Genomic DNA, 53974 nt, shown 5'->3' with positions numbered 1-53974 from the left:
CGTGACTAATTCATTGCGGTTTCGTTAACACGCGCTTGATAGTCAACTTGGCTTTTTGCATATCGTTGCCATTGCTGAGCTGCCGCCTTACTCTCTGGAAACTCAAGCGCTTTAGCAAACGCCTCGACGGCTTGTTCGTATTGACGTTGGTTGACCGCGGCCATACCTTGCAACAACCACAAGTTACCCGCATTACGTACTTCGCCTTTTTCAAGTGCCTGTTTAGCTAACGCCGTCGCACGCTGATTCTTATCCAGATTGAGTGCAACGTGTGCTGCCTGCGCTAACATTTCGCCATCTTCGCTGACTTCGTCAGCCCACAAATAGGCATCCAACGCTTGCTGATATTCACGCGCCTGCATCAAGCTTTGCGCATAAAACTTGCGATTAGCCAGGTTTGTCTCAATCTTGTTAGCGTCAAAACCGTCTTTCATGATCTTCGCCGCTTTGTACGGTAACTGATTAATATAGTAAACCTGCGCAAGATTTCGCAATTCTCCAGCCGTATCGATAAATCCTTGCTGGTTTGCAGCTTCAAGTACTGCCAGTTGCTTCTTAGTCTGATCAAGTTGACCGTAAACTCCTGCTAGTTGTAGCCAATATTCTGGTTTACTGTAGAGTTTTACCAAGCGCTCAAGCACAGCCGCCACTTGCTCAGTTTGCTTTAGTTCATAATGAATAGCTCGAGCGAGTATCAACCAATTTTCTTGAGGTGCTTTATCTTCCTTGTCAGCGGCCGCAATGGCTTTCTGAATAAATGGCAAGGATTCCGCATAACGCTCTGCTTGATACAGTGCCTGGGCTTTTAGGACCCAAGCCTTACTAAGCTCATCCGCCTTGGCCACGTTTTCCCATCGATCGAGGTAATCCAGCGTTTCTTGAAAATTCCCCTCAGTTAAGCTTAACTGAGCCAAGCTGAACAGCGTATTTTTTCTGAGCGACTCCGGAATGAGTGACTCTTGAACCACCTTTGCAAAGTAGTCAATCGCCTTGTCGACTTGTTCATTATCGTAATAAGTATAACCATAGAAGTTCCAAAGCATCGCACGTTCATAGCTATTCATACTATCCGCACGATCCTCAACCGACTTCAACGCAGCCAAGCCAGCTTGCACGCCATTATCTTCAGCTTCTTGTTGAGCACGAGCTAATTGGCTATACACTTTTTCACGCAATGCGGGTACACGCTCTGTTGTCTGAGCCAGTACAGGCTGAACGAGCGTCGTACCTACAACCCAAGCAATTACGCCACTTAATAGAAAATGTTTCATTGCTCACCTCACCTTAATTCATTTCGAAGGTCATACGGTTACGCACCCCTTCGACTTCTACCGGCTCACCGTCGATAACGCGTGGCTTATACTTAAACTTAAGTACGGCTTCCATGGCTGAGTCTTCAAATATGCCTTGAGGTTCTGCCTCGACAACAACCGGATTTTTCACTGAGCCTTGCTTGGTGACCGTAAACTCGACTACCACATAGCCCTCAATGCCACGTTGAAGTGCACGACGCGGGTAAGTTGCCTGAACCTTAACGATGGGCAAGTACTCACCATCGCTCGCTTGTAACGAGGCGCCATTGCCAATATCCGCACTGGCACTGACATCAGCGCTGAAGTCATAAGACCCCGAGCTATCTGTATCAACGTCTGAGCTCATATCGGGTTGAGGTAAATCTTCCGGTGGCTGTTCAGGTTCCGGCGGGCGTTCGGGCTTGCGCTCTTTTTCCTGCACCTGCTCAGGTTCCGGCGTACGCACGAAGTCCAAGACACTGCCCTTTACCGGCTCCGACATCGCGCCCTCACCCGAGCTAATTAATGACTGCATTAAATAGAACAGCCCGATGGTGACTGCAGCGGCAACTAATAGCGCGGCAATATATCTCATAGTTACTGCTCATCCGTTGCTACTGAAACATCGAACACACCGGCAGCTCGTGCGGCATCCATAACCTCAATCAAGGTCTTAGTGTTTGACTCTTCATCGGCCTGAATTACGACTGAGCCTTGTGGATTCTCTGCATAAAGGCGTTCGATATTCGCCTGAACCGCGCGTAAATCAATCTGACGCTTGTTAATCCACACTTCATTCGAGTCACTGATTGCAACCAAAATATTGGCGCGATTCTTTTGCACAGCTGTAGCGGCATCTGGGCGGTTAACATCAATGCCCGACTCTTTTACGAATGAGGCTGTCACAATGAAGAAGATCAACATGATAAAGACCACGTCGAGCATCGGCGTCATGTCGATAGCGCTCTCTTCTTCTTCAACTAAATTGGCAAAATGCTGTTTCATATTAGTGACGCTCCAATAAAATTCGATCTTCTAATTTCATTCGCTCGCGGCGCGTTGTACGCTGCAACCAAGTCGCGGCAAATACTCCAGATAATGCTCCAACCATTCCGGCCATGGTAGGGATAGTAGCCTTTGAGACACCCGCAGCCATCGAGCGAGCACTTCCGGTACCTGTTATGGCCATCACATCAAACACCTCGATCATGCCGGTCACGGTACCCATCAGCCCAAGCAAAGGACATAAAGCGACTAACGCTTTTATCACCGGCAAATTACCGCCCAGACCCAGCGCAACACGTGAAATCATCGCTTGGCGGATCTGCTCAGCATTCCAAGACGATTTATCGTCACGCTCTTTCCAACGCTTGCGTGCGTCTTTGACCGCTTTACGGTGGCCATTGAAAAAGTAAAAAATTCGCTCGAGTATCATCAGCCACATACTGAAGATTAGGATTCCGATGACCAGCAGGACATGCCCGCCGGCCTCGATGAAATCTCTAATCGCATTGCTGAATTCAATCAGAAATAACACGACTATTCTCCTCGCTCAGAGCGTTCAGCGATAATGCCTGATGCTTGCTCCTGCAAAATGTGGATCATGTTTTTACTGCGTGTATGCAACATTGCGAATAGCAACGTCATTGGAATCGCGACGACAAGACCAAGCACTGTGGTCACCAATGCTTGCGAGATACCACCCGCCATCATTTTCGGGTCACCGGTACCAAACAAGGTAATTGCTTGGAAGGTATTAATCATACCGGTAACCGTACCTAATAGACCCATCAACGGAGCGACAACCGAGATGATCTTAATAAACGTGAGGTTGCGGGTGATCTTCGGTACTTCGCGTAAGATGCCCTCACTCAGTTTGAGTTCGAGTGTTTCTGTATCCGCATCAGGGAACTTGTCTTTAATCAACATGACGCGACCCAACGGATTGTCTTCTTTCGGTTGTGGCGCTTTAAGTTGGCGCTTTACTTTATTGCCAATGAGCATGAGTGATACGAATCGCTCAAGTGCAATCAATAGACCGATTAAGCCAAGCCCAAGGATGATGTAGCCAACAGTACCACCTTGGTCCACCCGCTCTTTTAAGCTAGGCGCCTGTACCAATAACCCAAGAATCGAGCCGCCCGTCGGATCCAAACCAAATGCGACAACACCACTTGAGGCGTCTTGCAACTCTTCAGCACTCTCGGTGAAACGTCCTGCGGGTTGACGGACTAATTCAGCGATGTTGCCAGTGGTTGCGTTATATTCAAGGTACGCGCCATCTGCAACAAGGTTGAATGCCCCAACACGTAAGACATCTTCGACGTCTTTCTCACCATCAGCTTCAGTCACAGGCGCAGAGAACTCGGCAATTTTGCCTGACTCGGTCATTTCTTTTTGTAGCGCCAGCCAAACTTTCTCGATATCTTCGATAGACGCCAGTTTAGACGAGTTACTGATTTGCTCAGATAACTGCTTTAGCTCATCAGAACGGCCGGGGTACTGAGCTGAAATAACAGAGTTTTGGAAGCTACCCGCAGCTTCATTGGTCACTTGCTGTAGTACACCAAAGAGTTCTTTCAATGAGCCCATGCTTTGAGTCAAGGTATCTTGCAAGTTACCTAGTTGAGTCTCATTGCTTTCAAAGCGTGTCTCTAAGTCTGACGCTTGTTGCTCAAGCGCTTGACGCTGTGCGATGGCATCGCGCAACATTTGCTTTTGCTCTTGCTCCTGCTGACGGAAACGCTCTAAGCGAGCTTTGTTTTCTTCCGACTGTGCGTATTTACCTTGCTGTAATTGCTCAAGTAACTGGTCAAGGTTGATTGGATCTTGTGGCTTAGGTGCCGCATTTGCGCCTGCCACCAAACCCATGGTCAGTGCTGCGCTGAGTATTAACTTGATTGGTTTCATCGACATCTTCGGACTCCTTAGTCGGCAGCGTTAGTTGACGCGGTTTTATTCACGACGAGCGGTAGCATCAACATATCGGGAGCAACCTGCTTACGTGCGATACGGATGGCAGTTTCAACAGCGGGACGATGAGCCTGGTCAAGTTCCATCCACTGCTTACTGTCGTTGTCCCAGATGCCAAGATGTTGTCCATCGCGCGATTTATAAATCAATGCCACACGACCTACGCGTAAGAAGGTCACGTCTTGAACTTGCCCATCAATGGAATGCTCAGCTGTATAAGCCTCAATATTGCGACCATAATCTGTCTCAATTTGATAGGCTTCCATAACACGACGGAATTTTTCAGACACGTCCACGTTCGCTTTACTCATCAAATCGCGCAGACCCGCAATGCGTTCATCACGCTCTTGCTCTAAAAAGGGCACATCGAGTTCGATAAAAGTATCTAACGCATCAACCATGCGAATCATTAATGGAGTAATCTGGCGCTCCACGTAACTGACCTGGTCAATCGACTGGTTTAAATCAGCCATCTCAACCTGTTGATCATCGATCTGATTTTGAAGTTGGTTGGTGTAAACTTGCAGACCTTCGATTTCTTTCATGATCTGCTTGTATTGCTGCATGCGTTCTTGCATGGAATCAGAAATCTTGTCTACTGTAAGCTGAGCCTCGCGTGCAGACTCATTGATGTCGGTGGCGTTCTCAACGACTGGCTCTAAGGTTTTATCCTGTGCCAATGCTGAGGTTGATAGAACGCAAGCCATTGCAATGGCTGTACTTGTCGCTAGCAACTTCATATGTGACCCTTTACTTAGGTTGGTGAATTTTTAAACACCCAGATGAAAGATGCGACAACTTTAGTGATTTTTCGTGACAGCTTAATGACGTAAATATGTCAACTTTGTGACAACGATAAAGATTGCGTCTATGAGGTGAATCGATTAGTTTAATGAAAGTCTTTAAACTAGGTAAGCGGCGCTCTAATTACAACTTATTATGGCTTATAAAAGCATATCTTATTCGCTTCTCACCCGCGTTCTGTCCGTTTATTTTTTATTAACGCTAACAGTCACGGCGGTACAAATCGGTGCAGAGTACTTTGACACAAAACGTGTCCTTGTTGCGGAACTGCAAAACCAACAAAGTACCTTTAATGGATCGCTCACGCGATCGTTGTGGGAATTTAACACACCTCAAATTGAAACCATTGCTGACGGCTTGATTAGCATTCCGGCGATTGCTGGCGTACTAATAAGAGACGAAAGTGGTAAGCCTGTTATTCAAATTGGTGAAACACTACCCGTGGATGGTTTACCTGAACGCGCTTCCGAAGGCTATGTGCTACCAGAAGAAAACGGTACTTTCGGTTTTTACAACGCGCTTATTTTCGAGTTTTCTGGGCACTCGACTCGCGTTGGTGATGTCTCTTTGTTCACCACGCGCGATATTGCTATCGACCGTATCAAAATTAGTCTCGCCTTTATCGTTGGTAATGCAATCATCAAAAGTGCTTTCCTGTTGATTTTATTTGGTATTGCATTCCAACGCATGCTTAACCAGCCGCTAAACGACCTTACGCGACAAATCAACAGCTTCCGACTGGATAACTTGGATGCTTCACGTATTAAGCTTGATGAGCGACATAACAACGAACTGGTGTTAATTGAGCAAGCTTATAATCAGCTCATCGATAATATTGAGGACTACCAAGAAGATTTGGAGCGCACACAGCACAAACTCAAATTAGCGAATCGCCAATTAGATGAACAAAATGCAATTCTCGAGCAAGAGGTTGCGCGCAAGACATCGCGTTTAAGTCAAGTCATGTTAGACCTTGAACAGCGTAAAAATGAGTTGGAAATTCGCCAAGAGAAGCTAGAGCGAGAAATCAGTCAACGCCGGTCAATGGAGACTAATTTACGTGAGTCGAACGAGCGCCTGCAATCATCGCTTGATCACTTAAAAAATACCCAGCAACAGTTGATTGAATCAGAGAAGATGGCTTCTTTAGGAGGCTTGGTCGCAGGCATTACACACGACGTCAACACGCCGATCGGCATTAGTGTAACGGCAAATTCATTTCTGAAAGAGAAGCTCGAAAACCTTGAGCGCATGCTTAACGATAAAACGCTCACTCAAGCACAATTATCCAAGTATATTGAGGAGAGTCGCGAAAGTATTCAATTGTTAGAGAATAATCTCAACCGCGCATCAGAGTTGATCAGTAGTTTTAAACAGGTGGCGGTCGACCAAACATCGGATGCGATTCGTGATATTGACCTTAAACGCTATATCAATGATCTTGTACAATCGCTTCAGCCACAGTTAAAAAAGCACAATCATCGTGTCCATATTGATTGTCAAGACAACCTCTTCGTACGCTGCGCAGCGGGTGCTCTGTCGCAGATATTTACGAATCTCATAATTAACTCCATATTGCATGGTTTCGAAGGTATCAGCGAAGGCGAAATGAAGATAAAAATTCGTACCAGCACCGATGATAACGATAACGATAGGCTTCATGTGGTTTACTCAGATAATGGACAGGGTATGAATCAGGAGCAGTTAGCCAAGCTATTTGACCCATTCTTTACAACCAAGTTAAACCAAGGTGGGAGTGGATTAGGTACACATATCGTGCGTAACCTTGTCACACAAACATTAGATGGTGAAATCACCGCTACAAGCGAGCCAGGTCAAGGCTTAACGTACACATTTTCTTTTCCGATCATTATTTTAAAATAAAGGCGCTTAATTATGTGGTTTAAAAACGCCCGCGTATATCGTTTTAGTGACACATTCCAACTACCCGAGGACTTTGAGTCTCAGCTTGAGGCGCAAGCGTTCAAACCTTGTGGACGTCAGGATATGACCAGTTTCGGTTGGACGTCTGTATTTGGTGCTCAGAGCGATGTTCTGCATCATGCTGTTGAACAAAGCTACTTAGTGTGTGCTCAACGAGAAGAAAAGGTGCTCCCGGCAGCCGTCATTAACGCAGAGCTTGAGCAGAAGGTCCAGGCGATTCAAGACACCGAGGGTCGTCCTGTCAATGGCAAGGAAAAGAAAAACATCAAGGAAGATATTACGCACCAATTACTACCACAAGCATTTAGTAAGTTCCGTCGAACCTGGGCCTATATTGATTTAAAACGTCAACTCGTCATTGTTGATGAATCCAGCGCTAACAAAGCGGAAGATTTACTTGGACTCCTCCGTGCCAGTCTTGGTTCGCTACCGGTAAAACCCATCGCACTCGCAGAGTCGGCGGAAGTGGTCTTGACCGAATGGTTGACAAAACAGTCGCTTCCCACACGCTTTGATTTGGGTGATGAGCTTGAGCTACGTTCGCCCCAAGCTGATGGTGGCATTATCCGCTGTAAGCAAGAAGACTTAACCCGCGAGGATGTTCAGGCGCACGCAACCGCCGGCAAACAGGTCGTGAAATTAGGCTTGGTTTGGAATGAGCGCATCGAATGCGTACTTGAAGCAGACTGGGCGCTTAAGCGTATTAAAGCGACCGACCAGTTACTTGACGATCAAGATGATTGGAATGATGCATCACCGGAGCAAAAACTAGATAGCGATCTAGCACTCGTCTCTGCCGAGTTAGGGGCCCTGCTAGATGACTTACTGAGTATGTCAGCTAAGTGATGTACGCAAAGCTTGATAACGCTTCTGGGTGGCCTCATCCTCCCAGAAGTTTTGCACGGGGATAATTTCCCGTTGCTGATATTCAGCTAAGGTCATGGCACCTTCGATGGGTTGTGAATGACCCGTCAATAGACTCGCGATGTGAACGATATCGCAATAATTTGCCACGAGCGGATCATTTAAGTCTTCGAATCGGCCGCGATTGAAAAAATACGGCACTTTTATAAGGTTTGGCGCAAATCGCCAGTGCTCAAGCACACTCACGCCCAGACTCCGATCAAAATGCGTAATAGTTTGATTCAGGAACGTCGGATTGGCAAAACTATCATCAAATTCATCGGCAATTTTCAGTATTGGCGCCACACCAATGCGACATACCATCCCAGCGAGCAAAGAAACGTCTTGATGTAGCCGGTTACAGTAGCCGCGCTCATGCAGGTGCTGTGTGACGATAACTGATGCTGCTGCAATGTCACGCGACTCTCTGACAAACTTATCCGCATATTTTTTGACAATATCGTTTTGTGGATTAAAAACTTGTTCGACCGCCATGGCAACCACCAACGTTCGAATTCGGCGAAGTCCAATTCGAGTGAGTGCTTGCATCAAACTCTCTGCACGAGCACGCCCACTCAAGTAGGCGCTATTAGCGAGTCTGATCAAGCGCGCGCTCAATGCTGTATCATGTTGAATAATTGCGGCAAGGTCATGCAGGTTGGTATCTGGGTTGATCGTCGCTTCGCGAATACGTTCTGCTGTTTCTGGCAAACCAGGCAGTTTGAGTTGGTCTCTTTGTATTCTATCCTCAATCAATAAATAAAGTGCATTGGTTGCCGTCATGACTCGTTTCCATACCTTATTGGTTACCCAACTTGCGATATTGTCCACATCGCATTAAATTATCTTAACTCATTTTACTACTATACTGACAAAGTTAAACTTATGTTAAAACAAATTTTCACCATTGCGCCATTGGTTCTTGCTTTATCGGCTTGTACAGAACAAGCAACTTCTCAGGAAACACAAGCGAACCAAACGGCAACTTCTTCAGCTCAGCAAACGTCTGAATATACCGTTGTAAAAGGTGCTGAGGATCGGTTTGGGATTTATACCGATTACACCCTGACGTCTGACATTTCGCATCTGACTGCTAATCAAAAAGACATGTTGGGATTATTGATTGAAGCAGCCAAAATCATGGACGACCTATTCTGGCAGCAAGCATTTGCGCATGACAAACGTTCATTCTTAAACGCAGTGCCATCGCAAGCACAGTCATTTGCTGACATTAATTATGGTCCCTGGGATCGACTCAATGGTGATAAACCCTTCTTACGTGAGTTCAGTGAGAAGCCACCTGGAGCAAACTTTTACCCTGCGGATATGAGTAAAGCGGAGTTTAACGAGCTCGATAGCGATACGAAAGATAGTGAATACACACTTATTCGACGCGACAGTGCAGGCCAACTCAAGGTCGTGCCTTATGCAGAAGCTTATGCTAATGAGTTAAAGCAGGCCGCTAAATTGTTACGCCAAGCAGCCGAGCTAGCAGAGGATCCAGACTTTGCGAAATATTTGAACCTGCGCGCTGATGCCTTTTTAAGTAATGACTATCGTCCATCGGATCTTGCTTGGATGGATATGAAGAACAACGACGTCGACTTAGTAATCGGGCCGATTGAGACCTATGAAGACCAATTGTTTGGCTACAAAACAGCATTCGAAGCCTACGTACTGATAAAAGACAAGCAGTGGAGTGATCGACTTGCTAAATACGCTCAGTTTCTACCCGAGTTACAACGCGGCTTGCCTGTCGAAGATAAATACAAGCAAGAAATGCCAGGCGCGAACGCACAGCTAAATGCCTACGATGCGGTCTACTTTGCTGGTCATTCTAACGCGGGTAGCAAAACCATCGCTATCAACTTGCCAAACGATGAATACGTGCAACTTGAAAAGGGCACTCGCCGCTTACAGCTTAAAAACGCGATGCGTGCTAAGTTTGACAAGATTTTGCGCCCTATTGCAGATCAATTAATTGTTCCAGAGCAACGTGAAAATATCACTTTTGATGCGTTCTTCGCGAATACCATGTTCCACGAAGTGGCTCACGGGCTTGGTATTAAAAACACAATCAATAACAAAGGCACCGTGCGCGCTGCATTAAAAGAACATGCATCAGCACTGGAAGAAGGCAAGGCCGATATTCTGGGTCTATATATGGTGACTCAGTTGTTTGAGAAAGGTGAACTGACCACGGGCACCCTACAAGACTACTACACCACCTTCATGGCAAGTATCTTCCGCTCAGTTCGATTTGGTGCTTCTAGCGCTCATGGTAAAGCTAACATGATCCGGTTTAACTACTTTGCCAATGAGGGTGCGTTTACTCGCAATGCCGACGGTCAATACGCCATCAACATGGAAAAAATGCGCGCAGCTATGACCAGTCTTTCCAAGAAAATCTTGCAATTGCAAGGTGACGGTAACTACCAAGGCGTGGGTGAGCTAGTTCAGCGTCTCGGCGTGATTAGCCCTCAGCTACAGTCCGATTTAGATAAGCTATCGGATGCGGGCATTCCAGTCGATGTTAAGTTTAATCAAGGAAAAGCCGAACTCGGACTTTAAGCTTTCGAGTGATATTCAGCGTGCGCCATGCGGCGCACGCTATCAATTTTGCCTACCGCCCTAACCCTGTGCTAGAATCCGCGCGCTTCAGTGGTTGAACTTTAACCACAGTGTCACATCCGTGTCAGTTCGCTCAACTATACTGCATGCTCCGTACATGTGACATACAAACTAGATGCATTCCATCTCACTGTATTTTTAATTTGGTAACGTTTTATGTGGAAGTCTATCCAGGCAAACTGGTTTTCGAACCTGCGCGGTGATGTACTATCAGGTCTTGTTGTTGCTTTAGCATTGATTCCTGAGGCTATTGCTTTCTCAATTATTGCGGGCGTTGACCCGAAAATCGGGCTCTACGCGTCGTTTGCTATCGCCGTCATTATCTCTTTTACCGGCGGTCGACCTGGCATGATATCCGCTGCAACAGGGGCTATGGCGCTATTGATGGTTACGCTCGTTAAGGAGCATGGCTTACAATACCTTCTTGCAGCCACACTGCTGACGGGGGTTTTACAAATCGTCGCAGGATACTTGAAACTGGGCGAACTCATGCGCTTCGTTTCGCGTTCCGTCGTTACTGGCTTCGTTAACGCGTTAGCAATTCTCATATTCATGGCTCAACTACCTGAATTGACAAACGTCACTTGGCACGTTTACGTAATGACCCTAGCCGGTTTGGGTATTATTTACGGCTTTCCCTATATCCCTGTCATCGGACGCTTGTTGCCATCTCCTTTGATCTGCATTTTATCGCTGACCGTGATTGCCATCTACTTTGGGATAGATGTACGCACAGTGGGTGATATGGGCGAACTTCCGGATACGTTACCCGTATTCCTATGGCCCGATGTACCTCTCAATTTCGAAACGCTTGCTATTATCTTTCCGTACTCATTGGGCTTAGCAATTGTCGGTATGCTTGAGTCGCTGATGACCGCTACCATTGTTGATGACCTCACCGATACATCCAGTGATCGCAACCGTGAGTGTAAAGGCCAAGGTATCGCCAATATCGGCTCAGGACTCCTTGGTGGCATGGCCGGGTGCGCAATGATAGGGCAATCGATTATCAACGTAAAATCGGGGGGCCGCACGCGTCTTTCTACGTTTATCGCCGGTACCTTTTTGTTGATATTGATCTTGTTTTTAGATGAATGGTTAAAACAAATTCCCATGGCTGCGCTAGTGGCGGTTATGATTATGGTGTCAATTGGCACCTTTAGTTGGGATTCGATTCGAAACCTCAAACAACATCCATTGTCTACCAACATTGTGATGCTAGCGACGGTCGCAGTAGTCGTCGCGACTCACAATTTGGCACTCGGCGTATTTGTTGGCGTGTTATTAGCTTCAGTATTCTTTGCTAATAAAGTCGGCCATTATATGGCCGTCACATCGAGCTTAGATGAAGCTTCGTTCTGCCGCACGTACAAAGTTGCAGGACAAGTATTCTTTAGTTCATCAGAGAAGTTTATTGCAGCCTTTGACTTTAAAGAAGGCGTAGATAAGATTGTCATTGACCTAAGCGAAGCTCACTTCTGGGACATTACTGCTGTCAACGCACTGGATCGTGTCGTGATAAAATTTAGACGTGAAGGTGCAAAAGTCGATGTTATTGGGCTGAATAAAGCAAGTGCGACCATTGTCGACCGCTTTGGTGAACATAACCAAAGTGATACCAAAGACTTGATCGGACATTAATTAAGGTAAGTCGTATGAAACACGTTATCGCTTGTATTGATGAGTCGCGTATGGCCAATGCTGTCACGCAATACGCGACATGGTCCGCAAAGCAACTTCAAACACCACTGACGCTTTTCCATGTACTTGACGAAATGCGTTACCCAGTGAATTCGGACATGACCGGAAATATTGGTCTAGGAAGCCGAGAGTCGCTGCTCGAAGAGCTAGCCGAACTCGATGAGCGTCGTAATAAGATAGCCTTAGAGCATGGCCATCATCTGCTTGAAGCAGCAAAAAATCGAGCCGAAGAAATGGGTGCAGAAGACGTGCATGTGCGTCAGCGTCATGGTGATTTGGCTGAGTCACTGACAGCTCTTGAGGATAACCTGCGACTCCTCGTCATTGGCTTACATGGAGCACAAACATGTGACAGCGATCGGCTTGGTCATCAGATTGAAACTATTGTGCGAAATATACATCGTCCAATTTTAGCCGTTCCCCCCAAGTACCATACGCCGACGAACGTCATGTTGGCGTTTGATGGGAGTGATGTGTCACGTAAAGGCGTAAAAATGCTTGCGGAGTCACCTCTTTTTGTCGGCATGCCTATCCATGTGGTGATGGTAGGTGCCGCGACAGCCGATGCAACGGCATCGGTCGAGGCTGCCGTCAGTCATCTGCAAGAATTTCGTCATAAAGTCAGCTATGAGATCCGAGCGGGCGACGTTGAATCAACTTTGCACGATATTCAACAAGAACGTAATATCGATATGCTTGTTATGGGGGCATATAGCCACTCTAAGTTACGTCAGCTATTTATGGGAAGCACCACGTCGAGAGTACTCTCTCGTTCGCAAATACCCGTGCTTTTACTTCGTTAATTTTATTTTTAGGAATTCAGTGAATGACGCCAGATTGGCAAGAATTAGAGCTTGATGATGCGCTCATATCAGTACTTAAAGCAGCCGGTCTCAATAAACCGGCTAAAGTCCAGCAGGCAGCATTGCCAGCCGCAATGGATGGCCATGATCTACTGATCAGCTCGCCCACAGGTACAGGCAAAACCTTAGCGTTTTTGCTTCCTGTGCTACAGCACATGATGGACTTTCCTCGCAAGCAACCGGGGGCTGCGCGCGCACTTATTTTGGCGCCAACTCGTGAGTTGGCGGAACAAATCTATCAACAAGCAGAGATGTTTCGTGCGCTCACAGAGCTCTCTTCTGTCGTTGTTACTGGCGGCGTCAATTACGGTAGTCAGTTGAGCCGACTGGAGCAGAGCCATGATATAGTCATCGCAACCCCAGGCAGGCTATTAGACTTATTAGAAGCCGAGCAATACGAGCTTGAAGCCGTTGAATGGTTAGTTATTGACGAAGCCGATCGTATGCTGGATATGGGCTTTAAAGATGTTGTTAAAGACATTGCGCTGCACGCGCGCAATCGCCAACATGCAATTCTTTGTTCGGCGACGATTGAAAGTGACGGTGTGAAAGCATTCTCGCGTGCGCTGTTAAATGAACCCGAACTTATTGAGGTCACGCCTCCTAAGCGAGAACGCGGTAAAATAATTGAACACGCATATCTTGCAGATACCGATGATCACAAGCGTCAGTTGTTGATGGCGTTATTAAAGCAGCATAGTGGTCGCTCGATTGTTTTTGCGCGCACCCGCGAACGAGTGCAGGCGCTAGCCAGCTTTCTCCAATCACAAGACGTGCCTGTCATGTTTTTACGTGGTGACTTACCACATGCTGAACGACAACAGAAAATCATCGAATTTAAGCGTCGTGATAACGCCGTGTTAGTCGCAACTGATGTAGCTTCTCGCGGACTCGATATTGACGATATTAAATTGGTTATTAACTATGATTTGCCTAAACAGGCAGACGTTTATGTGCATAGAATAGGCCGTACTGCCCGCGCCGGCCAAAAAGGGTTAGCTATTTCACTCGTAGAGGCGCACGATGCACTTCTGTTAGGAAAAATCGAACGCTACATGGAGCATCGTCTTGATAGACGTGTGATTGATGGGCTCAAGCCGCAGTATAAATTTCCATCGACAGACAAAAAGCGTGTTAAGAAGAAGAAGCAAAATAAGAAAACAAAGAAGCGCCGTTAATCGCGGCGCTTTCGATAGAGCCACAGCAAGGTAAAGTAAGCCGTCACGCCCGCAGCATCAGCAAGCCAATCCATTACGTCAGAGCCTCGCCCTGGAATATAATACTGAATCACTTCTATCGCACAGCCATATATGAGTAGCAGTGAGCTTGCGAGTTTACCCGATAGGTCAAAGGCCTTGTGAAGGGTCACGCTCAACAGGAAAAAAGCACTAAAATGAACCCATTTGTCTGCATGAGGGATCATACGGCTCGCTTCATGACTTGGAAACTGCCATAAGAACGCGATGGTGATCACAATTAATAAGCTTAAAAAAATCGCACGCGCAAACATGCGAGAACTCGTTAGGTTACTCAACGTCCTGTCCTTCATACACCGAAACGTTACTGTATCCTGCTTCCTGCAGAAGTAACGTTTGCATTTTACTCATCACACCCTGCGAACAATATAATAGATAGTGATTTGCGTCATCCAGTTTTACAAATTCTGACTGAACCTTGAAGAATGGCATTTCAATCACCTCAAAGGAGGTCGATAGCGGTTGCTCTTCAATTTCGTCGGCTGTTCGAATATCGATGATGACCTTAGGCTTATCTGTCGCTGTATGCTTTATTTGTACTTGGTCCTGTGCTGCCTTAGCAATGTCTTGCATACTAAGTACTTGGGCATTGCGAACGACTTGCTCAATAAGCGACATATCGAGCTTTGCTTCTTCTGCTAAGATAGCTCGCTCATCGGCCTTTACGGTGGGTTTATTGGAAATAACACCACAATACTCTGGGATTGTTTTCGCTAAAGCTTCGGTTCCAATGCGCTTCGCTTGATCAACGATGGTTTGTTTATCCGCTGTAATAAGTGGACGCAATACCAGTGTATCTGTCGCTTTATCGATGACTTGTAAGTTAGCCAACGTCTGGCTCGATACTTGTCCAATCGCTTCACCTGTGACCAACGCTTGCGCTTTTAAAAAGCCCGCAACACGCGTTGCTGCTCGTAGCATTTGACGTTTTAGAACAACTCCCATGGCACCGTTGTCGACGTGGGTCAGAATATCTTCTACGATAGGCGCGAAGTCCACACTGATAAACTTAATGGGATGCGACTTACTGTAACGGTCCCAAAGATAATGACATATTTGCTTAACGGCGACTTCGTGCGCGTCGCCACCGAGATTAAAAAAACAAAAGTGTGTGCGCGCGCCACGACGAATGAAGTCAAAGCTCGCAACACTCGAGTCGAAGCCGCCGCTCATGAGACTCACCACGGTCTCCTGAGTAGGAATAGGAAAACCGCCCAGGCCCTGCCTCCGGGTACCCACTAACTGAATATTTTGCTCAATAATTTGCAAAGTAATTTCATGCTCAGGCGCCTTTAATTGCACTTTTGCAGTCGGTTGATGCTCAAGAAGGTAGCCACCGATGTAGCGCTCCAGCTGTTGTGAAGAGAAATCATGATGCCCTTTACGCTTTACTCTGACCGCAAAGGTTTGTTGAGCGATTTTTTCTAGCCAGAACTGTGCGACCCACTCGGCAAGGATCTCGAACTCATCCAGGGGGCGCTCAACCACCTCAGCGAACCATGAAATCCCTGGCGTACAAGCCAATTTATCAATCACCGCTTGACGCACATCTTCCTCTTCTGAGGGAGTACTCACTTCGATACGGTCCCACAACCATTTTACGTAGAGACCGGCATCTATATCGGCCAACACTTTACGTAGATTATTGGTGAGTACTTTTCCGTAACGCTTACGAACTGAGCGGCTTTTGATGGTGATTTCGGCATGCAACCGTACAACGAACTTCATGGAGGCCCCAGTTTTAGCTAGTCTAAAAACCGATCATTATACGATTTTTTAACGCTGTGAGCCACCCGAGCTAGTCAATTACATCCACCGGATCGGACTCTTTCGCCTTGCCTTGCATAATAGCGATATCAACACGTCGGTTGAGCGCACGATTAGAGGCCGAGTTGTTCGGTACAATCGGTTTTGTATCGGCATAGCCCATCGTAACAAGGCGTGATTGGTCGAACCCGTCTACTGTAGTCATCTCTTCAGCAACAGCGACAGCTCGTTTAGCGGATAAATCCCACTTTGAGGTGTACATCTCAGAAACTAACGGTTGATTATCGGTATGCCCCGAGATCGTGATCTCGCCAGGAATATCTTTAAGCGCTTGTGCCACTTCCCGAATGACTGGCTTAAATTGCGGCTGTAAGAACGCAGATCCCTCTGGAAACGAACCATTTTCTTTAATTCGGATAATAATTTGTTGCCCCAATTGCTCTAATTCTAATGAGCCGGCCTTGATGTTATCACTTAATTGCTCTCGGATACGCTCCATTAGCTCCTTAACTTGCTGCTCTACCGCTGGATCGGACTCGCTTCCGTCAGCGGCCTTCTTGTCCTCCTCGCTGTCAGCTTGCTGTCCACCCCGTTCGACCTGCTTACCTCCTGCAAAGTCTGATTCCCCATCTTGAAACTCCAAGGTTTGTTGGGTCATTTCGACTGTTTGTTGCTGAATGGTCTCGATGGGCGTAGGTTCAGGACGCCCAGGCCGAAATTCCTGCGCAATAATACTTGTTCCCTTGGGTATGTCTTTTACTTCAATTTTATTCTGAACACCCAGCGCATACTTCATAGAGCCGGCAATTTGCTTAAATTTAAGAACATCCATTTCAGAGAAAGCAAGAAGCAGCACGAAGAAGCACATTAGTAGTGTCATTAAATCAGCAAAAGTCGCCATCCACATAGGAAGCCCAGGGGGCGGGCAACGGCATTCTTCTTGATCGTCTGCGGCAGCCATAGGCGCTATTCGTCCTCATTCCCTTCATTGACACGTTTGGATTCGGCGAGGTAATTACGTAGCAAGCCCTCAATAACCCGTGGGTTTTGTCCATCCTGAATTCCTAAAATAGCATCCAAAATGAGCTGCCGGTTCAGCTTTTCCTGTTCCGCTCGCAGCACCAATTTATTCGCAATGGGAATCGCAATCACGTTGGCCAAAAATGCACCATACAGTGTTGTTAGCAATGCAACCGACATCGCCGGACCAATAGCCTTGGGGTCATCCATATTAGCGAGCATCGCAACCAATCCAATGAGCGTACCAATCATCCCCATTGCCGGTGCTACGTCAGCCAAAATTTTAAAAAACCGAGCCCCCTCTTCATGTCGGGTAAAGCTCATGCTGATGTCTTTGCTTAAAGTGTGCTTGACCACTTCCGCGTCATGACCGTCCACCAGCATATCCACGCCTTTCCGAAAAAAAGGATTAGGAATCTCTGCCTCTTCCAGCGCTAGGAAGCCACCTTTACGCGCCGAGTCAGCCATTTCGACGGCACTATCGATAAGTTCTTGAGGGTGTTCTATCTTAAAAAAGAAAGCTTTTACCACGACTTTGCCGGTGGCAAAAAACTGTTGTAGTGGAAAGTTGGCCATAACGATAAACAGCGAGCCACCCACAACAATCAATAAAGACTGAGTGTCAATGAAAAGACCGGGGTCACCACCCAATATCATCGCGGCAACAACAAAGCCTATGGCTCCAATGATCCCAACCAGCGTTGCTATATCCACTCAGCTTCCTCCACTTCACGCGATAAATTTGGCACGTGATCAATTTTAAACATCCCACTCACTGTGGCAACCTATATTGTAAATTTAAGTAAACCACGCATTGATCATCGGCTGACAATCGAGTTTCTTTATATGATAATGAGCCTATATTGAAACTAAAGGTGACGCATTATGGCAAAGAAGGAAGACAACCTATCGTTTGAACAAGCATTGCAACAACTTGAACAGTTAGTGAATGAGCTTGAGCAAGGCGACCTTCCATTGGAGACGTCATTAGAAAAGTTTGAACAAGCCGTAAAGCTATCACGTTTAAGCCAAGCGCAGTTGCAGTCAGCAGAACAAAAGGTTTCAACGTTACTAGAAAAAAACGGCGAACAGGTGCTGAGTGAACAGCACAGTGAGGCGCGCGAGTGAATATTAAGCAGTTTACAGCCGAGGTCCGTAGTGCCGTCGATAACCGATTAAACCAACTGATCGAATCACACATTGCTTCTAGTTCACTTAAAGAAGCCATGGCATACGGCGTCTTACTTGGCGGCAAGCGTATCCGTCCCTACTTAACGATGGCAGTGGCCGAATTATGTGGGGCTGAAACTAACGAGGCTTTGGACGCGGCTTGTGCCGTAGAATTGATCCACGCGTACTCATTAATTCATGATGACTTACCGGCGATGGACGACGATGAACTACGCCGAGGTCATCCCACGTGTCACATTAAGTTCGGTGAAGCGACAGCCGTATTAGCCGGTGATGCGCTGCAAACACTCGCTTTTGAGGTATTAAGCACCAACTTAGAGGCTAAACTTCCCTCTCAACGACGCATCGCGATGATCCAGCATTTGGCCAGCGCCAGTGGTGCTAAAGGTATGTGTTTTGGACAGGCGCTGGATTTAGATGCCACCGGGCGCGCCATTGATGAGCTTGAACTTGAAAAGATACATCGTCACAAAACCGGTGCTTTAATACGTGCCTCTGCGGCACTTGGAGTGCTTGCAGGTAACGACGAAAGCCAACAATACTTAGATCACTTTTGTGATTTCGCCAGCTGGATTGGACTTGCTTATCAAGTTTACGACGATATTCTTGACGTCGTCGGAAACACTGAAGTTATGGGTAAGCCACAAGGTTCAGATGAAGCCCACCACAAGGCGACTTACGTTGCGCTACTGGGGCTTGACGGAGCCAGTGAAAAACTGCTGTCATTGCATCAACAAGCACTACTGTCACTCAACAAGATCCCGTACAATACCCAAAAACTAGAAACATTTTCAGAGATCTTGCTGAAGCGCGATCACTAAGTAATACGAGACCTATGACCAAATTATTAGACGGTATTGAATACCCAACAGATCTACGCAAGCTGCCTACACATCAATTAAACGCGCTCTGTGAGGAAGTACGCGCCTACTTACTGGACTCTGTCAGTCGCAGTAGTGGTCACTTAGCATCAGGGCTGGGTACAGTTGAACTGACCGTCGCTCTGCACTACGTCTACAACACACCAAAAGATAAGTTAGTTTGGGACGTTGGTCATCAAGCCTATCCCCATAAGATTTTAACAGGACGAAAAAAGGCGCTGCATACAATCAGACAGAAAGATGGTTTGCACCCATTCCCATGGCGGGAAGAAAGTGAGTATGACGTTTTGTCTGTTGGTCACTCCAGTACCTCAATCTCAGCAGCATTAGGTATGGCGGTTGCCGCCCAGCGCAGTGGTTCTAACGAAAAGGTCGTCTCGATAATTGGTGACGGTGCAATGACAGCCGGCATGGTCTTTGAAGCGATGAACCATGCAGGCGATATTAAGCCTGACATGTTAGTGGTACTAAATGATAACGACATGTCGATTTCTGAGAATGTAGGTGCCTTGAATCAGCATTTCGCGCGTCTTTTGTCGGGGCGTTTCTATACCAAAATACGTGAGCAAGGCAAAAAACTGCTTAAGCCGTTACCGCCCATCCATCACTTAGCTAGCCGTGCTGAAGAGCATATGAAAGGTATGATGGCACCCGGTACTATCTTTGAAGAGCTCGGATTTAATTATATTGGTCCCATTGATGGGCACGATGTGGACACCTTAGTTGAAACGCTGCGTAATATGAAGCACTTACGCGGTCCACAGCTGCTTCACGTAGTCACGCAAAAGGGAAAAGGCTATCGGCCTGCAGAAGCCGATCCTATCGGTTATCATGGCGTGCCTAAATTTGATCCGTCGCTGTCCAAGCTACCGGCGAAAAAGCCCGGAATCCCAAGTTACTCAGAGGTGTTCGGTGATTGGTTGTGTGATCACGCACAAGACGATGCCAAGTTAATGGCCATTACCCCTGCAATGCGAGAGGGGTCGGGAATGGTCAAATTCTCAAAACTTTATCCCGAGCAATATTTTGATGTCGCTATCGCCGAGCAGCACAGCGTAACTTATGCGGCTGGGCTCGCCATTGCTGGTCTTAAACCTGTTGTGGCTATTTATTCAACCTTTTTGCAGCGCGCCTATGATCAAGTCATTCATGATATTGCGTTACAAAATCTCGATGTATTGTTCGCTATTGATCGCGCAGGTATTGTTGGTGCAGACGGACCTACTCACCAAGGTGCATTTGACTTAAGTTACCTCCGTTGCATTCCAAATATGGTCGTTATGACACCCAGTGACGAACAAGAGTGTCGCGATATGCTTTACACTGGCTATTGCCATCAGGGACCTGCTGCAGTCCGCTATCCCCGTGGTAGCGGTACCGGTGTCACATTACGAGAACACGATAAGTTACTTACGTTAGGTGAAGCAAACATCATACGTCAGGGTAACGACGTTGCGATCCTAAACTTTGGCACGTTGCTACCCGAGGCTATCGCGGTCGCCGAAGATATCAATGCAACAGTAGTCGATATGCGCTTTGTGAAGCCACTTGATAAGCAAGTCGCGATTGATTGTGCTCGTCGCCATCAACTTGTTGTAACGCTTGAAGAAAATGCCATCGCAGGCGGTGCAGGTAGTGCCGTAAACGAAGCACTGGCGAATTCAGGAATCAATACTCAAGTTCTAAATATTGGTTTACCTGATGAGTTTATAAAGCACGGTAGTCAAGATGAGGTTAAACAAGAAATTGGACTGAGCGCTACGGCGATTAAGTCGCGTATACAAGACTATTTAAACAGCTAACAGGCGCCACGCGCCTACAAAAACCAGTCACGACCGATTGTTGTCGCAAGTATCAGTTGTAAAACGAAGTTGCTCGCTATCCCCGCGAGCACGTCATCTAACATAATACCTGTTCCGCCATGCAGGCGTTTGTCCAACCAGCTAATTGGCCATGGTTTGAGAATGTCGAATACGCGAAAGACCAAAAAGCCGACCATAAGTAAAGCCCAGTTAGCTGGCATGGCCCACATGGTAAACATCAAGCCGACGAACTCATCCCAAACAATTGCTGGATGATCGTGTACACCCATTTTATCGGCCGCACTGCGACAAATATAGATGCCTAGCAGGGTGCTAAGCGCGACAAACAGGCTATAGCTAGTGATGTCTAACCAAAGCATACCGTAGACCAATGGAACAGCAGCCAACGTGCCGAACGTGCCTGGTGCCTTTGGTGCTAGTCCAGAGCCAAATCCAAGAGCAAGTAAATCAACTGGATTCGCAAGTGAAAGCCCGGGAAATCGGCGCATATTAGGACACTCCAAAATGGTTGTAACCCAATTCAATTTTAGGGAGTTCCCACGGCTCCCCTTGGTAAGTCATTCTCACCTGACGTGTCTCATCCTTTACCATTCGACCGATACAGATAGGTTTGTCTTTTAGATGTGACGTGATGGTTTCAAGTCGTCCGCGATTCTGCTCTGGTACAGTAAACAAAAGTTCATAGTCATCACCCGCAGTTAACGCCAATGAAAACGCCTCATCCAAGTCGAGAGTTTCAGTTAAAGCCATCGATAAAGGCAATTTATCAAGCTCTAACTGAACGCCCATTTGAGCGTTTGTAGGCAACAAATGAGACAAGTCTGCCAATAGGCCGTCTGAAACATCGATGCAACTATTAGCAACACCACGTAATAGCTGCCCTAAAGCGACTCTCGGAGTGGGATAGTGCAATCGATTAATTAATGACTGTAAATGGCGATGAGTTGCCGACAATTCACCTTGTAATAACCGCAATGCTAAACCCGCATCACCTAACGAGCCACTCACGTACAGCCAATCTCCAGCCCGCGCTTGATCGCGTCTAATCGCCGTACCGCTGGGCACAACGCCTTGAGCAGTATAAGTCAACGTTAAAGGACCACGCGTTGTATCACCACCTATCAAATCACACTCATAGTAGTTTGAGATCTCTTTTAAGCCTTCGCTAAAATCGTGCAGCCAATCAGTATCAACTCGCGGTAAAGTCAGTGCCAGACTTCCCCAACTCGGCACTGCCCCCATCGCCGCTAAATCACTTAAGTTCACTGCGACTAATTTGTGTCCAATTGCACGTGGGGGGGTATTTTTATCAAAATGAACGCCCTCGACCATGGTATCCGTCACAGTAACGAGTTGATGATCTTCAGGCACTTCTGTCACAGCGCCGTCATCTCCTACGCCAACGATGACATCGCCACGATAAGATTCAGCTTTAAAGTAGTGTTCAATCAGATTGAATTCGTCGAGTTTTGGAGTCTGTCTCATAAGGGAGAAGAGCGGCGCACCGCTCTTTTATTATTGGCGGGCAGGTCTTAATGCATCGACAGCTTTGTCGAGTACACCATTCACAAAGCGGTGGCTATCATCAGCACCGAACGACTTGGCTAATTCGATAGCTTCATTAATTGCTACTTTATAGGGTACATCGTAACGTTCACGTAGCTCATACGCAGCGATACGTAGGACCGCAAGCTCTACCGGATCCAATTCGCTGATCGGTCGATCAAGATAGGGTGCTATCGCCTCATCTAGGCTTTTATAGAACGCACCCACTCCTCGAAGCAATTCCAGAAAGTAATCCACATCAACTTTACTGGTGTCATTGTCGGTTAGAAACTGTGCTTCTATCTCATTAAATGTGTTTTGCGATAACTGCCATGAGTAAACCGCTTGTACTGCAAGCTTTCTCGCTTTTCTGCGTGCTGCTGGTTTCATTCTTAACGCGTTCCTGTTAAATCTTATCCAAGACGTTAACCATCTCTAACGCACTTAATGCTGCTTCAGAGCCTTTATTACCGGCTTTTGAACCGCTGCGCTCGATGGCTTGTTCCAGCGTGTCAGTGGTAATAATACCGAACGCCACTGGTAGACCAAATTCCATAGCAACTCGGCCTAAGCCGCTATTACTTTCACCAGCGACAAAATCAAAGTGCGGTGTTCCACCTCGAATAACTGCGCCGACCGCAATAATCGCATCAAACTTATCCGATTCTGCGAGTCGCTTCGCGGTTACTGGGATTTCGTAAGCACCCGGCACTCTAACCACCGTAATATCGTCATCTGCGACCTGACCATATTGCTTTAGTGTCTGCACAGCGCCCTGAAGGAGGCTTTCAACGACAAAGTGATTAAAACGAGAGACGATAATAGCAAACTTTTTACCTGGTGCGTTTATGCCACCCTCAATGATATGCATGCTTGGAATTCCTTGTGATCTCAATAATGCGCAAATAATACCATATTTTAACGTTATTTTCGGGCTAACGTATAAGAATAAAATACTTCATGTGTATCCCTATTCATCGCCACCTTTCGTGCTGCGCTATTATCCAATACAGCGAGCGCCGATTGGTTTGACTCAGAAACAGGGAATAGCACTTGACCCCAGGGCCAGCTAGCTCTTAACCAGTCGGTCGTCAGCGCAAACAAATCATTATGTAGGTTATCGGCGACTGCCTTTTTCCCTAACCACCACGTCACTTCCGCTTGAATATTGCTGGTATCAAGCGCAGCACCATTACCACGCTCTGCTGAAACTGGAGCAAAGTACACCATGCCAACCACTTTGTTCCGTTTTTTATCAGTGACGACAAAGCTAAAGCCATTTTTTTGCAACATCTGCTTTAGCAGATGTTGCACCATCGATGAGTTCTGTTCTTCCGACGTTTTACTACTGGGCCAGCTCCATCCAAGCTGATGATACAACCAAGCTTGAGAGTCCATGTAAGCGCGATAGATGGCACTGGCATCATCAGCTTTAAGTGCTGTTATTTCGAGTCGAGAGGACTCAATACGCTGCCCCATTGACCAATCGTCTTGCCAAAACTCGGCTGCGCCGAGGTTTTCACTCAGCGCAAGAGCGAACACAGTCCAAAAAATGATACAAAGACGCCGAACGACCATTACGCGCGCTTACCCTGTGCATGAGCGAAAAACGACTTTACACGTTCCAACTCACGTTCGATTTCGCCATTAATCATCATCGCAGGGCCTATATCAATTGCTTTACGAGCAAAGTCCATCGCAACGGGCACAACCGGTACGTTTGCCTGCTTTGCAATATGCAAAAAACCTGACTTCCATTGCTTCACTTTTTTGCGAGTGCCCTCGGGCGTAATCACTAAAACTAATTCGTGCTTGGTCTTAAACTCTTCAACCATTTTACCAACGACACCATTCGCGGCAGAACGATCAATCGGGATGCCTCCTAATTTGAGCATTAAACGCTTAATAGGGAACCGGAACAAACTCGCTTTCCCCAAATAGTTCAGCTTTAAGCCCATTGCGAGCATCACAAACACGCCAACAGGGAAATCCCAATTTGAAGTATGCGGCGCAATGGGGATGATTGCCTGACGGCTATTTGGCATGGAACCATTAATTTTCCATCCCCCCATTAATCGCATCCCCACTCGCCCTATCCAACGCAAAAAGCGATTCCCCTGTGACGGGAAATCGCCCTCTAAATTATTAGGTATTGAATCTTGATTTTCTGTCATTAATTCTCTCGAAACGCTGCTTTTACTTCTCTTAACTTAGCCTTGATTCGTTCAATATTGTTCGGTCCCATGCGCAATAGCTGCTTCTGTGCTGGCGGTAAGGCCTCAAGCGACGAATCGTGATACGTGTACATGACACTGTCATCGTCGACTTGCACCAAAGACTCTGGCACGGGTGTTTCTAACAACACGTTAATTGCTTCTATAATCGCATTTTTGAATTCACTGTCAGGGTAACCGATTTCACCGTATGCCTGTTGAAGTAACGGTTTAAACAACTCGTAATTATCCACTAATGCATTGGCATCCAGGCTGGTAAACCAGTCAACGATAGGATCGTAACGTTGATAGCTTTGCTCATCAATATATAAGTCGCCCTCGACTTCAATCACTGAGAACCGACCATCTGGGCGCTGCACTACGGTTCTGTCAGTCACCAACATGCCATTTCTTAGGTTATCGATAATAACCACAGCGTCTTTAATCAGTTGCGAGCTCTTCAGTGGCTGTATCTCTATGCCACTATTATCCAATTCTTGCAGCACTGTCGGGGTGCTCTCGTTGAGATCAGGTAGCGTGATAGCCGGTTCTGGCTCTTCCACCACTTCGGTGGTCGGCTCTGGCGTCGCTGCTGGTTCAGGATCTGGTTCTGGCTGCGGCTGTGGCTCAGGCTCTTTCGGTTCGACCGCAGGCGCCTCTTCAGGCTGCTTTGGCAAATTCATCGACTGTGTCTGTTTTGCCTCGTTGTTATTTGAGCCACTTAACATCCACCAACTAACGCCACCAATAATAATAGCGACAATAATAACCGCAACGACCCAGCGAGCGGTGTTGCTACTGCTTTCTTTACCAGGATAATTATCTTGTTCTGCCATGCCCTGCGGTCCTCATTGTTGCAATAGATTAAGGTCGTTCGCTTTCAGCGCGCTTGAATACAAGTTCTTTTTCGTTAGATTCAGATTCTGAAAAACGATAACCCGCATAGTCAAACGCTTTTAAATCAGACACATTTTCAGGCTTTTGGTTCACCATAAAGCGCGCCATTAACCCTCGTGCTTTCTTCGCATAAAAACTAATGACCTTAAACTGGCCGTTTTTTTCATCCTTAAACACTGGCGTAATGAGCTGAGCGTTCAATGCCTTTTTGTTGACTGATGAAAAGTACTCGTTAGAAGCCAGGTTGACCAATACATCGCTGCCCGTTTGCTTCAAATCCGCATTGAGCATTTCAGTAATTTGGTCACCCCAAAACTCATAAAGATTTTTACCGCGCTGATTATCGAGCTTAGTCCCCATCTCGAGACGATAAGGCTGCATCAAATCAAGCGGTCTTAGCAAGCCGTATAATCCCGACAAAATTCTAAGTTGCTGTTGCGCTGATCGCACTTCTTCGTGAGTCATTGATTCAGCATCTAAGCCCGCATAAACATCACCATTAAATGCGTAAATGGCGGGTCGTGCATTATCTTCATTAAATGGACGGGTCCACTCAGTAAATCGAGCCGCATTTAAACCCGCCAATTTGTCACTGATCTTCATCAGCGATCCAAGCTGCTGTGGAGTCAGCTCGCGGCAACGTTGAACCAGTATTTCAGCCTCATCAAGCAACCGAGGTTGCGTTGCTTCTACCGCAAGATGTTCGGATTCATAATCTAAATTCTTGGCCGGCGAAAGTACCGCGAGCATATTAATCTCCTATGAACTATTGCAGCGGATCTTGATCCGCACCTTCTTTTTCGACTTCTGTTGGCATCAAATCGTCACGGCTAACACCTAACGATAACGCTACGCTGCTTGCTACGAAAATTGACGAATAAGTACCGACAAACACACCAAATAATAGCGCAGTAGCAAAGCCATGGATCAACTGTCCACCAACAAAGAACAGCGCCAACAACACCAAAATAGTGGTTAATGAGGTAATCAACGTACGGCTCATGGTATCCGTTAACGCTCGGTTAATAACCTGCGTTGGTGTCAACTTAGCGTACTTACGGAACGTCTCACGTACGCGGTCCGAGACAACCACAGTATCGTTAATTGAGTAACCTATCACCGCAAGAAGTGCCGCCAACACGGTTAAGTCAAACTCGAGACCCAAAGCCGAGAACAAACCTAGGGTTAAAATAACATCGTGCGCGAGTGCTGAAACAGCACCAACAGCCAAACGCCATTCAAAACGCATTGCGATGTATATCAAGATACATATCAACGCGGTCAGCATCGCTAACCCGCCCTGTTCGACAAATTCGTCACCCACGTTAGGTCCCACAAATTCGATCCGACGCATTTCGATGGAATTATCAATTCCTTCACGCAGGGTCGTTAAAATTTGTGTTCCCAGCTCCTCCGCTTTTACACCCTCTCTAGGTGCCAATCGGATCAATAAATCTTGCTGGGTGCCGTAGTTCTGCACCACGGCATCATCAAAACCACCGGCTTCAAGCGTACTGCGAACCTGATCAAGCTCAGCCGCTTGTGGAAAACCGACTTCAATAAGCGTTCCGCCAGTAAAGTCTAAGCCAAAGTTAAGTTTGTTTACCGATAACGAAACAATTGACGCGATAAGGAGCAAGCCACTGATGAGCGCGAATACTCCACGGAAGCGCATGAATCCTATGCGTTCTTTTGTTTTAATAAACTGTCTCATCATTCACCCTAAATTGATAACTTGCTTAAACGCTTACCACCCCATACGGAGTTTACTATCGCTCGCGTGCCTACTATTGCAGTAAACATCGAAGTGATAATACCGATCGCCAATGTAATGGCGAATCCTTTAACCGGGCCATTACCTACGGCAAAGAGGATAATCGCAGCGATCAACGTGGTAATGTTCGCATCAGCGATGGTCGACAAGGCACTATCATAACCATGATGAATCGCTTGTTGCGGACTTCGCTTAGCGCGTATTTCCTCGCGAATACGTTCGAATATCAGCACGTTAGCATCGACCGCCATACCGACTGTCAGAACGATACCTGCCATACCAGGAAGAGTGAGCGTTGCACCCGGTATCATCGACATAACACCAATGATAAGCACGATATTAGCTGCCAAAGCCATGTCAGCAACAAGACCAAACTTACGGTAATAGATAACCATAAATAGGAGCACTAACACCAAGCCCCAAATAATCGCTTGAGTACCTGCATCGATATTTTGTTGACCTAAACTCGGACCCACTGTCCGTTCTTCAACAATTTGAATCGGCGCAATCAACGCACCCGCACGGAGCAAGAGTGAAAGGTTTTGCGCTTCTTGCGGACCTACACCGGTGATACGGAAGCTGCTACCTAAACGAGATTGAATTGTTGCCACACTGACGACTTCTGCTTTCTTATTAAATTGCAGGTTACCCTCAGCATCGCGTTCGCCGGTTGATTCATACTCCATGAATACCGTAGCCATTGGTTTGCCGACATTGTCTTTGGTCGCCAATGACATCTTGTCACCGCCAACACCATCCAACTCGATATTTACCTGAGGACGGTTATATTCGTCGTAACCAACGCCCGCATTAACAATATGGTCGCCTGTTAGAATCACATCCTCTTTTAACAGCTGTGGACCGCCATTACGCGAAGGGAGTAACTCACTACCAAACGGTACTCGACCATTGACTGCATCTCGTACATCATTTTCGGTATCTACCATGCGAAACTCGAGCGTCGCTGTCGCACCCAAAATTTCTTTAGCACGCGCTGTATCCTGCACGCCAGGCAATTCCACGACAATGCGATTTGCGCCTTGACGCTGGATAACAGGCTCCGCAACACCAAGCTCGTTAACCCGATTACGCATGATAGTAATGTTTTGCGACACCGCATAATCACGCGTTTCCGCGAGTTTTTGCTCGGTCATTCGCATGGTTACAGTATTGGTTTCTGCATCGACAACCATTTGATAGCCTTGATAACGACCATCTAAATACTGCTCTGCCTGTTGAAAGTCTTCATCTGAACGAAGCTCAACGTTAATGGCATTATCTTCAACGCTCACATTAGTGTAACGAATACGCTCCTCGCGCAGAGAGCTACGAATAGTATCTTTCATACCATCTAAGATCTTGCGCATGGCTTCGTTCATATCGATTTCCATCAAGAAATGAACGCCACCACGTAAATCTAGGCCCAATTTCATGGGTTCAGCACCAATACTTTTCAACCAACTCGGCGTTGCTGGTGCCAAGTTAAGGGCAACAATATAGTGCTCACCTAAGCGCTTATTGAGAGCTTCACGCGCTTGTAGTTGCTCTTTATCGGAGCTCAGTCGTACGAGTACTTGTTCTTGCTCAAGCGCAATCGATTTAGGTGAGATGTCTTCTGACTTAAGCGTTTCGCGAACTAGATCAAGCGTTGCGGCATCTACTGTTGCTTGACGATCTGCGGAAATTTGTACTGCGGGATCTTCGCCGTAAATGTTAGGCAGCGCATACAGCGCTGCCAACAAAATAACGAAAATAACGAGCAGGTTTTTCCACAACGGGTATTTATTTAACACGTCGTGCCTACCTTACATTTTCTATTAGAGAGACTTCATTGTACCTTTAGGAAGAACAGAGGTTACAGCTGCTTTTTGTACTGTCACTTCCATTTCTTCACTCAGCGCGATGACGATAAAATCTTTGTCATCGCTCACTTTAGTAATTTTGCCAACCATGCCGCCTTGAGTGAGTACTTCGTCACCCTTGCTCAGCGAGCCAATGAGCTCTTTATGCTGCTTCATACGCTTCGCTTGTGGACGGTAAATCAGAAAGTAAAATACCAAACCGAATAATAGCAGCATGATGATCAATTCCATGCCGCCACCTTGAGCAGCTGCACCATCTTGCGCGTACGCAGGGCTAATAAAAAAACTCATAATGTTTCCTCAATTGATGTTGCTTTATAATATTTTAACGCCACCCATTTCAGATGAGGGCTGATTTCTTAATTGCAAGTGCTGGCCGCACAGTTTATCGGATTTTTGCCGTGTTTAATATGCCTAACTTTCAACCTATATTGCTAAACCCATCGCTTTAAGCCGACGCCTCAAACCTACTTGGGATACTTTCAATGCCCACATCATTTTTTCTGTATCACCATTGTACCGTTCATAGTGCTCTCGAATCGTCATCTCATCTAAATCCTGCGCTGTTTGAATCCCATCGAAGCGCTGAATAAGCTGATAAACAGAGGCTCGGGATATGTTCAGTTCCCGTGCAGTTGCTTGCAACTCAAAGCGGTTATTCTGTAAAGACTCGATGAGTTCATCTTTGCTGACACTGTTAGGCTTACGCGATTTTGTCACTTTTTTGCTGCTGGTTTGCGCTGCTGATTCTTGTTTGTTTGCAAGAATATTAATCAGCTGCGGATCCAAATATAGGCTCTCTTTATCACGGCTATCAATGACAATCTGTCGCGCAACGTTACGCAGTTGTCGCACATTCCCAGGCCAATTAAACATTAACAACTGTACGACTAAGTCAGTAGGGACCTCGGCTGTCATCGCCTTCTCCGCATGAACGCGCGCCCACTGTTCAGCGACAAAGTGATAAAATAACAAACCGATGTCTTCTCGCCGGTCGACCAGGTTCGGAACAAAGAACTGATAAGCTGACAACAAATTATTTAATCGCCACAAGACCGAGCTTTTATTTTCTGGACAGTTGTCGTAAGTGCTTGTCAGCATGAATCGACACTTTAGGGCGACCGAGTTAGCATCATTTACTGCCAATACTTTCTGGGCTTTAAACGCCTTAAATATCAGTTCATGGACTTTTTCTGAGGCGTCCTCTAAGTCTTCTAACAGTATCGTTCCACTGCCTGCTTGCTCCAACCAGCCTCTTTTTCTCTGACCATTGCGAACCACGCCAAATAACTCTTCTTCGGCAACCGCATCATGTATCGCGGCGACATTCACTGAAATGAACGGTTCATTGGCTTGATCACTGTACTCGTGAATACTGCGTGCAACGTGCTCTTTACCAACACCTGCTGCTCCTCGAATCATGACCGGTAGGCTGAGTCGTGCAATATTTTTTGCTTTATCTCTCACCGCCGCAATATCGGGACTAATACCTAAAATCATGTTGTCATCAGGAACAATCATGTGTTGCAGAGGTAAAAACTTTAAAATGAGTACGACCTTCTGACTCAAGGTCAAAATAACGCCCTCATGCATATCGTCGGCCGTTAACAGGTACTCTTGCTGAAGCGAACGGCCTGGGATCGAAACTTCCGTACTCGTACTGTGAGCGCGAACACGGAACAACTCATCAGAGTCTTTTTGAATGATTAGAGGTGAGCGGCTGATGTGTTGATCAGCCAGCGGTTTACCTGCATATCCGCTTTTTGAGAATTCAGGACGATTACGACTAACATAGCTACGACCCTCACGATCTAAGTCGAGTAATGGCGCGACTTCTCCCACTCGGTTGAGATTTGGGTGAAGCGCAATTACCAACATAGGAACCGCAGCTTGCTGCTTATCCAACGAGTCATCAACATGTTGTGTTTTAATATCGGATATATCCATAGCTTGCTAGTCCTTAAGCATTCTCGTCGTCAACTACAATATAATACTGTGGTGACCTAAAAACTGCTACATTTCTCGTCCCATCTATGGCACTGTTGGCTTTATTTTATCTGCGAAAGCGCCAAGACTAAAATGTCCTCAATTGATCTCTTATTTTACCTTACCGACTTAACAGGTGTCGCGGTATTTGCGGTAGCAGGTACATTACTTGCGTTCCGTAAAAAAATGGACGGCTTTGGCGTTATCATTCTCGCCTCCGCAACCGCCATTGGTGGGGGCACAACGCGCGACCTGATTTTAGGCCTTCCGGTGTTTTGGACACACGACCCAACTTACATTTACGTCATTATCGCGGCCGCCTTGCTTACTATCATTTGGCTAAGATTTAAGTCTTATATTCCTATCAACACATTATTAGTGGCCGATGCTTTTGGTTTAGCATTTTTCGCGACCATGGGCGCACAGAAGACCCTCGCAGCCGGCTTTACGCCCTTTATCGCTGTTATTATGGGAACCGTATCAGCGTGCTTTGGCGGCATGTTACGAGATGTGCTCGCTCGTGATGTTCCCATGGTATTAAAAAGTGAACTCTATGCAACGACATGCATCATAGGCGCTACAATTTATACAGTGCTTGTTCCCTACTTCCCTGTAACCGCATTAGTGGCGAGTATGCTGGTAACCTTAGTCGTCCGACTCGGGGCTATCAAATACCAGTGGTCGCTCCCCGTATTTAAAGAGTATGAGCACCACTAGCCATGTTATCTATCGGTTGGATCATCACCGTTGCCGTCGCTTATTTGTGCTTATTGTTCTTTATCGCCTATCGCGGTGACAACCTCAGTAGAAAGCGCGTAAAACCTTATCGTTATGCGCTAGCTCAAGGCGTTCATTGCACTTCTTGGGCGTTTTTTGGCACCGTCACGCAGTCTGCTATTTATGGTTGGTCGTTTGCCCCGACCTACGTCGGAGCTATTTTAGTTTTCCTGATTTTTCACCGTCTTCAGTTGCGTTTACTCAGCTATTGCAAGCAACAGAATATTACGTCAATTGCTGACTTAGTCGGAAGTCACTTTGGGCGCTCCTCAATACTCTCGGGGTTTATTGCAATCACTGCGCTTGTCGCCGTTGTACCCTATATCTCACTACAACTGCGGGCTGTAACAGCGAGTGTAACGACCCTGACAGGAGTCGCAACAGGTTCAAATACGTTTTTTGACTTAGCCTTGTTGGTCACACTTGCCATGGTGAGCTTTGCATTTTTATTTGGTACGCGTCGGCTGTCTTTAGCCGAGCAACATAATGGCTTGATGGACGTTGTCGCCTTTGAATCTATCGTAAAGTTGGTTGCTTTTATGATAGTCGGCGTTTTTGCTTGTTGGTCACTATTTGATGGCATGCTCGATCTTGCTCAGCAAAGTTTGGCAATACCTTCCGTCACTTCCATTTTAGAAGGGCGCCCAGATGGCGTCTATATTTTCATTGTGCACGCGTGTCTGGGGGCGTTATCGATGTTTTGCCTCCCACGTCAATTCCACGTCGGCTATATTGAGTGCAACCACCCTGATGAACTAAAAGCGGCCCGGTGGGCCTTTCCCCTTTACTTATTTGCTATCAACTTTTTTATTTTACCCATCGCACTCGCCGGCTTAGTCCTCGCCCCTGAATACGCACATACCGATATGTTTATGCTAGCGCTTCCCATTATCGCCGATCGCCCGGATATCAGTATTGTCGCGTTTATTGGCGGTTTGTCAGCGTCAACAAGCATGGTACTCATTGCGCTATTAGCGCTTAGCATCATGATGTCAAATGATGTCGTCATTCCAAGTTGGCTGCATTTATTTAAGCATCCGCGGCGAAAACTGTCGCCCCGCTTAGTACTCAACATCCGACGCGTTACCATTATTTTGGTCATGTTATTAGCTTATGGCTATTATCAGCTCACTTTGGATTCATTGCCGCTGGTTAACTCGGGGTTGATTGCATTAGCGCTACTTGCCCAATTGGCGCCCGGTATTCTTGCAACGGTACTGTGGCCAAGAGCCAGCGGTTTGGGCGTCGGTGCTGGGATACTCATGGGATGGAGCATTTGGATTTGGCAGTTGTTGCTGCCGGCGTTAAACACCACGCAACCCATGCTCGACACCGAGCTTGCCGATGGCGTGGTCTTGAGTTTAACGTTAAACTTCTCTGTGTTCTGGCTTATTTCTATGCTTCGGCCACAAATGCCTCAAACCGCCGTCCCCGCGATCAGAGATTCCATCGAGTCGAGTCGTCTAACTTGGGCTAAACTTTATACCGTTCTATCTACTTTTTATACAGACGCACAATTACGCATTATCCAACGTCGACTCGATATCGATCTCTTCTCACAGGATAACCACGCAATCGTGCCTGCGGATGTCATGGTGCGTGTCGAACGCGAACTGTCAGCCGTTATCGGTACCTCTGCAAGCCGATTATTACTGGAGTCTGTATCCGAACAGGGTTCGCTATCTGTTGATCGGATGGTCGATTGGGCCGCCGAAGCATCAAAACTCTATCGATTCAATCGGGAGTTATTACAAGCATCCGTGGAAAATATTCCTCAAGGCATCAGTGTCATCGATCAAAAGCTTCGCTTAGTCGCATGGAATCAGCGCTATGCAGAGATTTTTGCTTATCCAGATGGGATATTAGAAACCGGTATTCCCGTCGAGAAACTTCTGCGCTTTAACGCCCAACGCGGTATGCTGAGTTCTCAGGAGAGTGATGTCGAAAGAGAAATTCAAAAACGGCTTGATTACTTACGCTCAGGCAGTGCTTATTCATACCAGCGCCAGCAAGGTGAGCGAATCATTGAACTGCATGGCAACCCAATGCCAGGTGGCGGTTTTGTAACCACCTACAGCGACATTACTGAAAAGGTGGTTGCTCAAGATCAATTACGACAGATTAATGAGGAGCTTGAACAGCGCGTCGCAGAGCGTACTGAGCAGTTATTACTTGCGAAGCAGGCAGAAGAATATGCGCATCGGAGTAAATCGCGATTCTTTGCCGCAGTAAGCCACGACCTGATGCAACCGTTCAATGCCGCCAGTTTGTTTACCGATATACTCGTGACTAAATCAACCGACGCGCAACGTCCAATTACCAACCATCTAAAGCAGTCGTTAGAGCAAGCAGAGGAACTACTTACGATGCTGCTCGACATGACAAAACTCGATAGTGGACACCTTACACCCGAATATCAAACGTTTGAACTCAACTCGGTCTTGAGCCCGTTAGTAGAGCGCTATCGGTTTATGGCGCAAGAGAAGCACTTAGCGTTTCACTATCTCGACAGTCGGGTAAGAATTCGCAGCGATCGCCGATTACTGACACGAGTGTTTCAGAACTTGTTATCCAACGCGCTTCGTTATACACACAGTGGGCGGGTTAGCGTGGGCTGCAAGCGTAGAGGTGAACAAATCACCGTTTGGATTATTGATACCGGTCCTGGTATACCAGAACATAAACAACGAGAAATTTTTCAAGAGTTTCACCAACTACAAAGTGAGACAGACAATCCCGGGCTAGGACTTGGTTTATCGATCGTTGAACGTATTTGTCGCCTCATGAACTTACCTCTCACATTACGCTCTGTGGTTGGCAAAGGTACAGGCTTTGGAGTTACTTTTACCGCACTCCCAGTTGCAAACGCGCCCTCAAGTCTTAACCTCGGGGAGGAGGTTGACACCCAGGAGCTATTACTGAACGAATTCCGCGTTTTAGTCATCGATAATGACCCGCAAGTGCTCTTTGCAACCAGCGCTCTTTTAAAAGGATGGGGTGCTCAGGTGGTTACTGCCGAGGATATCAGCGATATTCATTCACTCGCACCCTGTGATTTAATTTTCGCTGATTACCATTTAAACCATGGTCAAACAGGGGTCAATGCCATACAACAGTTGCGGACACACTGGCGAAGCGATACGCCTGCTATCATCAACTCAGCTGATCCAACCGAATCGGTGCGTCAGGCCGCGATGGCCGTTGAAGCATACTTTATTCCAAAGCCACTTAAAGTCGGCGCACTAAAACGCTTACTCAAGCGTATCCGAGGCGGATAACATCTGCCGGAAAAGAATCCCTGCTTGAGTACGGTTTACGCAATGGAGTTTTCTTAAAATCGCTGAAACATGTTGCTTGATAGTGGTTTCCTGTACACCTAAATCAAACGCAATTTGCTTGTTCAAGCGACCATCTGCAATCGCTTTAAGCACTTTTAGCTGTTGCGGCGTTAAGCTTTCGAGACTGCGTGCAAAGTTCACCACCTCTTGGTCCGTCTCGGTCAAGTCAACGAGTCCTTCGGGTAGCCAGTTATCTCCTGCTAATACCGTTTCCACCGCGGCCGCCCACTCGGGTAAGGGCACCGATTTAGGAATATAAGCGCTCGCCCCCAATGCCATTGCCTGTCTTATAATATGGGCGTTTTCATTCGCAGAAACAATAACAACTAAGACATCGGGAAATTGGCTTCGTAATAACGTTAAACTTGTCAGCCCTTCATTGCCAGGCATCGACAAATCCAAGAACACCAATTCTAATTGCGGGTTTTGTTTGAGTAATGACTCTAACTGAGTGAAGCTAGAAGCCTCGAGAACTTCGGATTCAAGCGTTTCGCCAAGCGCTTGTTTAATTGCGGCGCGAAAGATCGGGTGATCATCTGCAATGATGGCGCGTGCCATGGACCTAAATACCGTGTTAAGCATTTGTTGATGCCACCATGCTAACCAGTTTTAAGGAAATATGCCAGCGCGAGCATTGCCCGCGCTGGCACGGTTGCTTTATCGAATATTAAAAACGGTAACCAACCGAGAGTGACACGGTACGCGGATCGCCGTAGTAACCCGTAACAATGTTCTCACCAAACGTGGAACCGAAATTATAGCCTGCTAGACGATACTCTTTATCGAACACATTTTTAGCATGTAAGCCGACATTCCATTGTCCACTGGTTGAATACCAGACTAGACTTGTGTTTGCCAAGCTATAGGCTTCTTCATCCAACGGTGATGGCACTTCAAAAATCTGTGTATCATCGCGATATGACACCGACGTCGACCAAATTAATGAGCCACTATCGAGAATAAACTCTTTGGTGAACCCAAGGTTCGCAGTTAACTTAGGTGTATTGGCAAACGACCACGTGTTTGATACGTCCTCGACTTGCTGAGTCTGTGGATTAAAAAATGCCACTTCATCGAACTCTGCATCAATATAGCCAAGTGAACCGGTAAAGTTTAAGGTCTCAGTGGCCGCAAATGTACCTTCTAGCTCAAATCCTTGAACAGTTGAGTCGGCCGCGTTCAGCACTTGTGACGCCACGCCCCCTGTTTCAACAGCGCGTTGAACGGTTACTTGCATGTCCTGATAGTCTGAATAGAACACCGCACCGTTTAAGCGTAACCGGCTGTCCAACCATTCACTCTTAACACCTACTTCAAAAGTGTCCACAATTTCAGGATCGTAAGGGTTCGCCGCATCTGGGTTGAGACTCACGTCGGCACGCATATCAACACCACCCGACTTAAAGCCATTACTGTAGCTCGCATACCACATTAACTCAGGCGTCATTTGGTAGCTCACGCTGGCGTGCGGAGAGAACTTACTCCAGTCTTCTTTAGTATTGAAGTCAGAGTTAACCACAATAGGGTCAGCCGAGTAATCACCTCTATCTAAGAACTTAACGCCGGCATAAGTGTAGCGATATACGTCAGCATCCTTTTCGTCTCGCGTATAGCGACCGCCCACGGTAACAGACCATTGCTCATCCAGCTGATAGCTCGCTTGTCCAAACACCGCTTCGCTGGTGGTATCGACACAGCCACCGTTATCGATTGTCAAATCCAGTAGACCCAGCACGGTACCAAACACACCACAGGCCGTGCCGTCATATAGATATAGCCCACCAATGAAATCTAGACGACCGTCAGAATAAGTTAACTGAAACTCTTGAGTGGTTTGGTCATCATCGTAATAAGCTGGGACCAATAATACGGGGTTAACCGTTGAGTCAAAGTCGATATTGGTGTCAGTGCTTCCTTCACGATAAGCAGTGATTGATTTAAATCCCCACTGCGCGTTGACATCCCAATCGACAGTCAGCGAGTACCCTTCGGTTTCAACCGAATTATCAATGGGCATTGCAGTATATGAATCAAAGACATCATCAAGATAAGGTTCATCGCTCAGTAAAGAAGGCATCAAACGATGACCCCCGCGCGCGTTTGAGTCATCTTGAGTCCAATCAGCGGCAAACTTTACGTCAACGTTTTTCGCGGCAAGCCAACGCGCATTAAAACGTCCAGTCATTAGCTCTTTGTTGTAGTTATCAGCGCCAAGATTTACAAATTCGCCATAACCATCGCGATTGAGCGTAGCAAACGCGCCGCCCACGTAAAAGTTATTGCTAAGCGCTGTCTGGCCAGATACTTTCAAATCCGTCTGATTATAGGTGCCTATAGTCCCTTTTATCTCAAACTCATCGTAACCTGTTAAGTCACGCGTCACGTATTTCATTGCCCCGCCAATGGTGTTTTTACCATACAAGGTTCCCTGAGGACCGCGTAATACCTCAACACGTTGCACATCAAGCACTTCGAGTACAGCACCTTGCGGACGAGCAACATAGACGTCATCAATGTAGATACCGACGCCGGGTTCAAAGCCCCACAATGGGTCTTGTTGTCCAATCCCACGGATATAAGCTGTCAGCGTTGAGTTGGTTCCGCGACTGACCTGAAAGGTCGTATTGGGCATCTTGTACTGTAATTCAGTGATATCTTCGATGCCGTCTCGCTCGAGTTCTTGCTCACCAAATGCGCTGACAGCTACGGGCACTTCTTGCAAACTTTCGTTAGTCCGACGAGCAGTGACTTCAATACGCTCAAGTTTATCGGATGCTTGTTGTTCCTCTTGTTTGGCGTTGTCCTGCGCCCACACCGATGCGCTGCTGAGCGCACCTGTCATCGCTAGTGTTAACAGCGAAAGTTTAAATCCTTGGTTGTTCATGGTGTTTCCCCTGACATTTATTGTCATTGTTATTGCAATTATTGGCCGTGCATCACGCACCAGAATCATGGCTGTTAAATAACCTAGCGCAAAATGTTAAAAAAGTGATCTGTACCATAGTACTATGGGTTAACTCCACGCGTTCACGCACAATAGAGCCATGCAACGACCAGAACATGGCCCGTTATTAACTCGTTGCGAGGTATTTCATGTTAAGTATGATTGGATTAGTGGGCGGTTTACTGCTGCTCATTGTACTCACATTAAGAGGAATGAACCTCTTTATCAGTGCACCGCTGTGTGCGGTTGTCGTCGCTTTGTGTAGCGGTATCCCGTTATTCACTGGCGATGTCAACTTTGTCGCCGCCTATATGGATGGATTTGCCGGCTTTGTCGCAGCCTGGTTCTTTATGTTCCTACTCGGCTCCATGTTCGGTAAATTCATGGAAGATACCGGCGCGGCAGACAGTGTGGCTAAATGGATTATCGACCGACTAGGTAAAAAACAAGCCGTATTAGCCGTCGTATTAGCTTGCGCTATTTTGACTTACGGTGGTGTGAGCGTGTTCGTGGTCGCTTTCTCAGTTTTCCCTATGGCACTCAGTCTATTTAAAGACGCTAACTTGCCACGTCGCTTTATTCCTGCTGCACTTTCGTTTGGTTCAGTTACCTTCACCATGACCTCGGCGGGTTCACCCGAAATTCAAAACTGGATTCCGATTAAATATTTAGGTACCTCACCTTACGCGGCTTGGGAAGTCAGTTTAATCGTCGCTGTTTTTATGGCGGTATTCGGTTATTGGTGGCTAACCAAGATTATCAATCGCGCTGTCGCGCGTGGCGAACATTTTGAAGCACAAGAGCACGATCCGGTATTACTTAAGCGCGATTTACCCAATCCTTTGGCAAGTTTAGTCCCGCTACTGGTCGTATTGGGACTCTCGTTTTCATTTCACGAGCAACTCGCTCAAAACGCGCTTATTGTCGCGCTACTCGGTGGCGTAATTGCTATTGCGATTATCAACTACAATTACTTCCACAAGCCTCAGTTGGCGATTTCAGACGCGACAACGGGGGCGCTTGTCGCTATCGGCAATACAGCAGCTGTGGTTGGGTTTGGTAGTATCGCCAAAATCACGCCCGCATTTGATACCGCCGTTAATGCCATGACTAATCTACCGGGTAACGAGCTGGTCGGTGCTGCCGTTGCTGTCAGTGTGATCGCAGGCTTAACAGGTTCTGCCTCGGGTGGACAAGCCATTGCCCTACCCGAAGTCGGTCCCCACTACATGGATGCAGGCGTTAACCCCGAACAGCTACACCGTATTGTTTCAATATCATCAGGCGCACTCGACTCATTGCCACACAACGGTTATGTGGTCACAACTATTCGCGCCATCTGTAAGCAGAGTCACAAAGATGCATATCCGGCAGTGGCGGCTGTCACCGTCGCCGTACCGCTGATCGGACTCAGCTTAGCTATCGCACTCTTCATGCTGTTTTAATTAAGAGGCTAAAACGATGTTAACTACAGAACTTTCTGGCAATATGATGCAGCGACCGCTACAAATTATTGATATTTTGCGCTACGCAGCAACCCGTTACCCACATCAAGAAATCGTCACACGTCGTCTCGAAGGCGACCGTCATCGCTATGATTATCAAGCGTGTTATCAACGCACGTGCCAATTGGCACATGGGCTCAACCAATTAGGTATTCAGCCCGGTGAACGCGTCGCTAGCCTCGCATGGAATACCTATCGTCATATGGAGTTATACTACGCGGTCAGTGGTATCGGCGCGGTAATGCACACGGTCAACCCGCGCTTATTCGAGGAACAAATCGCTTGGATCTTAAACCATGCCGAGAGCACCTGGGTCTTTGTTGATATATCCTTCTTAGCGATACTTGAGCAAATAGCGCCAGAACTCAAGCATGTAAAAGGGGTTATCGTGATGGTCGATGAAGACCAAATGCCCGAGCCTAAGCTCAATAACCTTTATAATTATGAAGCCCTGCTTGCCTCTAATGCGCCAGCATATGAATGGCCAGATATAGATGAGCAGAGTGCAGCTCTGCTGTGTTATACATCAGGTACCACGGGGCATCCGAAAGGCGTACTCGCTTCCCATCGCGCCATGGTACTACATGCGCAAGCAACAATGGGGAAGGATATGCTTGCACTTGATGAAGACACTGTCCTAATGCCGATGGTGACCATGTATCACGTCGCTGCATGGGGTGCGCCTTACGCGGCCCCCCTTGCGGGCAGTAAATTAGTGTTCAGTGGCGACGGTACATCAGGCGAGGTAATGAGCGAACTTATTAGGCAAGAACAAGTCAGCGTTGGCTTAGGCGTGCCGACTATTTGGCTCACTCTGCACAATCATTTATCAGAATCAAAGCAGTCGATACCCACCTTAAAGCGTGTTTGTGTCGGCGGCGCGGCCTCCCCGCTGGGGCTCGTTAAAACCTACGATCAGGTTTATGACGTCTACTGGCAGCCGATTTGGGGTATGACAGAAACAGGACCCTTGGTGTACTCAGCCCCGCCTACTCGCGACATATTGACGCGTACCAAGGAAGAACAATATCGGATTCAGACCACTGCCGGTCGTCCGGTATTTGGTTCTGAAGCGCGTATCGTCGATTTAGATAACAACCCTCTCCCCCATGATGGTGAAACACGCGGCGAGTTGCAGGTACGAGGCCATTGGATTGCCAGCCAGTACTTTCGCAACGATGATCTGACAAGCTTCCCAGACGGTTGGTTAGCGACAGGCGATATTGCCGTAATTGATCCAGAGGGCTTTATGAAAGTCGTTGACCGCAAGAAGGATGTCATTAAAAGCGGCGGTGAATGGATAAGCTCGCTTGATATCGAAAATATTGCCAGCCAACACCCCGCAGTGAATGAAGCCTGTGTTATTGGTGTTAAACACCCTAAGTGGGATGAACGCCCATTGCTACTTATCGTGCCTAATGCGGGTAAAACAATTGATGAAACAGAAATCAAAGACTTCTTGACCGGGAAAATCGCACGTTGGTGGATGCCTGACGCTATTTTGCTCGTCGAACAGTTACCGCACACCGGTACGGGTAAACTCCTCAAAACTGACCTTAGAACACAGTATCAAAATTTCTTACTGGAGAACGCATCATGAGTACACTAAAAACTGCCAAGCTGAGCCTCGTTGCGCTCTGTGGTTTGTTTATTTCAATCACGCAGGCGCAAGAACCGCTACTCGTAGAGAAACAAAGCTTTCAAATGGACAACTACACCACGGTGGGAGGAGAAACCATCAAGGATGTCACTGTCGGGTGGGAGGCTTACGGTGAGCTTAATGAGGCTAAAGATAACGTAATTCTTATTACTCACTTCTTTTCTGGCAACAGTCATGCGGCGGGAAAATATACGCCTAATGATCCGCAAGCGGGCTACTGGGATGCCATTATTGGCCCTGGGAAGGCAATCGATACCAATAAATTCTACGTCGTAAGTGTCGATTCTTTAGTTAACGCTTACCCGAATCTACCGAGTGTCATTACCACCGGACCGGCCAGTATCAACCCAGATACAGGCAAGCCCTACGGTCTTGATTTTCCTGTGGTCACTATTCGCGACTTCGTCAACGTTCAAAAAGCATTGCTTGAGTCAAAAGGAATTAACAAACTCCACGCCGTAGTAGGTGCATCCATGGGCTCACTGCAGGCTATCGAATGGGCATCCGCCTATCCAAACTGGGTCGACCGGATGGTTTCGGTCATCGGCACCGCAAAAATGGATGCGTGGACCATTGCCGGGCTCGAAATGTGGTCACAAGCTATAAAGCTAGACCCGAACTGGCGTGATGGTGATTATTACGACCATGACGCTCCTCTTGATGGCGTTACTATGGCGCAGGCGATGATTACGCATGGCGCTATGCACCCCGAGATCTTCAATCAAAGTGCCCCTCAGCAACCGACATTGCCTGCCGATGGACTTAAAACCGTGAACAATCAACTACCAGCGGCAAAGTGGCTATTCGACAGCAGTCGGGCACGTGCCCCCTTAGCTGATGCCAACCATATTCTCTATTTGGTAAGGGCTAACCAGCTTTTTATTGCAGGCCATAAAAAAACCTTAGAACAGGGGTTAGCTAATGTAACAGCGAAGTCGCTATTCTTGCCGTCGAGTAATGACTTATTGCTCATGCCGTACATGGCTGAGCATGCCAATGCGATGTTAAACGATCTGGGTAAACAGTCAGAGCTAGAATACATCGAGGGGCCATGGGGCCACCTCAATGGTCTTTTCTCGATTCAATCAAAAGCCGCTAAGTTAGCGCAGTTTTTGAACCAATAATATTTAGGAGCCGCCGAACAGGCGGCCCTTCAACTTATCTTTCAAGGAATCCTCAATTTTAGACTTAAGCAGCTCCTCGAGTTGCTTATCTAAACTGTCGGACTGCCCTTGCCAGTCACCGAGCTGATTCAAGAATGCTTCTTCACCGCCCATTTGCTCGTTAACTTTTGCCATCAAGTCTTGCTTAATCGACTGCAGTTTTTCTGAAGCCTCGCCGAGTGCCGCTTGCGAGAGCATTTGTCCAAGCTGATCGTCTAAATCGGAATTCAGCGAGAGATTCGGGCTCACGATACTACCGCCCACCTCAGTATTCACATCGAGCCGATTAAGTTGACCCAAGGCGTTAGCAATCGCCTTAGTAATTTTGCTCGTTCCTGACGCATCGACTTTTAAATCAAGCAATTTAACCAGTGCTGAACCGTCGAGTTCATTGCCTTTCACCCGCACTGAGCCGTCGCTATCTAGCACCGAAGAAATGAGTGATGCCGCTATCTCACTGTTATTAACTAGGCCGATATTACTCAACTGTGCACCTTTTAACTGCCACTGCTGTTTTGCGTCAATCCCACTGGGCAACAGCGCTAGCTCACCATTCAAGTTAAATGAGCGCCACAGTGATGCATTATCTGCACGGGCTTGGTAAGTCGTAGACTGACCCAATAAGTCATGCTGATAAGTAATATTTTCCCAGTTGACATCCACTTTTGTGCCTGCAATCAGAATCTCCGTGCGTGCCTTTTTGATTAATAATTCGGGCGCTGCATCCTGCTCGGCAAAACTGATGTTCTCGCCCATACCACGCGCTTTTTCAATGGTTTGACTATCATCTGCCCGTGCAAGCATCGGTGCAATCTGCTCATAGGCGAGTAACACATAATGACTCCATTTCTTGGCTTCCTCACCGAGCAATAAGCCTGTCACATTTTGAATACCCGTCTCATTGAGCTGGAAGAACGATCGAATACGGTCGATATCGTTACCCGGCGCCGCTTTCACTTCGCTGAGCTGAGTCTTCACCGTATCAATGCTTTGCTCAAGTTCCTCTTTAAATTGCGCAACCGCTTCTTTATCTTGTCGAATTTGTTGTTTCAACTCATCGAGTTGCTTTTTACGCTCGGCAATATCACCGAGTCCTTCAACCTTGCCCGATGTCAGTTGTTCTATTTGCTGTTTATATTGTTCAATTTTTTCCTTTTTAGGCAACTGATCGCGAGCTTGCTTAAATTCAGTCTCTTGTTGCTTAACCTTTTGCTTAGTCGTCGCGATCACGTCCTCAGTCTGCAAACCGACTTGCGCGACAATCTCATCGGTCGAAGGCAGTTTAGCCTTAACTGACGACCAACCATCCGAAGCCCAACTTTTGACCTGATCTTTATTAATAGATACATAGACCTCACCGGGTGACTCACGTTTTTGTGCCAAACGTACGCCGGTTACGTCGAGCTGTTCCATTAATACACGACCAAGAATTAGCTCGCTCAGACTCACATCACCACTGATACGTTCAGCCTGCACACGGTTTAATTCTGGCTGATTAGGGTCAGTAATTTGCACCCCTGTCAACGTCAACCGGACAGGTGACCACTGGTGAGACACCTCCGCTACATTCACTTCAGCACCGTTCAAGCGTCCGAGAGTCTGTTCAAACGTAAATTTCAAAATGGTGTCTAAAAATAGCCAAGACAATAAAACCAGAGTGCCTAACACAACAAAAAACGCGCCGAGCCCAGGCCATCTAATGATACTCTTACTCATATCAACCTCTTAAATCCGAATATACTTGCCACAGCCGGCTCCCCTTGAGAACGCGCACGATTTTTAGCTTATTAAACGTTGCCTGAATCCGTTTGCGGTAATTAATCACGATGTAGTAAGTCGTCCCCCAAACGATGGGACTAACGATGAGACTGAAAATAAAGCTTCCCATCGTAATCGTGTGATAAAACAGCGAAACACGTCCAATGGCCGTCGCGTAAACAGCTTCATAAATTGCTTGCCAACTGTCGGCTCTGAGTATAGATTCGCCAAAACTGTGAAACATCGGATCGAGTAAATAGGCGAGCCCCGAAAACACAGCGAACGAGACCAAAAACAGTGATAAATTGACTCGGAAAATCAAGGCTGCAAGTAAGATAATTAAGTTATGAACACGCCACAGTGGCGTTAATCCTAGAAACATGCCCAACACCACCGCAATGGCCAATGAGCGGGCGCTCGTTTCTGAGTTTAGCGCTTTCAGTATTCGCGCTAATAACGTAAGCATGGCGACATCCTTTTGAATTATTTTTAACTAATATAGTGTTTGATTCGTGCCTAAAGCAAATAAGCTGTTATGTTTTTATAAAAGCTTTTCATTAAAGAGATATACCCACTCATGCAACAACAAGTTCAATTAATTATCAATGATATCAGCGATTGGCAGCCGTATTATCCGAGTCAGTCATTGCTAACAGCCAATGAGTACCTACAAACACCGGCTGCGGGCAAAAGCCACATTCTTAACTTATGTGACGACCTAAGCTATCTATCAACAGGCTACTATGTCAGCTTGTTGGCAGAAGCACGTGGACAGCGCGTTTTGCCATCAGTTAACACCATTAATGATTTAAACAACTTTAATCATTATCAGCTGTTAGCAAACCCAGTCGATAAGGCAGCAAGCAAGTATCTTGCTAAGCAGACTGGCAGTACTATGCAGCTCGTCGTCTGTTTCGGACAAACATCGGTCGAGCCATTAAAGCACTTGGCGCGACAACTATTTGATCGGTATCCGTGCCCAATTATTAATATCAACTTCATCAAGGAAAATGATCGCTGGTTGATTCAGTCCTTGAGCGCTGGGCGGCTTGCTGACCTGAATGATGACGAGCAAACTTTATTTGGCGAGTCATTGGACTTATTTAATAAACGCGTTTGGCGTAAAGCTCGCGCCAAAAAAGAATATCGCTATGATTTAGCAATTCTTTATAACCCTGATGAAGCTATCCCGACGAGCGATAAAAAAGCACTCAACTTATTTATTAAAGCCGCCAAAGAATGTGACATTGAAGCGGAACTTATCACCGTGGATGACTACAACCGGTTGCTTGAATTTGATGCGCTGTTTATTCGCGAGACAACTAAGATCAGCCATTACACGTATCACTTTGCAAAAAAAGCTGAAGCAAACGGTATGGTCGTCATCGACCACCCCGATTCGATCGTGAAATGCGCCAATAAAGTATTTCTAAAGGAACTGCTTGATAAGCATCATGTCGCGACACCTAAGACCGAGTTGCTATTGTTGCAGTCTGATATCGACTATAAAGAACTGGGCGAACAACTCGGTTATCCGGTAGTATTAAAAATTCCGGATGGCTCGTTTTCTATCGGCGTAGAAAAGGTCGAAGATGAGGCTGAGTTTAAGGCGGCGGCTGAACGCTTATTTGAGCAGTCGACTATTCTATTAGCTCAAGAATTTTTAAAAACCGAGTACGACTGGCGCATTGGTGTACTCAATAACCGCCCGATATACGCATGCCAGTACTTTATGGCACGCAATCACTGGCAAATCTATAACCATAGTGAATCAAGCCGAGCTAAAAGTGGCTCTTTTGAAACCTATGGCGTTCATCAAGCACCCAAAGAGGTGGTTAAACTCGCATTGCAAGCAACCAAGCTGATTGGTGATGGGCTTTACGGCGTTGATGTGAAGATGACGCAAAAAGGCCCCGTGATCATTGAAATCAACGACAACCCATCTATCGAGTCCGGTGTTGAAGATAAGTTGCTTGGGTATGAATTGTACCGTTTAATTATGGCTGATTTTGGGCGCCGGTTAGATGAACACTAACTGCCGTATTACGATTCATCCGTGCCAGCGCAGTGATATCACTGCGCTTGTCGAGCTCGAGAATGAAGTTTTTGATTACTCTCGTATCAGCCGACGCAACTTTATACGTCTGCTGCAAAGTCCTGCTGCCTCCATCTTGCTTGCCAAAGACAGTGCAGAACAGCTGGCGGGTTATGCGGTCATTTTAACTCGACGCAATAGTCGCTATGCACGTATTTATTCCATTGCTGTCGCGCCCGCGTTTCGCGGCCGAGGCGTAGCTAAGCGGTTAGTTAACGAAGTGATTGAAGCACAACGTCAACAAGGTCGGCATGGATTATCATTAGAGGTAAAGTTGGATAACAAGCAAGCCATCCAACTTTACCAATCGTTGGGGTTCGAGACCGTTGATATACTGGTCGACTATTATGATGACGGTACGGATGGTTTAAAAATGCGGCTTACTTTTGATCCGGAAAGTCACTAAATACCCCTTGTACACCGGCTTCTTTTAACCAACCTCTTAATTGCTTGAGCGACTCAACGCCTTGAGGCAGTTGGTCAGCGCGCAATGTATAAACGTGCACTTTAAGCCCGACTTTTTCGGCATTCGTGAGCACATCAGTCCAGACAGGTTGGCCGTCTTTAACTTCCTTGAGTACGTGGCCTATCCACAGACCAACATGATCGACATAAGAAGTTAAGGACTCTAAGCCCGCATAAGTTCTCAGTGCATCGTAATCAATAGGCGTCTCGCCCCAAGCATTGTCTGCAATCAACTGTACCAACGGAAAATCACAATGAAATTCTCGTTTCACTCGTCTAAGCGTTTCGGGATCAAACGACTGAAGATAGATAGGTGTCGCTTGTTGCTGATCCGAATAACCGTTTTTGCTTAGCACATTCATCACCACTGCTAGCGGATCATAATCCTGATCGCGATACCAACGCGCGGCTTTTACCTCAATGTATACACCTGTGTTCTTATTTCTAACACGATTGAGTTCCTGAATCAGATTCAGTGACTCAGCTAAAGTTTGAATTTTGAAGTCGACCTGATTATTTTGAAACCGCTGAGGATAACGCGCAGCCCCATCACTGTTTCGGCGTGGCGTGAGGCTTAGCTGCTTTAAGTGATTAAGTGTGAAGTCGACCACATAATAACTGCCATCGGGGCGATGCCGCTCCGGAAAAACTTTGGCGACATTCGTTACCGCATCAAGTTGGGCATCATGCAAGACGACAGCCTTACCGTCACGGCTCAACTGCACATCTTGCTCTATATAGTCCGCGCCTAAGGCGTGAGCCATAACGGTTGCTGCCTGAGAATGCTCAGGTAGATAGCCTGACGCACCACGATGGGCAATATCGATGAACTCGGGGACAATGACGGGTTCGACAGTCAACTGTTCAGTCGAGTTATCCGCTTGTGCTGAGACCGATAAAGACCACGATAACGCCAGTCCAGCGACCATTGGCATCCATTTCATGAGTCATCTCCTGACCAATTGACCTCGATAAGACGATCACCTAAATGCTGATAGCGCTCGGTTAACTGTTCAATCGGCTCAGGTTCAATAGTTAAACCCTTTTGCTTGAGATAATCATCGTTGTAGAGTTTACTGGCTGAGCGCTCGCCCAGATCGCAAGCAAACGTCACAATGTTACGTCCTCGTTGACCATTCAACGCCGCTGCATAAGCAGCAGCCAGGTTAAGTGCTGAGCTACTCCCTAAGACGATTCCATCTTGCTCACGCACATACCGTGAGATACTAATGAGATCTTGATCGGGTAAGTTAACAGCATGGTCGATACGCGCTTCTTTAAAGTTATCCACCAAGCGCATGATGCCAATGCCTTCAGTCATTGAACTACCGTTCGAAACATACTCGCCGGTTCGCAAAAACTCAAAAATCCCAGAGCCGTCCGGATCAGCAAGCCAGACATCAATATTCGGGTTTTTCTCCTTGAAATAACGACTGTTACCACCGATGGTGCCGCCCGTACCCGCAACGGAAACAAAGGTATCAATGTTACCATTCAGTTGTTGCCAGATTTCTGGCCCTGTATGCAAATAGTGAGCGCGCGCATTACTCGTATTCTCGAACTGATTAGCCCACCAACAGTCATCACGCTCTTCCGCGATACGACGTGCCGTATGATAAAAATGATTAGGGTTTTTAAAGGGGACTGGATCAACCGTCTTAAGCTGGCCGCCGTGTAACGCAATCATGCGCTCTTTTTCTGGCGATTGATCATTGGGCATAACCGCAAGCATTTTAAGACCAAATGATTTGGCAACTAATGCCAGCCCAATACCGGTATTGCCTGCAGTCCCCTCGACCACTGTCATACCCGGCTTCAATTCACCACGTTCCATAGCGTCTTCTATCAGCTGCTTTGCAGCACGATCCTTAATTGAGCCGCCAGGGTTTTGAAACTCACACTTTAAATAAATATTACTGCCACTGCGCTCTGAAAGTGAGTGCACTCGTAACAAATCCGTCTGCCCTACTAAATCACTGGTGCGATTACCTACCAACATTTGTACAGTCCTCTACTTCGCTGTTGCATGATACAAGTATCCCTGTTGCGTAACTTCGGTTCAACTCAATTTGCTTTTGTTTAACTGCACCCTCGAAGTGCAACTGCACCATAACCATGCTTTCTTAACGAGCACTCTTCCCAAAGATATTCATAACTCTTTGTTTTAATTTGATTTAATTACTGGCACGAATCCTGTATTAACAATTTATCTACATTAACGGAGATCTGTTATGAAAATGATTACCGCTTTAATAAAGCCATTCAAATTAGACGATGTGCGACAAGCACTCGCGGATATCGGCTGTACCGGCATGACGATCGCGGAAGTACGAGGGTTTGGTCGTCAAAAAGGTCATACCGAACTCTATCGTGGTGCTGAATACCGTGTCGATTTTCTACCCAAAATTCGTCTAGAGCTTGCTGTCAGTGATGACCAACTAGAGCGGGCTGTTGAGGTTATCTCTGAAGCCGCCCACACCGGCAACATCGGCGATGGCAAGATTTTCGTGACGCATCTCGAACACTGTGTACGCATTCGTACCGGTGAAGTCGACCAAGAAGCCCTGTAGCTAGGAGGAATACGTGATGAATGCAGCTTCACTCGCAAGTACAGAGTACGCATTAAATACACTATATATTTTGTTGTCAGGCGCATTAGTCATGTGGATGGCAGCCGGCTTCGCAATGCTAGAAGCGGGTTTAGTGCGCAGCAAAAACACCACCGAGATACTCACTAAAAATATTGTCCTTTTTGCGCTCGCCTGTATCGCCTACCTGATAATTGGCTACACTCTCATGTATGGCGCTGGTGGTACCGACAACTTCGCCGACAATGCTGACTTTTTCTTTCAAAGTGTGTTTGTCGCTACAGCTATGTCGATTGTTTCTGGTGCAGTCGCTGAACGTATGAAATTACTGGCGTTCTTTATTTTTGCCGTCGTTCTGTCAGCCTTTATTTATCCTTTTCAAGGTAGCTGGAGCTGGGGAGGCGGATTTCTGGCTGAAGCAGGCTTTGTCGACTTTGCGGGCTCGGGTATTGTTCACATGGCAGGTGCATCAGCAGCGCTTGCGGGTGTTCTATTATTAGGCGCTCGACGAGGTAAATATAAGGACGGCAAGCCGACCGCTATTCCCGGCGCTAACATGCCGTTAGCGGCGTTAGGTACATTAATTCTCTGGTTTGGGTGGTTCGGTTTTAACGGTGGCTCACAGTTGGCCATCCATGACATAGAAAATGCAAATGCAGTGGCAAAAGTATTCGTGAACACCAATACCGCAGCAGCAGCTGGGGCAATAGGTGCACTGCTCATCACTGTTTTTATTTGGCGCAAAGCGGATCTGACAATGATTGTAAACGGGGTATTGGCCGGCTTAGTCGCGATTACTGCTCAACCCTTAACACCGGAGCCCTACACCGCCGCGATTATCGGCGCAAGCGCGGGTGTACTCGTCGTCATATCAATTATCTCACTCGACCGTCTTCGTATTGATGATCCAGTCGGCGCATTGTCCGTACATGGTGTGGTAGGTTTTTATGGCTTGATGCTTGTCCCTTTGACTGATGCGAGCGCAACTTGGTCGGTTCAACTGCTCGGCGCGGCGGCGATTTTTGGTTGGACATTTGTCGCTAGTCTGGTTATCTGGTATCTGTTAAAAGTCACAGTGGGTATTCGTGTGAGCGAGGAGCAGGAGTATCTGGGCGGTGATATCAGTGAATGCGGTGTCGAAGCCTATCCAGAGTTTACGGGCTCAACAAAGCGTTAGTGAATCAACATTTGCCTGTGACCTACTCCATTGTTAAGTTAAGAAATACTTAATACGTAAGGGTTAAGTCTCATGGCATCATCAAAAGAATACTGTAGCGAACTACTCAACCGAGCCGGCATTCAAATTAACGGTTCACACCCGTGGGATATGCAGGTACACGATGACAACATCTTTGATCAGGTGTTGTCACGTGGCAATTTAGGGCTTGGAGAGACCTATATGGCGGGGCTATGGGATGCTGAGCGTTTAGACCAGTTTTTCCATAGGTTATTACGTTCCGGCGTGCAAGATGAAGTCAATCCGGCGCGCCTAATTTTCCATTCACTGAAAAGTCGTTTATTTAATCTACAAGACGATAAGCGCGCTTGGGAAGTCGGACAAAAACATTACGATATCGGCAATAAATTATATCAAGCCATGTTGGACGAACGCATGGTGTATACCTGTGGTTACTGGCGCGACGCTGATAACCTCAACGAGGCACAACGCGATAAATTAGAGCTTAGTTGCCAAAAGCTGCAGCTCAAACCGGGTATGAGGATACTCGATATCGGTTGTGGCTGGGGCAGCTTTATGCAGTATGCAGCGGAAAACTACGGCGTTGAGTGTGTCGGTGTCACGATATCAAAAGAGCAAGTGCGCTTAGGTGAGGAGCGCTGCAAAGACCTACCTGTCGAGTTTCGTTTGCAAGACTACCGCGATCTCGACGAGTCTTTTGACCGCATCATCAGCTTGGGCATGTTTGAACATGTCGGTCAGAAGAACTATGAAGATTACATGGATGTTGCTCGGCGGTGCCTGAAAGATGATGGCTTGTTTTTACTGCACACTATTGGTAAGAACGTTTCGGATACAGCGGCTGATCCGTGGATAAGTCGTTATATTTTTCCTAACGGAGAAATCCCCTCCATCGCTCAAATCGGTGCAGCACTAGAACAACGGTTTGTTTGTGAAGATCTGCACAACTTTGGTGCCGACTACGATAAAACTCTTATGGGTTGGTTCGAAAACTTCGATACGGCTTGGCCTCAACTCGAGAGTGACTACGAAAAAACATTTTATCGCATGTGGAAATATTATTTGCTGTCATGCGCAGGCGCATTTCGCGCCCGCGACATTCAACTTTGGCAGTGGATTCTCAGTAAACAAGGTATCGAAGGTGGTTACCACCGACCTTTCGTTTAAGAACCAATATTAAACTCATGCGTGAACATATCCCAAAATGCCAAAAATAGAGCCGCTATCAGCGGACCTATGACAAAACCTGTGATACCAAACAAGCTCAGCCCACCTAATGTCGAAAACAATACAACATAGTCAGGCAGTTTGGTATCACGGCCGACTAAAAGCGGTCGCAAGGCGTTATCGGCTAGGCCAATAATAATGAGTCCGTAAAGTACCAATACGATGCCCTCGAACGTAGCCCCTGTTGCTAACAAATAGACCGATACAGGGAGCCAGACAATACCCGCACCAACGGCTGGAATGAGTGATAAAAATGCCATGACTACACCCCATAACACGGGCGCCGGAATGCCTAGCAATGCAAAAATAACACCGCCAAGCGCACCCTGAACCATCGCAACGACGATATTGCCTTTAACGGTGGCTCGAGTAACCTCCGCAAACTTCTTAAATAGCTGATGTTCTCGCTCATCGCCTAGCGGCAGCGCACGTACCATCAAGCGGATTAACTTATTACCATCACGCAATAAAAAGAAGGTCAAATAAAGCATCAACCCCAAGTTCATCACAAAGCCAAATGTATTCTGACCGACCACTAGCGCTTCTTGCGCAAAAAACTGACTCGCACTCATTGCCCATTGCGATATGCGCTCAGGGAGTGATTCTATATCAATACCCAAGCGAGCGAGTAAGTCAGGCAAAAACGGCAACCCCTTCTCAATTTTATCGACGATTTGCGCAATACTCACATCGCCGGATGACAGCTTTTGGTAAAGCTGCACGCCCTCTTGAATAAACGAGTAAGCCACCAAAAGAACAGGAATAACCACAATGACCGTAGCGATTAGCAGCGTGAGTAAGGCGGCTCGATTACTGCGCCTTCCTAGCATACGCTTCAGCCGGATCTGTAACGGATAGAAGATAACAGCAACCGCGCATGCCCAGAAAATTGACGCCCAAAATGGCTTAAGAATCAGTGCAAAAGCGATGCTCACCGCGAGCAACATAAGTAAGAATGAGCGAGTTTCCAATTTGTCTTGCATAATCGTTCCAATTGATAGAAGCTTGTGAGGTTAGCCGGTCCCATATTAGTAAATGATTTACGCTTAAGATAGTGCGATGAGCGCACACATATGGATACTCATGCACAATACATCAAACCCATACAGTTTTGCGACTTGGTGCCGAGAAACACTCGTTGAATTCACCGAACTAAATGCTGAGAAGCAGGTATTCAGCGGTTTCTTGATCGCTGTCTTAGTAACCGCATGTATCCAGTTAATTGAGTATACTGGGGGACTGCCCAGCGTTTTTGAACATTTAATTTATTTTCCACTTATATTTGCAGGCTTATTGCTTGGACCTCGTATTGGTGCTTTAGGTGGTTTCGTTACGGGGTTAATGCTCACCCCGATGTTTTTCCCCACAGAACTCAACAATCACTCCGAAGCAATAATCGATTGGCCTTTGCGGTTATTGATGCTCACGCTGCTTCCGCTTATAACTGGCCTTATTAGCCGCTCAGTTCAACAGCTCCATCATCTCGAGAATAAGGCCAAAAAGACGTTTCATGGAACAGCACTCCCCAATCACGATGCGCTACTGGAACAGATTAATGAGTGGTCAAAAGAAACCGCAGCCCCTGCAGATGCGTTAATGGATATCATAAACTTACGGTTGAAAAACATTGATAAACTTCGCAATCAAGTAGGACATCAAAAGGCCGATAAAATCGTCGCTGAACTCGCTCGACAGTTAAAAGAAGCGCTCGGTAGCTCAGCGGAAATTGGCCAGACAGCTACTAATGAGTTAGTTGGACTCCATGCCAATACAGAACATTCACGAGAAGAGTTGCAAGAGAAACTGCAAGCATTACTCAGACAGCCCATTGTTATTGACGGTAACGAATTCAGACTAGATACATCAGCAGGTGTTCTTCGTGTTAAACGAGAGAATGTGAAGGACAACGCCAATGTTGTCATTCATGACG

The 53974-nt window shown here is 46.8% G+C and carries 50 protein-coding genes (1 of these 50 running past the window's edge); 20 read left to right on the top strand and 30 right to left on the bottom strand.

The genetic code is table 11. The features are described from left to right. Positions 1–5: 5 nt before the first annotated feature. From ABNS04_RS00765 to ABNS04_RS00740, 6 genes are read right to left on the bottom strand one after another with little or no spacing between them, the layout of a single operon-like run. Positions 6–1271: a hypothetical protein gene (locus ABNS04_RS00765; protein WP_272977404.1), complete on the bottom strand. Its 1266-nt coding sequence runs from the start codon at positions 1269–1271 to the stop codon at positions 6–8. Between the two features lie 13 nt (positions 1272–1284). Next, entirely contained in the window at positions 1285–1887 is a 603-nt protein-coding gene (locus ABNS04_RS00760) for an energy transducer TonB (protein WP_006956344.1), read from the bottom strand. Between the two features lie 2 nt (positions 1888–1889). After that, the gene (locus ABNS04_RS00755; RefSeq protein ID WP_006956345.1) at positions 1890–2297 is read right to left on the bottom strand and encodes a biopolymer transporter ExbD; all 408 of its coding nucleotides are present in this window, start codon (positions 2295–2297) and stop codon (positions 1890–1892) included. A 1-nt stretch (position 2298) separates the two neighbouring features. After that, on the bottom strand, positions 2299–2829 hold the full coding sequence (locus ABNS04_RS00750) for a MotA/TolQ/ExbB proton channel family protein (protein ID WP_006956346.1): 531 nt from the start codon (positions 2827–2829) through the stop codon (positions 2299–2301). 2 nt (positions 2830–2831) lie between these two features. Further along, entirely contained in the window at positions 2832–4202 is a 1371-nt protein-coding gene (locus ABNS04_RS00745; RefSeq protein WP_272977413.1) for a MotA/TolQ/ExbB proton channel family protein, read from the bottom strand. Positions 4203–4219: 17 nt separating this feature from the next. Then, positions 4220–5005 carry a DUF3450 domain-containing protein gene (locus ABNS04_RS00740; RefSeq protein ID WP_006956348.1) on the bottom strand — a complete coding sequence of 262 codons (786 nt, stop codon included), beginning with the start codon at positions 5003–5005 and terminating at the stop codon, positions 4220–4222. Positions 5006–5204: 199 nt separating this feature from the next. Here ABNS04_RS00740 and ABNS04_RS00735 point away from each other — a divergent pair, with 199 nt between their 5' ends. Then, on the top strand, positions 5205–6953 hold the full coding sequence (locus ABNS04_RS00735) for an ATP-binding protein (RefSeq protein ID WP_272977405.1): 1749 nt from the start codon (positions 5205–5207) through the stop codon (positions 6951–6953). 12 nt (positions 6954–6965) lie between these two features. Continuing rightward, positions 6966–7859 (top strand): recombination-associated protein RdgC, encoded by an 894-nt coding sequence (rdgC, locus tag ABNS04_RS00730; RefSeq protein ID WP_272977406.1) that lies wholly within the window; start codon positions 6966–6968, stop codon positions 7857–7859. Here the strand turns inward: rdgC and ABNS04_RS00725 are convergent. Next, positions 7848–8699: an HDOD domain-containing protein gene (locus ABNS04_RS00725; RefSeq protein ID WP_272977407.1), complete on the bottom strand. Its 852-nt coding sequence runs from the start codon at positions 8697–8699 to the stop codon at positions 7848–7850. The two genes, rdgC and ABNS04_RS00725, sit on opposite strands and share 12 nt — an antisense overlap. Positions 8700–8801: 102 nt before the next feature. Between ABNS04_RS00725 and ABNS04_RS00720 the strand changes: the two genes are divergently transcribed. The 4 genes from ABNS04_RS00720 to srmB all read left to right on the top strand — a co-directional run bounded on the left by ABNS04_RS00720 (position 8802) and on the right by srmB (position 14289). Continuing rightward, a complete protein-coding gene (locus tag ABNS04_RS00720) occupies positions 8802–10487 on the top strand; it encodes a Zn-dependent hydrolase (RefSeq protein ID WP_272977408.1) in 1686 nt (561 codons plus the stop codon). A gap of 216 nt (positions 10488–10703) precedes the next feature. After that, positions 10704–12188 carry a SulP family inorganic anion transporter gene (locus tag ABNS04_RS00715; RefSeq protein WP_272977409.1) on the top strand — a complete coding sequence of 495 codons (1485 nt, stop codon included), beginning with the start codon at positions 10704–10706 and terminating at the stop codon, positions 12186–12188. Between the two features lie 14 nt (positions 12189–12202). After that, entirely contained in the window at positions 12203–13051 is an 849-nt protein-coding gene (locus ABNS04_RS00710; protein ID WP_272977410.1) for a universal stress protein, read from the top strand. A gap of 23 nt (positions 13052–13074) precedes the next feature. Beyond that, the gene (gene srmB / locus ABNS04_RS00705; RefSeq protein ID WP_272977411.1) at positions 13075–14289 is read left to right on the top strand and encodes an ATP-dependent RNA helicase SrmB; all 1215 of its coding nucleotides are present in this window, start codon (positions 13075–13077) and stop codon (positions 14287–14289) included. On the opposite strand, the gene ABNS04_RS00700 is transcribed toward srmB, so the two are convergent. The 4 genes from ABNS04_RS00700 to pomA all read right to left on the bottom strand — a co-directional run bounded on the left by ABNS04_RS00700 (position 14286) and on the right by pomA (position 17868). Next, on the bottom strand, positions 14286–14645 hold the full coding sequence (locus ABNS04_RS00700; protein ID WP_242603672.1) for a VanZ family protein: 360 nt from the start codon (positions 14643–14645) through the stop codon (positions 14286–14288). The two genes, srmB and ABNS04_RS00700, sit on opposite strands and share 4 nt — an antisense overlap. Next, positions 14638–16095, bottom strand: a complete 1458-nt coding sequence (gene thiI, locus ABNS04_RS00695) for a tRNA uracil 4-sulfurtransferase ThiI (protein WP_006956357.1) — start codon at positions 16093–16095, stop codon at positions 14638–14640. The genes ABNS04_RS00700 and thiI overlap by 8 nt, the downstream gene beginning before the upstream one ends. 70 nt (positions 16096–16165) lie before the next feature. Further along, on the bottom strand, positions 16166–17095 hold the full coding sequence (locus tag ABNS04_RS00690) for a flagellar motor protein MotB (RefSeq protein ID WP_272977412.1): 930 nt from the start codon (positions 17093–17095) through the stop codon (positions 16166–16168). 5 nt (positions 17096–17100) lie between these two features. Next, positions 17101–17868, bottom strand: a complete 768-nt coding sequence (gene pomA, locus ABNS04_RS00685) for a flagellar motor protein PomA (RefSeq protein WP_006956359.1) — start codon at positions 17866–17868, stop codon at positions 17101–17103. Positions 17869–18039: 171 nt separating this feature from the next. Here pomA and ABNS04_RS00680 point away from each other — a divergent pair, with 171 nt between their 5' ends. The 3 genes from ABNS04_RS00680 to dxs are packed head-to-tail and all read left to right on the top strand — an operon-like array spanning position 18040 to position 21028. Then, a complete protein-coding gene (locus ABNS04_RS00680) occupies positions 18040–18282 on the top strand; it encodes an exodeoxyribonuclease VII small subunit (protein WP_006956360.1) in 243 nt (80 codons plus the stop codon). Then, positions 18279–19166, top strand: coding sequence for a (2E,6E)-farnesyl diphosphate synthase (gene ispA, locus ABNS04_RS00675; RefSeq protein WP_348671155.1), 888 nt, complete (start codon positions 18279–18281; stop codon positions 19164–19166). The genes ABNS04_RS00680 and ispA overlap by 4 nt, the downstream gene beginning before the upstream one ends. Positions 19167–19180: 14 nt before the next feature. Beyond that, a complete protein-coding gene (dxs, locus tag ABNS04_RS00670) occupies positions 19181–21028 on the top strand; it encodes a 1-deoxy-D-xylulose-5-phosphate synthase (RefSeq protein WP_348671154.1) in 1848 nt (615 codons plus the stop codon). A 14-nt stretch (positions 21029–21042) separates the two neighbouring features. Here dxs and ABNS04_RS00665 read toward each other — a convergent pair whose 3' ends face one another. The 12 genes from ABNS04_RS00665 to ABNS04_RS00610 form a co-directional block, all read right to left on the bottom strand. Continuing rightward, positions 21043–21537, bottom strand: a complete 495-nt coding sequence (locus tag ABNS04_RS00665) for a phosphatidylglycerophosphatase A (protein WP_272977989.1) — start codon at positions 21535–21537, stop codon at positions 21043–21045. A 1-nt stretch (position 21538) separates the two neighbouring features. After that, positions 21539–22534: a thiamine-phosphate kinase gene (thiL, locus tag ABNS04_RS00660; protein WP_272977988.1), complete on the bottom strand. Its 996-nt coding sequence runs from the start codon at positions 22532–22534 to the stop codon at positions 21539–21541. A gap of 30 nt (positions 22535–22564) precedes the next feature. Continuing rightward, positions 22565–22984, bottom strand: a complete 420-nt coding sequence (nusB, locus tag ABNS04_RS00655; RefSeq protein ID WP_006956365.1) for a transcription antitermination factor NusB — start codon at positions 22982–22984, stop codon at positions 22565–22567. Positions 22985–23000: 16 nt separating this feature from the next. Then, positions 23001–23465, bottom strand: coding sequence for a 6,7-dimethyl-8-ribityllumazine synthase (ribE, locus tag ABNS04_RS00650; protein ID WP_006956366.1), 465 nt, complete (start codon positions 23463–23465; stop codon positions 23001–23003). A gap of 53 nt (positions 23466–23518) precedes the next feature. After that, positions 23519–24172, bottom strand: coding sequence for a GNAT family N-acetyltransferase (locus ABNS04_RS00645; protein WP_272977987.1), 654 nt, complete (start codon positions 24170–24172; stop codon positions 23519–23521). Beyond that, a complete protein-coding gene (locus tag ABNS04_RS00640) occupies positions 24172–24768 on the bottom strand; it encodes a lysophospholipid acyltransferase family protein (protein WP_272977986.1) in 597 nt (198 codons plus the stop codon). Before ABNS04_RS00640 ends, ABNS04_RS00645 begins: the two co-directional genes overlap by 1 nt. Next, positions 24768–25643: a DUF3014 domain-containing protein gene (locus ABNS04_RS00635; protein WP_272977985.1), complete on the bottom strand. Its 876-nt coding sequence runs from the start codon at positions 25641–25643 to the stop codon at positions 24768–24770. The genes ABNS04_RS00640 and ABNS04_RS00635 overlap by 1 nt, the downstream gene beginning before the upstream one ends. Positions 25644–25671: 28 nt before the next feature. Further along, the gene (gene yaaA, locus ABNS04_RS00630) at positions 25672–26454 is read right to left on the bottom strand and encodes a peroxide stress protein YaaA (protein ID WP_006956370.1); all 783 of its coding nucleotides are present in this window, start codon (positions 26452–26454) and stop codon (positions 25672–25674) included. Between the two features lie 16 nt (positions 26455–26470). Then, positions 26471–27418: a protein translocase subunit SecF gene (gene secF, locus ABNS04_RS00625; RefSeq protein WP_006956371.1), complete on the bottom strand. Its 948-nt coding sequence runs from the start codon at positions 27416–27418 to the stop codon at positions 26471–26473. Positions 27419–27426: 8 nt separating this feature from the next. After that, positions 27427–29271, bottom strand: coding sequence for a protein translocase subunit SecD (gene secD / locus ABNS04_RS00620; RefSeq protein ID WP_272977984.1), 1845 nt, complete (start codon positions 29269–29271; stop codon positions 27427–27429). Between the two features lie 24 nt (positions 29272–29295). Next, positions 29296–29631, bottom strand: a complete 336-nt coding sequence (yajC, locus tag ABNS04_RS00615) for a preprotein translocase subunit YajC (RefSeq protein WP_006956373.1) — start codon at positions 29629–29631, stop codon at positions 29296–29298. A 135-nt stretch (positions 29632–29766) separates the two neighbouring features. Beyond that, on the bottom strand, positions 29767–31287 hold the full coding sequence (locus ABNS04_RS00610) for a sigma 54-interacting transcriptional regulator (RefSeq protein WP_272977983.1): 1521 nt from the start codon (positions 31285–31287) through the stop codon (positions 29767–29769). 141 nt (positions 31288–31428) lie between these two features. Here ABNS04_RS00610 and ABNS04_RS00605 point away from each other — a divergent pair, with 141 nt between their 5' ends. Further along, the gene (locus tag ABNS04_RS00605) at positions 31429–32043 is read left to right on the top strand and encodes a trimeric intracellular cation channel family protein (RefSeq protein ID WP_083773273.1); all 615 of its coding nucleotides are present in this window, start codon (positions 31429–31431) and stop codon (positions 32041–32043) included. A 2-nt stretch (positions 32044–32045) separates the two neighbouring features. Beyond that, complete coding sequence (locus tag ABNS04_RS00600) at positions 32046–35381, top strand: PAS domain-containing hybrid sensor histidine kinase/response regulator (protein ID WP_272977982.1); 3336 nt, start codon at positions 32046–32048, stop codon at positions 35379–35381. Here ABNS04_RS00600 and ABNS04_RS00595 read toward each other — a convergent pair. Beyond that, on the bottom strand, positions 35355–35999 hold the full coding sequence (locus ABNS04_RS00595) for a response regulator transcription factor (RefSeq protein ID WP_006956378.1): 645 nt from the start codon (positions 35997–35999) through the stop codon (positions 35355–35357). The two genes, ABNS04_RS00600 and ABNS04_RS00595, sit on opposite strands and share 27 nt — an antisense overlap. A 109-nt stretch (positions 36000–36108) precedes the next feature. Beyond that, positions 36109–38325, bottom strand: coding sequence for a TonB-dependent receptor (locus ABNS04_RS00590; RefSeq protein ID WP_272977981.1), 2217 nt, complete (start codon positions 38323–38325; stop codon positions 36109–36111). Positions 38326–38534: 209 nt separating this feature from the next. Here ABNS04_RS00590 and ABNS04_RS00585 point away from each other — a divergent pair, with 209 nt between their 5' ends. Genes ABNS04_RS00585 through ABNS04_RS00575 form a run of 3 tightly spaced genes read left to right on the top strand, consistent with a single transcriptional unit; the run spans position 38535 to position 42674 of the window. After that, positions 38535–39830 carry an SLC13 family permease gene (locus tag ABNS04_RS00585; RefSeq protein WP_272977980.1) on the top strand — a complete coding sequence of 432 codons (1296 nt, stop codon included), beginning with the start codon at positions 38535–38537 and terminating at the stop codon, positions 39828–39830. Between the two features lie 16 nt (positions 39831–39846). Next, positions 39847–41490 (top strand): long-chain fatty acid--CoA ligase, encoded by a 1644-nt coding sequence (locus ABNS04_RS00580; RefSeq protein ID WP_272977979.1) that lies wholly within the window; start codon positions 39847–39849, stop codon positions 41488–41490. After that, positions 41487–42674, top strand: a complete 1188-nt coding sequence (locus ABNS04_RS00575) for a homoserine O-acetyltransferase (protein ID WP_272977978.1) — start codon at positions 41487–41489, stop codon at positions 42672–42674. The genes ABNS04_RS00580 and ABNS04_RS00575 overlap by 4 nt, the downstream gene beginning before the upstream one ends. A 3-nt stretch (positions 42675–42677) precedes the next feature. On the opposite strand, the gene ABNS04_RS00570 is transcribed toward ABNS04_RS00575, so the two are convergent. Together ABNS04_RS00570 and ABNS04_RS00565 are read right to left on the bottom strand one after the other, a co-directional pair. After that, a complete protein-coding gene (locus ABNS04_RS00570) occupies positions 42678–44429 on the bottom strand; it encodes a TIGR03545 family protein (RefSeq protein ID WP_272977977.1) in 1752 nt (583 codons plus the stop codon). A 1-nt stretch (position 44430) separates the two neighbouring features. Then, positions 44431–44937 (bottom strand): TIGR03546 family protein, encoded by a 507-nt coding sequence (locus ABNS04_RS00565; protein ID WP_006956386.1) that lies wholly within the window; start codon positions 44935–44937, stop codon positions 44431–44433. Positions 44938–45048: 111 nt separating this feature from the next. On the opposite strand from ABNS04_RS00565, the gene ABNS04_RS00560 reads away from it, so the two are divergent. Beyond that, positions 45049–46506 (top strand): RimK family protein, encoded by a 1458-nt coding sequence (locus tag ABNS04_RS00560; protein WP_272977976.1) that lies wholly within the window; start codon positions 45049–45051, stop codon positions 46504–46506. Next, the gene (locus ABNS04_RS00555) at positions 46496–46972 is read left to right on the top strand and encodes an N-acetyltransferase (RefSeq protein WP_006956388.1); all 477 of its coding nucleotides are present in this window, start codon (positions 46496–46498) and stop codon (positions 46970–46972) included. Before ABNS04_RS00560 ends, ABNS04_RS00555 begins: the two co-directional genes overlap by 11 nt. On the opposite strand, the gene glpQ is transcribed toward ABNS04_RS00555, so the two are convergent. Together glpQ and ABNS04_RS00545 are read right to left on the bottom strand one after the other, a co-directional pair. Continuing rightward, positions 46947–47975 carry a glycerophosphodiester phosphodiesterase gene (gene glpQ / locus ABNS04_RS00550; RefSeq protein WP_272977975.1) on the bottom strand — a complete coding sequence of 343 codons (1029 nt, stop codon included), beginning with the start codon at positions 47973–47975 and terminating at the stop codon, positions 46947–46949. The two genes, ABNS04_RS00555 and glpQ, sit on opposite strands and share 26 nt — an antisense overlap. Further along, complete coding sequence (locus ABNS04_RS00545; protein ID WP_272977974.1) at positions 47972–49030, bottom strand: cysteine synthase A; 1059 nt, start codon at positions 49028–49030, stop codon at positions 47972–47974. The genes glpQ and ABNS04_RS00545 overlap by 4 nt, the downstream gene beginning before the upstream one ends. Positions 49031–49262: 232 nt before the next feature. Between ABNS04_RS00545 and ABNS04_RS00540 the strand changes: the two genes are divergently transcribed. The 3 genes from ABNS04_RS00540 (at position 49263) to cfa (ending at position 51984) form a co-directional block, all read left to right on the top strand. After that, positions 49263–49601 (top strand): P-II family nitrogen regulator, encoded by a 339-nt coding sequence (locus ABNS04_RS00540; protein ID WP_006956391.1) that lies wholly within the window; start codon positions 49263–49265, stop codon positions 49599–49601. Between the two features lie 16 nt (positions 49602–49617). After that, positions 49618–50796, top strand: coding sequence for an ammonium transporter (locus ABNS04_RS00535; protein ID WP_006956392.1), 1179 nt, complete (start codon positions 49618–49620; stop codon positions 50794–50796). A 72-nt stretch (positions 50797–50868) separates the two neighbouring features. Next, a complete protein-coding gene (gene cfa / locus ABNS04_RS00530) occupies positions 50869–51984 on the top strand; it encodes a cyclopropane fatty acyl phospholipid synthase (RefSeq protein ID WP_272977973.1) in 1116 nt (371 codons plus the stop codon). Here the strand turns inward: cfa and ABNS04_RS00525 are convergent. After that, positions 51981–53027, bottom strand: coding sequence for an AI-2E family transporter (locus tag ABNS04_RS00525; RefSeq protein ID WP_006956394.1), 1047 nt, complete (start codon positions 53025–53027; stop codon positions 51981–51983). The two genes, cfa and ABNS04_RS00525, sit on opposite strands and share 4 nt — an antisense overlap. A gap of 76 nt (positions 53028–53103) precedes the next feature. Here ABNS04_RS00525 and ABNS04_RS00520 point away from each other — a divergent pair, with 76 nt between their 5' ends. Then, positions 53104–53974 carry the 5' portion of an EAL domain-containing protein gene (locus ABNS04_RS00520; RefSeq protein ID WP_348671153.1) on the top strand. It continues 842 nt past the right edge of the window, so only the first 871 of its 1713 coding nucleotides appear in the window; its start codon is at positions 53104–53106; its stop codon lies off the right edge, out of view.

This window comes from uncultured Idiomarina sp. (assembly GCF_964010655.1).
GTDB classification, from domain to species: domain Bacteria; phylum Pseudomonadota; class Gammaproteobacteria; order Enterobacterales; family Alteromonadaceae; genus Idiomarina; species Idiomarina baltica.
This window is presented reverse-complemented; position numbering and strand designations above follow the sequence as displayed.

What these genes read in the sequence shown, in the direction of transcription:
- ABNS04_RS00765 (WP_272977404.1), bottom strand. Translation starts at nt 1,271, where the DNA reads ATGAAACATTTTCTATTAAGTGGCGTAATTGCTTGGGTTGTAGGTACG.
- ABNS04_RS00760 (WP_006956344.1), bottom strand. Translation starts at nt 1,887, where the DNA reads ATGAGATATATTGCCGCGCTATTAGTTGCCGCTGCAGTCACCATCGGG.
- ABNS04_RS00755 (WP_006956345.1), bottom strand. Translation starts at nt 2,297, where the DNA reads ATGAAACAGCATTTTGCCAATTTAGTTGAAGAAGAAGAGAGCGCTATC.
- ABNS04_RS00745 (WP_272977413.1), bottom strand. Translation starts at nt 4,202, where the DNA reads ATGAAACCAATCAAGTTAATACTCAGCGCAGCACTGACCATGGGTTTG.
- ABNS04_RS00740 (WP_006956348.1), bottom strand. Translation starts at nt 5,005, where the DNA reads ATGAAGTTGCTAGCGACAAGTACAGCCATTGCAATGGCTTGCGTTCTA.
- ABNS04_RS00735 (WP_272977405.1), top strand. Translation starts at nt 5,205, where the DNA reads ATGGCTTATAAAAGCATATCTTATTCGCTTCTCACCCGCGTTCTGTCC.
- rdgC (WP_272977406.1), top strand. Translation starts at nt 6,966, where the DNA reads ATGTGGTTTAAAAACGCCCGCGTATATCGTTTTAGTGACACATTCCAA.
- ABNS04_RS00725 (WP_272977407.1), bottom strand. Translation starts at nt 8,699, where the DNA reads ATGACGGCAACCAATGCACTTTATTTATTGATTGAGGATAGAATACAA.
- ABNS04_RS00720 (WP_272977408.1), top strand. Translation starts at nt 8,802, where the DNA reads ATGTTAAAACAAATTTTCACCATTGCGCCATTGGTTCTTGCTTTATCG.
- ABNS04_RS00715 (WP_272977409.1), top strand. Translation starts at nt 10,704, where the DNA reads ATGTGGAAGTCTATCCAGGCAAACTGGTTTTCGAACCTGCGCGGTGAT.
- ABNS04_RS00710 (WP_272977410.1), top strand. Translation starts at nt 12,203, where the DNA reads ATGAAACACGTTATCGCTTGTATTGATGAGTCGCGTATGGCCAATGCT.
- srmB (WP_272977411.1), top strand. Translation starts at nt 13,075, where the DNA reads ATGACGCCAGATTGGCAAGAATTAGAGCTTGATGATGCGCTCATATCA.
- thiI (WP_006956357.1), bottom strand. Translation starts at nt 16,095, where the DNA reads ATGAAGTTCGTTGTACGGTTGCATGCCGAAATCACCATCAAAAGCCGC.
- ABNS04_RS00690 (WP_272977412.1), bottom strand. Translation starts at nt 17,095, where the DNA reads ATGGCTGCCGCAGACGATCAAGAAGAATGCCGTTGCCCGCCCCCTGGG.
- ABNS04_RS00680 (WP_006956360.1), top strand. Translation starts at nt 18,040, where the DNA reads ATGGCAAAGAAGGAAGACAACCTATCGTTTGAACAAGCATTGCAACAA.
- dxs (WP_348671154.1), top strand. Translation starts at nt 19,181, where the DNA reads ATGACCAAATTATTAGACGGTATTGAATACCCAACAGATCTACGCAAG.
- ABNS04_RS00665 (WP_272977989.1), bottom strand. Translation starts at nt 21,537, where the DNA reads ATGCGCCGATTTCCCGGGCTTTCACTTGCGAATCCAGTTGATTTACTT.
- thiL (WP_272977988.1), bottom strand. Translation starts at nt 22,534, where the DNA reads ATGAGACAGACTCCAAAACTCGACGAATTCAATCTGATTGAACACTAC.
- nusB (WP_006956365.1), bottom strand. Translation starts at nt 22,984, where the DNA reads ATGAAACCAGCAGCACGCAGAAAAGCGAGAAAGCTTGCAGTACAAGCG.
- ribE (WP_006956366.1), bottom strand. Translation starts at nt 23,465, where the DNA reads ATGCATATCATTGAGGGTGGCATAAACGCACCAGGTAAAAAGTTTGCT.
- ABNS04_RS00645 (WP_272977987.1), bottom strand. Translation starts at nt 24,172, where the DNA reads ATGGTCGTTCGGCGTCTTTGTATCATTTTTTGGACTGTGTTCGCTCTT.
- ABNS04_RS00640 (WP_272977986.1), bottom strand. Translation starts at nt 24,768, where the DNA reads ATGACAGAAAATCAAGATTCAATACCTAATAATTTAGAGGGCGATTTC.
- ABNS04_RS00635 (WP_272977985.1), bottom strand. Translation starts at nt 25,643, where the DNA reads ATGGCAGAACAAGATAATTATCCTGGTAAAGAAAGCAGTAGCAACACC.
- yaaA (WP_006956370.1), bottom strand. Translation starts at nt 26,454, where the DNA reads ATGCTCGCGGTACTTTCGCCGGCCAAGAATTTAGATTATGAATCCGAA.
- secF (WP_006956371.1), bottom strand. Translation starts at nt 27,418, where the DNA reads ATGAGACAGTTTATTAAAACAAAAGAACGCATAGGATTCATGCGCTTC.
- yajC (WP_006956373.1), bottom strand. Translation starts at nt 29,631, where the DNA reads ATGAGTTTTTTTATTAGCCCTGCGTACGCGCAAGATGGTGCAGCTGCT.
- ABNS04_RS00610 (WP_272977983.1), bottom strand. Translation starts at nt 31,287, where the DNA reads ATGGATATATCCGATATTAAAACACAACATGTTGATGACTCGTTGGAT.
- ABNS04_RS00600 (WP_272977982.1), top strand. Translation starts at nt 32,046, where the DNA reads ATGTTATCTATCGGTTGGATCATCACCGTTGCCGTCGCTTATTTGTGC.
- ABNS04_RS00595 (WP_006956378.1), bottom strand. Translation starts at nt 35,999, where the DNA reads ATGGCACGCGCCATCATTGCAGATGATCACCCGATCTTTCGCGCCGCA.
- ABNS04_RS00590 (WP_272977981.1), bottom strand. Translation starts at nt 38,325, where the DNA reads ATGAACAACCAAGGATTTAAACTTTCGCTGTTAACACTAGCGATGACA.
- ABNS04_RS00585 (WP_272977980.1), top strand. Translation starts at nt 38,535, where the DNA reads ATGTTAAGTATGATTGGATTAGTGGGCGGTTTACTGCTGCTCATTGTA.
- ABNS04_RS00580 (WP_272977979.1), top strand. Translation starts at nt 39,847, where the DNA reads ATGTTAACTACAGAACTTTCTGGCAATATGATGCAGCGACCGCTACAA.
- ABNS04_RS00575 (WP_272977978.1), top strand. Translation starts at nt 41,487, where the DNA reads ATGAGTACACTAAAAACTGCCAAGCTGAGCCTCGTTGCGCTCTGTGGT.
- ABNS04_RS00570 (WP_272977977.1), bottom strand. Translation starts at nt 44,429, where the DNA reads ATGAGTAAGAGTATCATTAGATGGCCTGGGCTCGGCGCGTTTTTTGTT.
- ABNS04_RS00565 (WP_006956386.1), bottom strand. Translation starts at nt 44,937, where the DNA reads ATGCTTACGTTATTAGCGCGAATACTGAAAGCGCTAAACTCAGAAACG.
- ABNS04_RS00560 (WP_272977976.1), top strand. Translation starts at nt 45,049, where the DNA reads ATGCAACAACAAGTTCAATTAATTATCAATGATATCAGCGATTGGCAG.
- ABNS04_RS00555 (WP_006956388.1), top strand. Translation starts at nt 46,496, where the DNA reads ATGAACACTAACTGCCGTATTACGATTCATCCGTGCCAGCGCAGTGAT.
- glpQ (WP_272977975.1), bottom strand. Translation starts at nt 47,975, where the DNA reads ATGAAATGGATGCCAATGGTCGCTGGACTGGCGTTATCGTGGTCTTTA.
- ABNS04_RS00545 (WP_272977974.1), bottom strand. Translation starts at nt 49,030, where the DNA reads ATGTTGGTAGGTAATCGCACCAGTGATTTAGTAGGGCAGACGGATTTG.
- ABNS04_RS00540 (WP_006956391.1), top strand. Translation starts at nt 49,263, where the DNA reads ATGAAAATGATTACCGCTTTAATAAAGCCATTCAAATTAGACGATGTG.
- ABNS04_RS00535 (WP_006956392.1), top strand. Translation starts at nt 49,618, where the DNA reads ATGAATGCAGCTTCACTCGCAAGTACAGAGTACGCATTAAATACACTA.
- cfa (WP_272977973.1), top strand. Translation starts at nt 50,869, where the DNA reads ATGGCATCATCAAAAGAATACTGTAGCGAACTACTCAACCGAGCCGGC.
- ABNS04_RS00525 (WP_006956394.1), bottom strand. Translation starts at nt 53,027, where the DNA reads ATGCAAGACAAATTGGAAACTCGCTCATTCTTACTTATGTTGCTCGCG.